General features: G+C 73.3%; 53 protein-coding genes and 1 pseudogene (1 of these 54 running past the window's edge). 26 read left to right on the forward strand and 28 right to left on the reverse strand.

Annotated elements, in window-relative coordinates; translation table 11 throughout:
• Together ACZ7FF_RS36605 and ACZ7FF_RS36610 are read left to right on the forward strand one after the other, a co-directional pair.
• A protein-coding gene (locus tag ACZ7FF_RS36605; protein WP_470817982.1) for a DNA polymerase III subunit alpha crosses the window boundary here: on the forward strand, window positions 1-1,094 show its 3' portion. The gene continues 2,401 nt to the left of window position 1, outside the view; the window shows 1,094 of its 3,495 coding nt (coding positions 2,402-3,495); its start codon lies beyond the left edge, outside the window; it ends in the stop codon at window positions 1,092-1,094.
• Window positions 1,091-2,104 carry a DNA polymerase Y family protein gene (locus tag ACZ7FF_RS36610; protein ID WP_470817983.1) on the forward strand — a complete coding sequence of 338 codons (1,014 nt, stop codon included), beginning with the start codon at window positions 1,091-1,093 and terminating at the stop codon, window positions 2,102-2,104. The genes ACZ7FF_RS36605 and ACZ7FF_RS36610 overlap by 4 nt, the downstream gene beginning before the upstream one ends.
• Here the strand turns inward: ACZ7FF_RS36610 and ACZ7FF_RS36615 are convergent.
• Window positions 2,082-2,456, reverse strand: a complete 375-nt coding sequence (locus tag ACZ7FF_RS36615; RefSeq protein ID WP_470817984.1) for a cupin domain-containing protein — start codon at window positions 2,454-2,456, stop codon at window positions 2,082-2,084. The two genes, ACZ7FF_RS36610 and ACZ7FF_RS36615, sit on opposite strands and share 23 nt — an antisense overlap.
• A gap of 84 nt (window positions 2,457-2,540) precedes the next feature.
• On the opposite strand from ACZ7FF_RS36615, the gene ACZ7FF_RS36620 reads away from it, so the two are divergent.
• Together ACZ7FF_RS36620 and ACZ7FF_RS36625 are read left to right on the forward strand one after the other, a co-directional pair.
• Window positions 2,541-2,987, forward strand: coding sequence for a MarR family winged helix-turn-helix transcriptional regulator (locus ACZ7FF_RS36620; RefSeq protein WP_470817986.1), 447 nt, complete (start codon window positions 2,541-2,543; stop codon window positions 2,985-2,987).
• Window positions 2,988-3,157: 170 nt separating this feature from the next.
• Window positions 3,158-4,018 (forward strand): esterase/lipase family protein, encoded by an 861-nt coding sequence (locus ACZ7FF_RS36625; RefSeq protein WP_470817987.1) that lies wholly within the window; start codon window positions 3,158-3,160, stop codon window positions 4,016-4,018.
• A 49-nt stretch (window positions 4,019-4,067) separates the two neighbouring features.
• Here ACZ7FF_RS36625 and ACZ7FF_RS36630 read toward each other — a convergent pair whose 3' ends face one another.
• Window positions 4,068-5,021 (reverse strand): lytic polysaccharide monooxygenase auxiliary activity family 9 protein, encoded by a 954-nt coding sequence (locus ACZ7FF_RS36630; protein ID WP_470817988.1) that lies wholly within the window; start codon window positions 5,019-5,021, stop codon window positions 4,068-4,070.
• Window positions 5,022-5,552: 531 nt separating this feature from the next.
• Entirely contained in the window at window positions 5,553-5,957 is a 405-nt protein-coding gene (locus ACZ7FF_RS36635; RefSeq protein ID WP_470817989.1) for a hypothetical protein, read from the reverse strand.
• Here ACZ7FF_RS36635 and ACZ7FF_RS36640 point away from each other — a divergent pair.
• Both ACZ7FF_RS36640 and ACZ7FF_RS36645 read left to right on the forward strand, forming a co-directional pair.
• Window positions 5,956-6,090, forward strand: coding sequence for a hypothetical protein (locus tag ACZ7FF_RS36640; RefSeq protein WP_470817991.1), 135 nt, complete (start codon window positions 5,956-5,958; stop codon window positions 6,088-6,090). The genes ACZ7FF_RS36635 and ACZ7FF_RS36640 overlap by 2 nt on opposite strands.
• A 640-nt stretch (window positions 6,091-6,730) precedes the next feature.
• Window positions 6,731-6,991: a hypothetical protein gene (locus ACZ7FF_RS36645; protein WP_470817992.1), complete on the forward strand. Its 261-nt coding sequence runs from the start codon at window positions 6,731-6,733 to the stop codon at window positions 6,989-6,991.
• 280 nt (window positions 6,992-7,271) lie between these two features.
• Here the strand turns inward: ACZ7FF_RS36645 and ACZ7FF_RS36650 are convergent, their stop codons facing one another.
• Entirely contained in the window at window positions 7,272-7,406 is a 135-nt protein-coding gene (locus tag ACZ7FF_RS36650) for a hypothetical protein (protein ID WP_470817993.1), read from the reverse strand.
• Window positions 7,407-7,545: 139 nt separating this feature from the next.
• Between ACZ7FF_RS36650 and ACZ7FF_RS36655 the strand changes: the two genes are divergently transcribed.
• On the forward strand, window positions 7,546-8,196 hold the full coding sequence (locus ACZ7FF_RS36655) for a class I SAM-dependent methyltransferase (protein WP_470817995.1): 651 nt from the start codon (window positions 7,546-7,548) through the stop codon (window positions 8,194-8,196).
• Window positions 8,197-8,310: 114 nt separating this feature from the next.
• On the opposite strand, the gene ACZ7FF_RS36660 is transcribed toward ACZ7FF_RS36655, so the two are convergent.
• Together ACZ7FF_RS36660 and ACZ7FF_RS36665 are read right to left on the reverse strand one after the other, a co-directional pair.
• Window positions 8,311-8,811 carry a ribonuclease FAU-1 family protein gene (locus ACZ7FF_RS36660; RefSeq protein ID WP_470817996.1) on the reverse strand — a complete coding sequence of 167 codons (501 nt, stop codon included), beginning with the start codon at window positions 8,809-8,811 and terminating at the stop codon, window positions 8,311-8,313.
• Complete coding sequence (locus ACZ7FF_RS36665) at window positions 8,792-9,721, reverse strand: GNAT family N-acetyltransferase (RefSeq protein ID WP_470817998.1); 930 nt, start codon at window positions 9,719-9,721, stop codon at window positions 8,792-8,794. Before ACZ7FF_RS36665 ends, ACZ7FF_RS36660 begins: the two co-directional genes overlap by 20 nt.
• Before the next feature lie 71 nt (window positions 9,722-9,792).
• On the opposite strand from ACZ7FF_RS36665, the gene ACZ7FF_RS36670 reads away from it, so the two are divergent.
• Window positions 9,793-10,161 (forward strand): GntR family transcriptional regulator, encoded by a 369-nt coding sequence (locus ACZ7FF_RS36670; protein ID WP_470818000.1) that lies wholly within the window; start codon window positions 9,793-9,795, stop codon window positions 10,159-10,161.
• A 231-nt stretch (window positions 10,162-10,392) separates the two neighbouring features.
• On the opposite strand, the gene ACZ7FF_RS36675 is transcribed toward ACZ7FF_RS36670, so the two are convergent.
• Together ACZ7FF_RS36675 and ACZ7FF_RS36680 are read right to left on the reverse strand one after the other, a co-directional pair.
• Window positions 10,393-11,163 (reverse strand): DUF72 domain-containing protein, encoded by a 771-nt coding sequence (locus ACZ7FF_RS36675; RefSeq protein WP_470818001.1) that lies wholly within the window; start codon window positions 11,161-11,163, stop codon window positions 10,393-10,395.
• A 15-nt stretch (window positions 11,164-11,178) separates the two neighbouring features.
• The gene (locus ACZ7FF_RS36680; RefSeq protein ID WP_470818002.1) at window positions 11,179-12,273 is read right to left on the reverse strand and encodes a DUF5925 domain-containing protein; all 1,095 of its coding nucleotides are present in this window, start codon (window positions 12,271-12,273) and stop codon (window positions 11,179-11,181) included.
• A 130-nt stretch (window positions 12,274-12,403) separates the two neighbouring features.
• On the opposite strand from ACZ7FF_RS36680, the gene ACZ7FF_RS36685 reads away from it, so the two are divergent.
• Window positions 12,404-13,822, forward strand: coding sequence for a GH39 family glycosyl hydrolase (locus ACZ7FF_RS36685; RefSeq protein ID WP_470818004.1), 1,419 nt, complete (start codon window positions 12,404-12,406; stop codon window positions 13,820-13,822).
• 16 nt (window positions 13,823-13,838) lie between these two features.
• Here the strand turns inward: ACZ7FF_RS36685 and ACZ7FF_RS36690 are convergent, their stop codons facing one another.
• The 5 genes from ACZ7FF_RS36690 to ACZ7FF_RS36710 all read right to left on the reverse strand — a co-directional run bounded on the left by ACZ7FF_RS36690 (window position 13,839) and on the right by ACZ7FF_RS36710 (window position 21,040).
• Window positions 13,839-17,714 (reverse strand): lipopolysaccharide biosynthesis protein, encoded by a 3,876-nt coding sequence (locus ACZ7FF_RS36690; protein WP_470818006.1) that lies wholly within the window; start codon window positions 17,712-17,714, stop codon window positions 13,839-13,841.
• Window positions 17,707-18,507 (reverse strand): polysaccharide deacetylase family protein, encoded by an 801-nt coding sequence (locus ACZ7FF_RS36695; protein WP_470818007.1) that lies wholly within the window; start codon window positions 18,505-18,507, stop codon window positions 17,707-17,709. The genes ACZ7FF_RS36690 and ACZ7FF_RS36695 overlap by 8 nt, the downstream gene beginning before the upstream one ends.
• Window positions 18,504-19,517: a glycosyltransferase family 2 protein gene (locus ACZ7FF_RS36700; RefSeq protein ID WP_470818009.1), complete on the reverse strand. Its 1,014-nt coding sequence runs from the start codon at window positions 19,515-19,517 to the stop codon at window positions 18,504-18,506. Before ACZ7FF_RS36700 ends, ACZ7FF_RS36695 begins: the two co-directional genes overlap by 4 nt.
• A complete protein-coding gene (locus ACZ7FF_RS36705; protein WP_470818011.1) occupies window positions 19,514-20,335 on the reverse strand; it encodes a glycosyltransferase family 2 protein in 822 nt (273 codons plus the stop codon). Before ACZ7FF_RS36705 ends, ACZ7FF_RS36700 begins: the two co-directional genes overlap by 4 nt.
• 390 nt (window positions 20,336-20,725) lie before the next feature.
• A complete protein-coding gene (locus ACZ7FF_RS36710) occupies window positions 20,726-21,040 on the reverse strand; it encodes a hypothetical protein (protein WP_470818013.1) in 315 nt (104 codons plus the stop codon).
• Between the two features lie 391 nt (window positions 21,041-21,431).
• Here ACZ7FF_RS36710 and ACZ7FF_RS36715 point away from each other — a divergent pair, with 391 nt between their 5' ends.
• Window positions 21,432-22,238 (forward strand): SGNH/GDSL hydrolase family protein, encoded by an 807-nt coding sequence (locus ACZ7FF_RS36715; protein WP_470818014.1) that lies wholly within the window; start codon window positions 21,432-21,434, stop codon window positions 22,236-22,238.
• Between the two features lie 18 nt (window positions 22,239-22,256).
• Here the strand turns inward: ACZ7FF_RS36715 and ACZ7FF_RS36720 are convergent, their stop codons facing one another.
• From ACZ7FF_RS36720 to ACZ7FF_RS36735, 4 genes are all read right to left on the reverse strand, one after another.
• Window positions 22,257-23,843, reverse strand: coding sequence for a protein kinase domain-containing protein (locus ACZ7FF_RS36720; protein ID WP_470818015.1), 1,587 nt, complete (start codon window positions 23,841-23,843; stop codon window positions 22,257-22,259).
• Window positions 23,844-23,888: 45 nt separating this feature from the next.
• Window positions 23,889-25,388 (reverse strand): nickel transporter, encoded by a 1,500-nt coding sequence (locus ACZ7FF_RS36725; RefSeq protein ID WP_470818017.1) that lies wholly within the window; start codon window positions 25,386-25,388, stop codon window positions 23,889-23,891.
• Window positions 25,385-27,016: a tetratricopeptide repeat protein gene (locus ACZ7FF_RS36730; RefSeq protein WP_470818019.1), complete on the reverse strand. Its 1,632-nt coding sequence runs from the start codon at window positions 27,014-27,016 to the stop codon at window positions 25,385-25,387. Before ACZ7FF_RS36730 ends, ACZ7FF_RS36725 begins: the two co-directional genes overlap by 4 nt.
• A 93-nt stretch (window positions 27,017-27,109) precedes the next feature.
• A complete protein-coding gene (locus tag ACZ7FF_RS36735) occupies window positions 27,110-28,651 on the reverse strand; it encodes a DUF4331 domain-containing protein (protein ID WP_470818020.1) in 1,542 nt (513 codons plus the stop codon).
• A gap of 208 nt (window positions 28,652-28,859) precedes the next feature.
• Between ACZ7FF_RS36735 and ACZ7FF_RS36740 the strand changes: the two genes are divergently transcribed.
• The 3 genes from ACZ7FF_RS36740 to ACZ7FF_RS36750 all read left to right on the forward strand — a co-directional run bounded on the left by ACZ7FF_RS36740 (window position 28,860) and on the right by ACZ7FF_RS36750 (window position 30,604).
• Window positions 28,860-29,402: a sigma-70 family RNA polymerase sigma factor gene (locus tag ACZ7FF_RS36740; RefSeq protein WP_470818021.1), complete on the forward strand. Its 543-nt coding sequence runs from the start codon at window positions 28,860-28,862 to the stop codon at window positions 29,400-29,402.
• Window positions 29,399-30,211 carry an anti-sigma factor gene (locus ACZ7FF_RS36745; protein WP_470818023.1) on the forward strand — a complete coding sequence of 271 codons (813 nt, stop codon included), beginning with the start codon at window positions 29,399-29,401 and terminating at the stop codon, window positions 30,209-30,211. Before ACZ7FF_RS36740 ends, ACZ7FF_RS36745 begins: the two co-directional genes overlap by 4 nt.
• 126 nt (window positions 30,212-30,337) lie before the next feature.
• Window positions 30,338-30,604, forward strand: a complete 267-nt coding sequence (locus tag ACZ7FF_RS36750) for a hypothetical protein (protein ID WP_470818024.1) — start codon at window positions 30,338-30,340, stop codon at window positions 30,602-30,604.
• 48 nt (window positions 30,605-30,652) lie between these two features.
• On the opposite strand, the gene ACZ7FF_RS36755 is transcribed toward ACZ7FF_RS36750, so the two are convergent.
• From ACZ7FF_RS36755 to hmgA, 4 genes are all read right to left on the reverse strand, one after another.
• Window positions 30,653-31,849, reverse strand: coding sequence for a CaiB/BaiF CoA transferase family protein (locus ACZ7FF_RS36755; RefSeq protein ID WP_470818026.1), 1,197 nt, complete (start codon window positions 31,847-31,849; stop codon window positions 30,653-30,655).
• Between the two features lie 99 nt (window positions 31,850-31,948).
• Window positions 31,949-33,100, reverse strand: coding sequence for a type ISP restriction/modification enzyme (locus tag ACZ7FF_RS36760; protein ID WP_470818028.1), 1,152 nt, complete (start codon window positions 33,098-33,100; stop codon window positions 31,949-31,951).
• Between the two features lie 66 nt (window positions 33,101-33,166).
• Window positions 33,167-33,913 (reverse strand): GntR family transcriptional regulator, encoded by a 747-nt coding sequence (locus ACZ7FF_RS36765; RefSeq protein ID WP_470818029.1) that lies wholly within the window; start codon window positions 33,911-33,913, stop codon window positions 33,167-33,169.
• 45 nt (window positions 33,914-33,958) lie between these two features.
• Window positions 33,959-35,269 carry a homogentisate 1,2-dioxygenase gene (gene hmgA / locus ACZ7FF_RS36770; RefSeq protein WP_470818031.1) on the reverse strand — a complete coding sequence of 437 codons (1,311 nt, stop codon included), beginning with the start codon at window positions 35,267-35,269 and terminating at the stop codon, window positions 33,959-33,961.
• Window positions 35,270-35,430: 161 nt separating this feature from the next.
• On the opposite strand from hmgA, the gene ACZ7FF_RS36775 reads away from it, so the two are divergent.
• From ACZ7FF_RS36775 to ACZ7FF_RS36810, 8 genes are all read left to right on the forward strand, one after another.
• Window positions 35,431-35,976, forward strand: coding sequence for a hypothetical protein (locus tag ACZ7FF_RS36775; RefSeq protein WP_470818032.1), 546 nt, complete (start codon window positions 35,431-35,433; stop codon window positions 35,974-35,976).
• Between the two features lie 67 nt (window positions 35,977-36,043).
• Window positions 36,044-36,661 (forward strand): TetR/AcrR family transcriptional regulator, encoded by a 618-nt coding sequence (locus ACZ7FF_RS36780; RefSeq protein WP_470818033.1) that lies wholly within the window; start codon window positions 36,044-36,046, stop codon window positions 36,659-36,661.
• 138 nt (window positions 36,662-36,799) lie between these two features.
• Window positions 36,800-39,031: a molybdopterin oxidoreductase family protein gene (locus tag ACZ7FF_RS36785; protein ID WP_470818034.1), complete on the forward strand. Its 2,232-nt coding sequence runs from the start codon at window positions 36,800-36,802 to the stop codon at window positions 39,029-39,031.
• Window positions 39,032-39,224: 193 nt separating this feature from the next.
• Complete coding sequence (locus tag ACZ7FF_RS36790; protein WP_470818035.1) at window positions 39,225-39,953, forward strand: hypothetical protein; 729 nt, start codon at window positions 39,225-39,227, stop codon at window positions 39,951-39,953.
• Window positions 39,940-40,650: a class F sortase gene (locus tag ACZ7FF_RS36795; RefSeq protein WP_470818036.1), complete on the forward strand. Its 711-nt coding sequence runs from the start codon at window positions 39,940-39,942 to the stop codon at window positions 40,648-40,650. Before ACZ7FF_RS36790 ends, ACZ7FF_RS36795 begins: the two co-directional genes overlap by 14 nt.
• Before the next feature lie 204 nt (window positions 40,651-40,854).
• Window positions 40,855-42,189 (forward strand): ABC transporter ATP-binding protein, encoded by a 1,335-nt coding sequence (locus ACZ7FF_RS36800; protein ID WP_470818038.1) that lies wholly within the window; start codon window positions 40,855-40,857, stop codon window positions 42,187-42,189.
• Between the two features lie 104 nt (window positions 42,190-42,293).
• Window positions 42,294-43,682 carry an aldehyde dehydrogenase family protein gene (locus ACZ7FF_RS36805; RefSeq protein WP_470818039.1) on the forward strand — a complete coding sequence of 463 codons (1,389 nt, stop codon included), beginning with the start codon at window positions 42,294-42,296 and terminating at the stop codon, window positions 43,680-43,682.
• Between the two features lie 15 nt (window positions 43,683-43,697).
• Complete coding sequence (locus ACZ7FF_RS36810) at window positions 43,698-44,780, forward strand: Zn-dependent alcohol dehydrogenase (protein WP_470818041.1); 1,083 nt, start codon at window positions 43,698-43,700, stop codon at window positions 44,778-44,780.
• Between the two features lie 4 nt (window positions 44,781-44,784).
• Here the strand turns inward: ACZ7FF_RS36810 and ACZ7FF_RS36815 are convergent, their stop codons facing one another.
• The 3 genes from ACZ7FF_RS36815 to ACZ7FF_RS36825 all read right to left on the reverse strand — a co-directional run bounded on the left by ACZ7FF_RS36815 (window position 44,785) and on the right by ACZ7FF_RS36825 (window position 47,265).
• Entirely contained in the window at window positions 44,785-45,732 is a 948-nt protein-coding gene (locus ACZ7FF_RS36815; protein WP_470818043.1) for a DMT family transporter, read from the reverse strand.
• A 109-nt stretch (window positions 45,733-45,841) separates the two neighbouring features.
• Complete coding sequence (locus ACZ7FF_RS36820; RefSeq protein ID WP_470818044.1) at window positions 45,842-46,555, reverse strand: ArsR/SmtB family transcription factor; 714 nt, start codon at window positions 46,553-46,555, stop codon at window positions 45,842-45,844.
• Between the two features lie 68 nt (window positions 46,556-46,623).
• Window positions 46,624-47,265 (reverse strand): TetR/AcrR family transcriptional regulator, encoded by a 642-nt coding sequence (locus ACZ7FF_RS36825; RefSeq protein WP_470818046.1) that lies wholly within the window; start codon window positions 47,263-47,265, stop codon window positions 46,624-46,626.
• A 90-nt stretch (window positions 47,266-47,355) separates the two neighbouring features.
• Here ACZ7FF_RS36825 and ACZ7FF_RS36830 point away from each other — a divergent pair, with 90 nt between their 5' ends.
• From ACZ7FF_RS36830 to ACZ7FF_RS36840, 3 genes are all read left to right on the forward strand, one after another.
• Window positions 47,356-48,507, forward strand: a complete 1,152-nt coding sequence (locus tag ACZ7FF_RS36830) for an acyl-CoA dehydrogenase family protein (protein WP_470818064.1) — start codon at window positions 47,356-47,358, stop codon at window positions 48,505-48,507.
• A 61-nt stretch (window positions 48,508-48,568) separates the two neighbouring features.
• Window positions 48,569-48,856, forward strand: a complete 288-nt coding sequence (locus tag ACZ7FF_RS36835; protein ID WP_470818047.1) for a YiaA/YiaB family inner membrane protein — start codon at window positions 48,569-48,571, stop codon at window positions 48,854-48,856.
• Window positions 48,857-48,929: 73 nt separating this feature from the next.
• Entirely contained in the window at window positions 48,930-49,553 is a 624-nt protein-coding gene (locus ACZ7FF_RS36840) for a TetR/AcrR family transcriptional regulator (RefSeq protein ID WP_470818048.1), read from the forward strand.
• Window positions 49,554-49,572: 19 nt separating this feature from the next.
• Here ACZ7FF_RS36840 and ACZ7FF_RS36845 read toward each other — a convergent pair whose 3' ends face one another.
• Window positions 49,573-50,034 carry a MaoC family dehydratase gene (locus ACZ7FF_RS36845; RefSeq protein ID WP_470818050.1) on the reverse strand — a complete coding sequence of 154 codons (462 nt, stop codon included), beginning with the start codon at window positions 50,032-50,034 and terminating at the stop codon, window positions 49,573-49,575.
• 105 nt (window positions 50,035-50,139) lie between these two features.
• Between ACZ7FF_RS36845 and soxR the strand changes: the two genes are divergently transcribed.
• Complete coding sequence (gene soxR, locus ACZ7FF_RS36850; protein ID WP_452970641.1) at window positions 50,140-50,598, forward strand: redox-sensitive transcriptional activator SoxR; 459 nt, start codon at window positions 50,140-50,142, stop codon at window positions 50,596-50,598.
• Window positions 50,599-50,623: 25 nt separating this feature from the next.
• Here soxR and ACZ7FF_RS36855 read toward each other — a convergent pair whose 3' ends face one another.
• The 3 genes from ACZ7FF_RS36855 to ACZ7FF_RS36865 all read right to left on the reverse strand — a co-directional run bounded on the left by ACZ7FF_RS36855 (window position 50,624) and on the right by ACZ7FF_RS36865 (window position 53,300).
• The gene (locus ACZ7FF_RS36855; RefSeq protein ID WP_470818052.1) at window positions 50,624-51,691 is read right to left on the reverse strand and encodes an RNA ligase (ATP); all 1,068 of its coding nucleotides are present in this window, start codon (window positions 51,689-51,691) and stop codon (window positions 50,624-50,626) included.
• Between the two features lie 135 nt (window positions 51,692-51,826).
• A complete protein-coding gene (locus tag ACZ7FF_RS36860) occupies window positions 51,827-52,543 on the reverse strand; it encodes a 3-keto-5-aminohexanoate cleavage protein (RefSeq protein ID WP_470818053.1) in 717 nt (238 codons plus the stop codon).
• 154 nt (window positions 52,544-52,697) lie between these two features.
• Entirely contained in the window at window positions 52,698-53,300 is a 603-nt protein-coding gene (locus ACZ7FF_RS36865) for a hypothetical protein (protein ID WP_470818055.1), read from the reverse strand.
• Window positions 53,301-53,508: 208 nt separating this feature from the next.
• Here ACZ7FF_RS36865 and ACZ7FF_RS36870 point away from each other — a divergent pair.
• Window positions 53,509-53,839, forward strand: a pseudogene (locus tag ACZ7FF_RS36870) (penicillin acylase family protein); the annotation flags it as partial.

Raw genomic sequence — 53,839 nt, forward strand, 5'->3', positions numbered from 1 at the left:
CCAAGCGGCTGCTGCTGGCGGACGCGCGGCGGCGCGGGGTGCCGGTCCTGCCGCTGGACGTGAACGTGTCCGGGGTCGCCCATCGGATCGAACTGGTGTCTGAATCGCCGAAGCTGTGGGGGCTGCGGCTCGCGCTCTGCGACGTGCACGGCATCAGCGAGGCCGAGGCGCGGCGGATCGCCGACGGGCAGCCGTACGCCTCCCTGCTGGACTTCTGGGAGCGGGCCCGGCCGAGCCGGCCGCTGGCCCAGCGGCTGGCCCAGGTGGGGGCGCTGGACGCCTTCGGCGCCAACCGGCGTGACCTCCAGCTGCATCTGACCGAGCTGCACCGGGGCGCCCGGGGCGGAGGCGGCGGCCAGCTCCCGCTGGCGGGCGGCAGGAGGACCGCGCCGGCCGGGCTGCCGGACCTGACCTCGGCGGAGCGGCTCAGCGCCGAGCTGGGCGTGCTCTCCATGGACGCCTCGCGCAATCTGATGGACGACCACCGGGAGTTCCTCGACGAGCTGGGCGTGGCCTCCGCGCGCCGGCTGCGCGAGGCCAGGCACGGCGAGACCGTGCTGGTCGCGGGCGCCAAGGCGGCCACCCAGACCCCGCCGATCCGGTCCGGCAAGCGGGTCATCTTCTCCACGCTGGACGACGGCACGGGCCTGGTCGACCTCGCCTTCTTCGACGACTCGCACGACGCCTGCGCCCACACCGTCTTCCACTCCTGGCTGCTGCTGGTGCGCGGGGTGGTGCAGCGCCGCGGGCCGCGCAGCCTGAGCGTGGTGGGCTCCGCCGCCTGGAACCTCGCCGAGCTGCTGGAGGTGCGCCGGGAGGAAGGGCTGGAAGGGGTCGCGGCCCGGCTGGCCGAACCGTCCGGTGCCCCCGGGGACGGGCCGGACGGCGGCGACGGCCCGGCCCGGGCGCGGGCCGCGGGTGCGGACGGGCCGCCCCGGCCGGCCGGTTCGGCGGCCCCCGACCCGATGGCGGGCCGGACCATCCGCATGCCCACGGGGTACGAGATGCACCCCTGGGCCGATCTGCGTCCCGCGGGCGAAGGGCCCGCGGTGGGACGGAAGTTGTGGCACCAGAGCCCGGGGAGTGCGGGATGACCATTCTCTGCGTACGTTTCCAGCTGCCGCCGGCGTGCGAGGCCGCCCTGCCGGGGCTGCTCGGGCTGCTGGAGGAGTTCACCCCGGTCGTGGAGGCGCTGCCCCCGGACGGGGCGCTGGCCGATCTGCACGGCGCCGAGCGGTACTTCGGGCGCGGAGCGGTGGAGCTGGCCTCGGTGATCCGGGTACGGGCCCTCGCGCGGCACGGCGTCGACTGTGTCATCGGCGCGGGTCCGGGGCCGATGCTGGCCCGCGTGGCGCTGGGCGACGCCCGGCCCGGCGAGACGTGCGCCGTGCCCAGGGACCCGGACGGCATCGCGGAGTTCCTCGCCGGGCGGCCGGTGTCCGCGCTGCCCGGGGTCGGCACGGCGACCGCCCGCACCCTTTCCGAGTACGGCCTGGACACCCTGGGCCGGGTCGCCGCCGCGCCGCTGTCCACGCTCCAGCGGCTGATCGGCGCGAAGGCGGGCCGTGAGCTGCGCGAGAAGGCGAGCGGCGTCGACCGGGGCCGGGTCGTCCCGAACGCCGTGTCGCGCTCGCTGGTCGCCGAACGGCCCTTCGGCACCGACGAGCTGGACCCCGAGCGGCACCGCAGGGCACTGCTGTCCGCAGCCGAGGAACTGGGCGCCCGGCTGCGCGCGGTGGGGAAGGTCTGCCGCACCCTGACCCTCACCGTGCGCTACGCCGACCGCTCCTCGACCTCCCGCAGCCGCGCCCTGAAGGAGCCGACCGCGCACTCGGCGGCCCTGACCGGGGTGGCCTACGGCATGTACGAGGCGCTCGGCCTCCAGCGCGCCCGGGTCCGGGCGCTCGCCCTGCGCGCCGAGGGCCTGACCCCCGCCGACCAGGCCTCCTACCAGCTCACCTTCGATCCGGTGGACGAGAAGGTGCGCCGGATCGAGGAGGTCGCGGACCGGGTGCGGGCGAAGTTCGGGCCGCGGGCGGTGATGCCGGGGAGGCTGGCGGTCAGGACCGGTTCGGACGGGGTCAGTTGGCCCAGGGCGGCGTGATGCGGGTGCCGTCCGCCAGCTCGGCCGTCAGGCCGACGGAGGTGGTGACCCAGGAGATCGCCGTGTGATCGGCCGGGTTCTCCACGGCCAGGGTCGAACCGGCGTTGACGATCACGGTGTCGCCGGCCGAGACGCGCTCGGTGCGGCCGTCGAGGGTGATGAGCAGGTCGCCGACGAGCAGGTGGAAGATCTCCTCGCGGCTCACGGTGTGGGCCGGCGCCCGGGTGCCGGCCGGGATCTCGCCGCGCCAGGCGGCCAGCTCCTCGCTGCCGGTGAGCGGGGTGGCGTACGAGACGAAGCGGGCGCCGTGGATCTCGTGGGTCGTGGCCTCGGACGAGCGGACGAAGGGCATGGTGGGCTCCGTTCATATGGTCAAGTAGCTTGACTATATGGTCAGGCTGCTTGACCAAGTAGTCAAGGGTGTTTCAATGCCTCCGTGCAGAACTCCGAAGCCATGGCCCTGTCCGCCGCCCTGCTCGCCGCGGCGGGCGAGCTCACGCACCGCATCCACGACGGGGTCGTGGCCCGCGGCTTCACCGATCTGCGGCCGGCCCACGGCTTCGCCTTCGCGCGGCTCGCGCCGGACGGGGCCACCGTCACCGAACTGGCCGCGCACCTCGGGGTGACCAAGCAGGCGGCGAGCCAGCTGGTGGACGAGATCGTCCGCAAGGGGTACGCCGAGCGGCGGCCGCACCCGCAGGACGCGCGGGCCCGGCTGGTCGTGCTGACCGAGCGCGGGTGGGCCTGCACCCGGGCGGCGGAGGAGGAGGCCGCCGGGGTGGTGGGGGGATGGATCGAACTGCTGGGCGAGGGTGAAGTGCGCGCGTTGCGGGAGGGTTTGGCGCGGATCGCGCCCTACGGTCCGGTGAGGCCTGCCTGGTGACGTTTCGTCAGCGCCCCGGTGTGGCTCTGGTTATCACTGGAAGTTTTTACTCGCGCGTAACTTCACACTTGCACTACTCGCCCGTAACTTGACGAGTGAACAGCATCCTCGTGATCCGGATCACAGGGTTAGGCCGTCGTACCTCCCTTGAGCCGCAAGGAGATCACCCGATGCTGCCCTGGAAGCGAGTGTTCAGACCCCTCGCCGCGCTGCTTCTGACAGCCGTCGCCGCCGCCATCCCCGCCGCCACCGCCCACGCCGACACCGCCCCCAGCCGGGGCTGGAACGACTACTCCTGCAAGCCCTCCGCCACCCATCCCCGCCCCGTCGTCCTCGTCCACGGCACCCTGGGCAACTCGGTCGACAACTGGCTCTCCCTCGCCCCCTACCTGGAGGCCCGCGGATACTGCGTCTTCTCCCTCGACTACGGTCAGCTGCCCGGCGTCCCCATCTTCTACGGCCTCGGCCCCATCGACCAGTCGGCCGCGCAGCTTTCGGCCTTCGTCGACAGGGTGCTCGGCGCGACCGGAGCCGCCAAGGCCGACCTGGTCGGCCACTCCCAGGGCGGCATGATGCCCCGCTACTACCTGAAGTTCCTCGGCGGGGCGGACAAGGTCGGGACGCTCGTCGGCCTCGCCCCCGACAACCACGGCGCGACCCTGAGCGGCCTCGCCAACCTGCTGCCGTACTTCCCCGGCGCCGCCGGCCTGATCAAGGCCACCACCCCCGGCCTCGCCGACCAGATCCCCGGCTCCGACTTCCTCACCAAGCTCAACGCGGACGGCGACACCGTCCCCGGCGTGCACTACACGGTCATCGCGACCAAGTACGACGAGGTGGCCACCCCATGGCGCAGCCAGTACCTGAGCGGCCCGGACGTCCACAACGTCCTGCTGCAGGACCTGTGCCCGCTCGACCTCTCCGAACACGTGGCGATCGGCCTGTTCGACCGGATCGCCTTCCACGAGGTGGCCGACGCCCTCGACCCGGCCCACGCCACCGCCACCACCTGCGCCTCGGCCCTGAGCTGACCGCCGCCGGGGCCTGTCCGGCCTGAGCCGCCGGACAGGCCCCGGAACCTCAGCGGCGGCCGGAGCCCGACGCGCGCCGCCGCACCGAGAGGAACAGCGCGGCCGAGCCCAGCGCCAGCGCCGCCGCGCCGCCGATCGCGACGTACGAGGTGCCGTTGGACGCACCGGTCTCCGCGAGGTCCCCCGACGCACCGGCCGCCTTCGGGGCGTTGGACGGGGCGGCGGACCGCGCCGGGGCGCTCGCGCCGTCGCCGCCGTGGTCGTGATGCCGCATGGTCGACCTGCCGGCACCGGCCGAGATCTGCTGCTCGGAGGGCGCGGAGGCGGTCGGGGCCGGGGCGGCGGGGGAGGAACCCCGCGCGCCGGTGCCGCCGAAGTCGACGTCCGAGCACGAGTAGAACGCCTCCGGGCTGTCCGAACGCTGCCAGATCGCATACAGCAGCTGCCTGCCCGTGCGCTCGGGCAGCCTGCCGGAGAAGGTGTAGAAGCCGCCCGACGCCACCGGGTCCGTGGCCGTCGCGACCGGGTGGCCCAGACCCAGCTCGGACCAGGACAGGGGTTTCGCCGGGTCGTAACCCGGCTTGGTCGCATAGACCTTGAACGTGCCCTTGTGCGGGGCGGTGACCCGGTATCTGAAGGTGTACGAGCCGCTGTGCACGCGCGTCGCCGGCCAGTCGGCGCGGGCCAGGTCCAGGCCCTTGAACTCCGCAGCGCCCGCGCTGCACAGCTTGCCGTCCGGGATCAGCTGCCGGTGCCGTCCGGCCGCGTCACCGATCCGGATGCCGTTCCAGTCGTACAGCGCCTGGGTGCCGCCGGCCGCCACGGCCGCCCTGCACGCCGCCGACCGCGGGCTCTCCGGGCCCTCCGCGTAGCACTGCGAGACCCGGCTGACCGGGTCCCCCATCGAGCCGTGCGCCGCCGCCGGAACGGCGCCGAGCGCGGTCAGGGCGAGCGGCGTCAGGCCGAGCACGGTGAAGGCGGCTGCCCTGCGGCGGACTGGCATGCGGAACTCCTCGGAACGGTCCGTGGGGTGGGCTGGATCCCGTGGGGGTGATCCGAAGCTAGCCCCGACAAACCGCGAAACCACCTGCTGGAGGCGGCTGGAGGAGATCCTTATGGTCCCGTTAAGGCCGGACTAACCGGGGGCTGAGGAAGGGGAGGCGGAACCCGGTGGCCCGCCCGCGCCCGAGCAGCGCGGCTGCCCGCGCCGGTCCGGGGTCGTCGGCCGTCGAACGCTCCGGTTGGCTCCTTGATTGGCCCCCGGCCGCTCCTTGTCCAGGAGCTGTCCGAGGGGCACGGGTGGGCGCGCTGAGCGACTCGGTGGAGCCGCTGCAGGGCCGTGTGCTGCTCTCGTGTCAGCAGCCGGGCGGGGCTTGTGTCGACTCGTGTCAGCGGGGCGGACCCGAGGCCGCCGTATAGCTCAGGAGGCGGGAGAAACCGTGTCGGCTCCAGGAGTTCGAGCCCGCAATAGCCCCCGCCCCGGAGAGGGCAGCCGCCGGAGGGCACGGCTGCCCGTCGCCGCGGTGCCGAGGCGTCAGCTCACGGTCTCGCAGGCGCCCTGGCGGGAGGTGTAGGTGAAGGACGTGGCGCAGTAGTACCCGGGCGTCACGTTGGAGTCGAAGTTCCAGACAACGCTGTACCAGCCGCCGCTCTCGTAGAAGTTACCCGTCTGATCGATCACACCCGAGGGGCCGTTGATCTCCATGTTCACCGTGCCGGCGCTGGGGAAGTGCGTCGAATTCTCGATGTAGTAGACGAACTTCCCGCTACCGTTGATGTTGATGCAGACCTCGAAGCTGCCACCCGCGCAGCCGGACGCGGAGAAGGGTCGGACCCCCGCAGCGGAGTCCCGGTAGATGTCGACCGTACCCTGCGCCGTCTTGACCTCCTTGACCAGCACCGAACCCGCGGCAGCAGCCACGGAGTGAGTCGGTGTCATGCTGCTGACGCTCGCCGCGTCGGCAGCCGCGGCCCCGGTCGCACCGACCGTCCCCACCAGGGCCATGGCGACCGTCGTCGCCTTCACCGCGGTCAACGCCCAGCTCTTCGACATGAACTTGTTCGTCATCTGATCCCCGTTTCCTTTCGTTGCGCGGGAACGACTGGATACCGCACGGTGACGCTACGGACACGGGTCCTTCGGTCGTCCTGGATTCGTCCTAGCGCGAGGTCAGCCGGGGGGCGCTGATCGTGAAGTGCCGGGGAACAACATGAGGTTCGGCGCACTGGGGCCGTTACCCGCGCAGATCACCGGGCACGAGGCCCGGCTCGACGGGCGGCGACAGGCTCAAGATAACGGCGCGGCCTGGTCAGGCCTGAACTGCATCGCCCAGCTTCTTGCTTGGATACCGGCTGCGTCCAGGCAGGGACCGCGCGCACCCTCGAGCGGTGAGATGTGGGTCACATCCGGAGGCGTCGGTGTCACACTCCAAGGTCTCGCCTCCCTCTGAGGGTGAAACCGTTGCAAGTCCGGTCAGGCGACGGCATGGATGGCGACACGCTCCCCTGCCTCCTGGTCAACGGCGGCCTCGCTGTTCGGGGCCGCAGCCGCACGGACAGCACGTCCGCACCATCGCAGTTCCGGTGACGCAGTACACCTGCGGAGCCGAGCCTCGGGTCACGCAGGAGAGGTGTTCCTGGAGTTCGAGGGCAGCCTGAGCGGCTCGGGCCTGATCGGCATGGACGATGATTCGCACCCACACAGGAGTCAGGATGAAGATCTCTCGGCTGGTCGCTACAACTGTTGCGGCCGGTGTCGCCGCCGTCATCGCCGCTGTGCCGGCGGTCGCCGCGGACAACATCAGCAGCGACGGCGTGTCGGCGGTCGCTCCGGACAACTTCCACACCGACAGTGTGCCGACGGTCGCTCCGGACAATTTCCACAATGACGGCGTGTTGGCGGTCGCTCCGGACAACTTCCACACCGACAGTGTGCCGACGGTCGCTCCGGACAACTGGATCCCGAACGTATGAAACTAGCGATGAAGGCGTTCCGTGCAGCCTTCCTGGGCACCGTCTTGCTTTCCTCGGCAAGGCGGTGACCGTCCGGCCGCCGACGCTCCGTCGGTGGTGACAACTGTCCCCGCGAGGGACGGTTCGCTGGGAATCTCCACGCCTCAACGCGGGGACCTACGCATGTCGTGAGCCACGTTTCCTTCGGGCCCTTACGGGGTCCCGTGAGGGCGACGCTCAGGCTGGGCTCAGGTAGGCAGTGTGTGCGGTGTGGCCGGTCGTGATCGGGGCGGGGCCTGGCTCAGCTGTCGGGCCACCAGGTTCTCGCTATGTCCTTGCGCACTTCCGGGCGCCCTGCGGGACGGTCCTCCGCCTCTTCGCGGATCCGGCGGGTGTCCGTCCTCTTCAGGGGCTTCTGCACGGTCACACGGCGCATGGCTGCCTCCTTCAGTGCCTACCGAGTTCCGCGTTGTCACGGAGGCAGACCCTTTTGGGGAGAGTTCCTCATCGGTGCACGGTCTGTCAGTGGCGGCTGTCACGTCCGGACTGTCAGTGGCCCGTGTCACTCTCTGGGCATGACGCACGGGAACGAGCACACGGTTGCGGGGACCGCCTCGGTGGACTGGGACACCGAGGCCGCCCGCTTCGACGACGAACCCGACCACGGACTGCGCGACCCCGCCGTGCGGTCCGCCTGGGCCGCCCGGCTGCGCTCCTGGCTTCCCGAGTGCCCCGCCGACGTGCTCGACCTCGGCTGCGGGACCGGTAGCCTGTCGCTCCTCGCGGCCGAGCAGGGACACCGGGTGACGGGCGTCGAGCTGTCCCCGGCGATGGCCGAGCGGGCCCGGGCCAAGCTCGCCGGGCGCGATGCGGTGGTCCTGCGCGGGGACGCCGCGCGACCGCCCGTGGGCGAGCAGCGCTTCGACGTCGTCCTCGTACGGCACGTGCTGTGGACGCTGCCCGACCCCGCACGCGTCCTGCGGCACTGGCGGGACCTGCTGCGCCCCCGGGGCACCTCCCGCGCCACCGGTGGCGCGGGAGGACGTTTCGTGCTGGTCGAGGGCGTCTGGGGGACCCTGAACCCGGTCGGACTGCCCGCCGACCGGCTCGCCACCCTCCTCGGGCCGCTGACCTCGGACCTGCGCGTGGAGCGGCTGTCCGGCGACCCCCTGCTGTGGGGCGCACCCGTGGACGACGAGCGGTACGCGGTGGTGGCGACGGTCTGAGACCGGCCGGCCCCCCGGCCGACCCCCCCCGGGTGGCTCCCGCTGTCGGGACGTCGCCCCCCCGGGTGGCTCCCGCCGTCGGGGGGCCGGTCTCCGAGCAAGGGGCCCAGGTCGTCAGGACAGCAGGTTCTCGAAATCCTCGCCGAGGGCCAGCTCCTCCAGCTCCTCCAGCGCCGCCACCGCGGCGGACGCGGCCCCGGGATCGGTCCGGGCCAGGCCGCTCTCGGCGAACTCGTCCTCGTCCAGCCGCCGTACGTCGGTGCCGTCCGCGGAGCGCCACAGGTCCAGGTCGAGGTCCTCGACGACCAGCTCGGTGCCGGTGCGGACGGCGGGACGGGTGATGTCGCAGTACCAGCCCTTGACGGCGCCGCCCGCGGCGCGGACCTCCTTCACCGCGTACCAGCGGTCCCGCCAGTAGTACTCGGTGAACACGTCACCCGGCTCGAAGCGCACGAAGCCGAAGTCGCGCACGCCGGTGCCCGCCCACGGCGCGCGCACGACGATCAGGTCGCCGTCGTCCCGGATCAGCTCGGCCGGGTAACGGATCTTCGTACGGCCCGCCTTGACGAGGACGACCTCCAACGGGGCCACCGGCTCAGCCGAGTTCGCGGACATGACGCACCTCCGTCGCGCAGATCTCGTACCCGAGCCACTTGTTGACCGCGATCATGGGGTCGTTGCCGGTGTCGTTGCCGGTGAAGGCCTCGGTGATGCCGGCGGCGCGGGCCCGGTGCAGGGAGTGGGTCTTGACGAGCTTAGCCAGGCCGCGGCCCCGGTGGGCGCGGACGGTGCCGGTCATCGCGGTGGAGTAGCGGGTGCCGCCGTCGGTGTAGGCCACGCTGAAGGCGACCGGGCGGCCGTCGACACACGCGGCCACCGTCAGCTCGCGGTCCAGCAGCGGATGCTTCCAGTACTGCTCGACCCAGGTCTCGTAGTCGCTGAACTCGGCTTCGACGTCGCCGGGTTCGTCCAGCATGGTCTCCGCGTCCAGCTCGAACAGCGGGCGCGGGTCGTCCGCGAAGTCCGCGCCCGTGCGCAGCTCCACGCCCGCCGGGGTCCGCGGGAGGGCGGGCAGGGCGGCGGCCGCGAGGTCGAGGCGGAGGAAGTGGGCGGACCGGCTGCCGCGATAGCCGTGCCGCTGCGCGAAGGCGCGGTTGGCCGGCTCGTCGAGGACCCAGCTGAGCAGCCTGGTCGCTCCCCGGGCGGCGAGGTGCTCCTCGGCGGCCCGCAGCAGCAGGGTTCCGGCACCCCGGCCGGTCCGGTCCGGCCGCACGTAGATGTTCAGCAGACCCTGGCCGGGCTCGGGGCTGTCGTGGGCCAGGTGGACCTGCGCGGTGCCGATCACCTCGCCGTCCTCCTCCGCGACCAGCGGGCGGTAGTAGGCCTCGGGCGGCACGTGGACGGCGTTGTGGCGGACGGAGTCCGAGGTGAACAGGATGTACGGCAGGGCGAGACGGCGGACCCGGGCGAACCCCTCGGTGTCGGCCGGGACGTCGGGGTCGAGGTCGCGCACGATCACGGTCATGGGGAGGCACCGTACGGGGATGCGCGCGGGGTGTGCCTCCCATTTTCCGCCGGGTACGGGAGAATCGGCCCGTGAGCCTGAAGATCCGCATCGATGACAGCGCGCCCCCGTACGAGCAGGTCCGCGCGCAGATTTCCGAGCAGGCGCGGTCCGGGGCGCTGCCGGTGGGGTACCGGCTGCCGACCGTGCGGGGGCTCGCCGAGTCCCTGGGCATCGCGGTGAACACGGTGGCCAAGGCCTACCGGGCGCTGGAGGGCGACGGGGTGATCGAGACGCGCGGGCGCCACGGCACGTACGTGGCCGCCGCCGGCTCGGCCGCGGAGCGCGAGGCCGCGGCCGCCGCACAGGCGTACGTCGACCGGGTGCGGCGCCTCGGGCTCGGCGAGCCGGAGGCGCTGGCCGCGGTGCGGGACGCCCTGCGGGCGGCCTACGAGGGCTGAGCGCGCGGGAGTTCACGACCGGCGCCCCGGCGTTCGGCCCCGCCGGGCCGTGCCGGCCCCGTCCCGGCGGCCCGGCTCGACGGTCCGCGCCGCCCCGCCGCGTCCCGGCGACACCGAACGTCCCGCCGCGTCCCGGTGAACCCGCACGTCCCGCCGAGACGGCGCGTCCCGGTGACACCGAACATCCCGCCGCGTCGGCGCCCCCGGCACGCGCCCCGCGGCAGGGGCCGGCTACCGGTGGCCCGCGGGCTCCGGGACCCTCGTCACCGTCAGCCCCGCCCGCCGCGCCGCCCTCCCGAACGTCACCGCGTCCTCCACCGCGGCCCCGCCCGGATCGTTGTTGAAGTACGCGTACACGTCGTCCGCGTCGGACCACGTCGTCGCGATGCGGTCCACCCAGGTCTCCAGGGAGCGCCGGCCGTAGCGCGGCCAGGGCCGGGCGCGGCCCTGGTGGAAGCGGACGTAGCCCCACCCGGCGGTGCGCCACAGCGGGGTGACCGGGCGGGCCAGCACGTCCGCCCAGCACAGGGCCGCGCCACGGGACGACAGCACCTCGCGCACCCGGGGCGTCCACCACGAGTCGTGGCGGGGTTCGACGGCCACCCGGGTCCCGGACGGGAAGCAGGCCAGGCAGGCGTCCAGCAGCGCCGGATCGGCGCGCAGGGTGGGCGGCAGCTGGAGCAGGACCGGGCCCAGGCGTCCGCCGAGGCCCGCCGCGTGGGACATCAGCCGGCCGACCGGCTCCTCGGGATCCTTCAGCCGCTTGATGTGGCTGAGATACCGGCTGGCCTTGACCGCGACCACGAAGTCCCCCGGCACCCGCCCGCGCCACGCGGCGAAGGTGTCGTACGACGGCAGCCGGTAGAAGGCGTTGTTGATCTCGACGGTGGCGAAGAGCCGGGTGTACTCCTCCAGCCACAGCCGGGTCGGGACCCCGGCCGGGTAGACCAGGTCCCGCCAGTCCTTGTACTGCCACCCGGAGGTGCCGACGAACAAGGTCATGCCTTCATCAAAGCACTACAGGTACAGACCCGCGTCCGCGCCTTCCCGCGCCCCCGGCACCGAGGTCGGCGCCGTGCCCCGGCGCAGCGCGTACAGCTCGGCCAGCGTCGCGCCCTCCCGGCCGACGCCCTCCTCGGTGCCGAGCCAGTTCGCCGCCTCCCGGCGGGTGAGCGGCCCCACCTCGATACGGGCCAGGCAGCGGCCGGGGCGGACCACGGCGGGGTGCAGGCGCTCCAGGTCCTCGTTGGTGGTGACACCGACCAGGACGTTGCGGCCCTGGCCGAGCAGGCCGTCGGTGAGGTTCAGCAGCCGCGACAGGGCCTGGCCCGCCGTGTGCTTGGCCTCCCCGCGGATCAGCTCGTCGCAGTCCTCCAGCAGGAGCAGCCGCCAGCGGCCCTTGCCCGCCGAGTCCTCCTCGCCGATCGCGATGTCCATCAGATAACCGACGTCGGAGAAGAGGCGCTCCGGGTCCAGGACGCAGTCCACCTGGCACCAGTCGCGCCAGGAGCGGGCGAGGGTGCGCAGCGCGGAGGTCTTGCCGGTGCCGGGCGGACCGTGGAGGAGCAGCAGCCGGCCCGCGATGTCCTCGGGGGTCGTCTTCATCAGCCGGTCCATCGCGTCCGCCACCGGCCCGGTGTAGTTGGGCCGGACCTCGTCCCAGGTGCCCGCGGAGATCTGGCGGGTGGTGCGGTGCGGGCCGCGGCGCGGGGAGACGTACCAGAAGCCCATCGTCACGTTCTCCGGCTGCGGCTCGGGCTCGTCGGCCGCGCCGTCGGTGGCCTGGTCCAGGATCCGCTGCGCCAGTTCGGCGCTGGTCGCGGTCACGGTGACGTCCGCGCCCCGGTTCCAGCGGGAGACCAGCAGGGTCCAGCCCTCGCCCTCGGCGAGGGTGGCGCTGCGGTCGTCGTCACGGGCGACCCGCAGCACCTGCGCGCCCTCCGGCAGCAGGGTCGCGCCGGAGCGCACGCGGTCGATGTTCGCCGCGTGCGAGTACGGCTGCTCGCCCGTCGCGAAGCGGCCGAGGAACAGCGCGTCGACGACGTCGGACGGCGAGTCGGAGTCGTCGACGTGGAGCCGGATCGGCAGAGCGTCGTGTGGGTTAGCAGACATGCCGCCATGATCCGTCACCGATGCCCTCCGCGCACGGCATTTCCGCCGCTTGTTCCGGGTGTTCCAAGACTGTTCCGGGTGCCTCCAAGACCTGCCGGACGGGTGGATTCCGCGGTTAGTGTTGCCCTTGATGGGACGTCATGGGTGGGATTCGGATACTCGGCGGTGGCGACTCACCGCTCTGCTCGGTGTGGGCGCGGCCGCGCTGGCCCTGGTGGTGACCCTGATCAGCACGCTGTCCGGCGGTCCCAGCACCACCGGCACCACGCGTGACGGCGACAAGGTGCACGGAACCCCGGCCACCGCACAGGCGAAGCCGGAGCCGTACGTCGGCTGGGGCTTCACGCACACCCAGTACAGCGCCGACGAGGGCGCGTCGGCCGCCTCCGCGCGGGTGCGGCAGCTGCTCGGGGGGAACGGCGGGCTGCCGCAGAACCAGCACATCATGGGCTGGGGCGCGGACAACCCCGAACCGGTCGAGGGGCACTACGACTTCGGCGACCTCGACCGCCGTGTCGACTTCATGCGCGCCTCCGGCGGCACCCCGGTGATCACGCTGTGCTGCTCCCCGGACTGGATGAAGGGCGGCAGGGCGGGGGTGGACAACACCGACTGGAGCCAGGCCGCCCTGGAGACCGCGCCCACGCCCGCCCACTACGAGGACTTCGCGAACCTCGCCGCGACCGTCGCCCGGCGCTACCCCGACGTGAAGCACTTCATCGTCTGGAACGAGTTCAAGGGCTTCTGGAACGACTCCCGGGACCGCTGGGACTACGAGGGCTACACCAGGATGTACAACCTCGTGTACCGGGCGCTGAAGAAGGTCGACAAGGACATCATGGTGGGCGGCCCCTACCTGGTGATGGACAGCGTCGATGCGCGCGACCAGAACGCCTCGACCGAACTGAGGGGCCCCTGGGGCGCCATGGACCAGCGGGTGCTCGACGCCTTCACCTACTGGAACACCCACAAGGCCGGCGCCGACTTCGCCGTGGTCGACGGCTCCAGCTACACCCGGGACGACGACCTGCTGCCGAACGAGTTCGCGGCCACCGACAAACTGACGGCGGTCGGCCGGTGGGTGCGGCGCCAGACCCACGACCTGCCCCTGTGGTGGGCCGAGTACTACGTGGAGCCCGGCGACGGCAACGACGACCGCAAGGGCTGGTCCGAACCGCACCGGGTGGCCGTCCAGGCCACCGGCATGATCGCCATGGTCAAGGGCGGCGCCGGCTCCGGCTTCTACTGGAACCCCGAGGAGAAGACCGGCACCGGCTGCGCCGGCTGCCTGTGGACACCGACCGACGGCGCCGGCGGCGGACAGCCGCTGCCCATGTACGACCTGGTGTCCCGGTTCGGCAAGGCCTTCCCGCCCGGCACCAGGTACCGCAGCGTGTCCGTCGCCCCGGACGACGTGCCCAACGTCCGCGTCCTGGCAAGCGACCGGACCGTCCTGGTGGTCAACACGGTGAACCGGACCATCAGCGCCCAGGTGGACGGCAAGCGGTTCGACATGCGGCCGTACGAGGTGAAGTGGCTCGGCCGGTGACCCGGCCGGGCCGCCCTCACTTCATCGTCAGGAACCGCTGCACCAGCGAGGCCAGCACCACCGCCAGCAGCGGCAGCGCGAACCAGAAACTGCCCTGCAGCAGGCGCAGCCGGCGCACGCCCGGCCGGACCGCGACCCGGACCACCTCACGGGCGGCCAGCAGCAGGATCAGCGCGACGGCGGCCAGCGCACCGACCACCGACCAGGGAGTCCACGTCACCCGCGGCCCGATCGGCCCGGGATGCGGCTTCGGCACGGGGCCCGCCGGCTGCCTGCGCAGCGCGTACACGGTGACGTCATCGTTGACCAGGACCTTCGACAGCTCCTGCCGGTCGTCCAGGCTCCTGATGAGCCGGGGCTCCCAGGCCGCGGGGTAGCCGACGTCCATCCGCAGATACGTCACCTGACTCCGGTTGATCATCAGGTACGAGTTCGGGCCCGCGTCCTTGAGCGACTTGACCAGGCCGGACACCAGGACCGGATCGGTCGGCGCCAGGGTCGGGACGTAGTCGACCCGCTCCATGTCCCTCGCGCCCCACGGCATCGCCGGGGTCACGTCGTCGACCGTGTCGTTGCTCAGCCACAGCAGCCGTACCGTCGGCTTGTCGTGGGCGTACACCCAGTCCATCGCCGTGACCTCGCCGGGCAGGGTCCGCTCGAACGGCTCGTTGCCCCAGCGGGCCACCAGGAAGCCGCCCATCAGCAGCAGCCCGGCCAGCAGCGCCGCGAGCGCGCCGAGGCGCCTGCGGTCCTTCTCGCGCTCCCGCGCGTCGACCCCGGCGCGCGGGAACAGGGCGAGGGCGCCGAGCAGGGCCGCGCCCGGCACCGCGAACATGAAGACGCGCAGCGCCATCTCGCCGCCGTACGACTGCATGCCGAAGCCCAGGAACGGCACGAACGTGAGCACCAGCAGCGACCGCTCGCGGTAGCGGTGCAGGCGCCGGCGCAACCAGCCCCAGCAGGCGAAGGTCATCACGGCGCCGGCCAGCAGCACCCGCGTGTACAGCACCAGCTTGTGGGTCGGGTCCCCGCCCTGGATGCGGCCGGATACCGAGGTGGAGACATTGCTGCCGACCCCGCCGACCCCGCCGAAGAGGTCGTTGAAGTGGCCGGACCAGTACGGCTCGGCCATGAAGCCGACCCACACCGCGACCAGCACCGCGAACAGCAGGGGAAGGCCGCGCAGCTCGGACCGGCCGAGCAGGACGAGGACCGCGAGCACGCCCAGCATCACGAACGGGGTCAGCTGGTGAGCAGGGACGCTCGCCGCGTACAGGCCGATCAGCACCAGCAGCAGCACGGCCCGCTGGCGCCGGTCGGCCGGCTCCACCTCGGCCTCGCCCGGGCGGAACTTCGCCCACAGCATCCGCGGCGGACGGAACCAGACCAGCAGGATCGCCACGAACACCAGGTACAGCAGATAGGTGAAGCCCTGCGGGGAGAAGTAGTCCTGGCCGACCCAGCCGCACAGCACGAACAGCCAGACGCCGGTCCACTTCGCCCGCCAGCTCGCCCGCAGCGACCGGGTGAGCAGGAACATCGGCGCGAGATAGGAGAGTTGGATGGCGGTCGGCCACCAGCGGATGACCTCGGTGAAGTCGGTGACCCCGCAGGCCCGGCCGACGAACGCGGCCACCGCGAAGAAGCCCGGCCAGCTCCAGCGGGCGTCCAGGTACGGCACGGCGGACCCGGTGCGGTCGATGTAGTCGAGGAAGCCCAGGTGCTGCCAGGCCGTCGGGAACCGCGGCTCGGTCTCGATGACGGCGGGCAGCGCGTGCAGGGACACGACCGTCGCGAGCAGCGTCACGAGCAGCAGCGTCCGGTGTTCGCGGCGCAGCCACAGCAGCCCGGCGAACACGGTGATCAGCAGGGCCGCTCCGACGAGGGTCGGCAGCGGCAGCACCGAGATCAGGCCGAGGCCGCCCATCCGGTCCAGGTCGGTCTCGCCGAGCCGGAGCGCGGGCACCCAGTACAGCAGCAGGGCCGCGATCAGCAGACAGCCGAGGACGACTCCGGAGCGGGTGGGCAGCAGCCGCTCCCGCAGCGAGGCGGGCGGTCGCGGCCCGCCGGGCACGGGCTCCCCGGCCGTGGACGCCTCCGGTACGGCGGCCTCGGGCATCGCACCGGCCTCTCCCGCGGTCTGCGTGAACGGCCCCTCCGTCCTCGCGGCCGTGAACGGTACTCCCCTCTCGGCGGCCGAGTACGGCGCTTCTGCCTCCGCCCCCGGAGGCAGACCGGCCCGGGCCGGCCCCGGGGAGGCCTCGCTGCCCGGTTCCCGCTCCTCGCCATGGAGTTCCGGCAGGTGTGTGCCCGCGGGCGGGGTGCCGGGCCCCGGGCGGACGTCCGGCCGGCGCTCCACGTGGTCGAAGTCCACGTGGATGCCGAGCGCGAGGGTGTCCGAGTCCAGTGCCCAGGCCGGACTGTGCCGGCGGGGCCGGGAGTCGGCCGGCCCGCTGGTGCCCGTCCCGGCGGAGCGGAGCGCGGAGTGGGGGAGCGCGCCGAGGTCGGCGAGGTCCCCGTCGGGCGCCACCGCTTCGGGCACGGTGTCGGGCACGGTCCGGATCGTCCTCCAGAGCCGCGGCGCGGCGATCGCGGCGATCACCGCGAGGCTCACGGCCTCGGCGACGCCCGCGCCGGTCAGTCCCATCCGGGGCAGGAGCAGCAGCGTCAGGCTCAGTACCAGCACGCACAACAGGCCCTGCAGCCAGGCGAGTCCGGCGGTGCGGCTCCGCGCGCGCAGCACCGCGAAGTACGTCTCGATCACGACCCGCAGCACCGAGCCGAGGGCGAGCCAGCGCAGCAGCGGGGTCGCCGCGTGCGCGTAGCCCCCGCCGAACACACCGAGGATCCAGGGCGCGCCGATGATCCACAGGGCCGCGATCGGCAGCATGATCCGGGCCATCCGCTTCAGCGCGGCCCGGGTGTTGGCGGCCAGCCGCCCGGGGTCGTGCGAGCCCTCGACGGTGAGCGAGGCGCCCATGTTGATGGCGAGCAGGTCGGTCGTGCCGCCGATGGTGGTGGCGATGTAGAAGTAGGCGTTCTCGGCGGAGCTGACCTGCGCGGCGACGATCACCGGGACGAGGTAGATCACGGCCAGCGAGAACAGCGAGCCGGTGTAGTCGCCGGCCAGGAACCGGCCCACCTGCCTGAGCGTCGGCGGCTCGGTGCGCCCCTCGGTCGCCTTCACGTGCCGGGGCACGAGCCGCCGGAACACCAGCCAGCCCAGCGGCACCACCGAGGTGCCGATCGCGGCCACCCAGGAGACGAACACGCCGGCGGTCGGGACGGCGACGGCGAACGCGACGAGGAGGGCCAGCTTGACGGCCGAGAACACGGTGTTGCCCACCGGCACCCAGGTCGCGCTGCGCAGCCCGGTCAGTACCCCGTCCTGCAGGGTGAGCACGTTCCAGGCGACGACGGCCACGATGAACCCGAGCCCGTTGACCGTTCCGTGCAGGAAGCGGTACGACGGCCCCCAGGTGTCCAGGGTCAGCAGGAAGACGCCGCCGGCGAGCGCCACCAGCAGGGAACTGCCCGCGTAGGTACGGAAGATGAGCCGGCCCGTGCGCCGCGCGGCGACCGGGATGAAGCGGGCCAGGGCGCCGGTCAGTGTCACCGCGGTCAGTCCGGCGAGGAACTTCATGGCGGCGATGGCGGCCGAGCCCTGCCCGACCGCCGACTCGGAGTAGTAGCGTGCCGCGGCCAGCCAGAAGCCGAGCCCGAGGACGGCGGAGATGCCGGTGTTGAGCATCAGCGCGTAGGCGTTGCGGAACAGCGGGCTGCCGTCGGAGGACCGGCCGGTCCCGGGCAGCCGGAGGCGGCGCCCGGTCCTCTCGGGCGCCCCGGTGTCGTCGGTCGTGGCGGACTCGGTCGTGGTGGTCGTGTCAGACACGGGAACGAATGGCCTTCCGGCGGACCTGGCGGGCTCTGCGGACGAGGGCGTACCCCTGGGTGAGGGCACGGTCCCTGGCGAAGGTGCGGGCGATGGCGCGGCCCTGGAGCAGCCGCTCGAACTCCTCGACGTCCGTGGTGCGGCGGACGGTGACCCGGCGCAGCGCGTAGGGCCCCTGGCGGCGGCGGGCGAGCGCGTTGCCGACGGCGAGGGCCTGGGCGTACCCGGCCGCGCGCACGGCCTGGCGGACCCGGCGGCTGGAGTAGCCGTACGGGTAGGCGAACGACAGCGGCCGGGCGCCGAGTTCGTCCGCGACGATCTCCGTGCAGCGGGTCAGCTCGGCCCGCAGCGCCTCGTCGGGGATCTGGTCGAGCTGCGGGTGGGTGTGGCTGTGCCCACCGATCTCGACACCGGCGGCGGCCAGTTCGCGCACCTGCCGCCAGTCGAGCATGGTGTCGAGGCCGCCCCCGGTGTCGTGCTCGCCGCGCAGCCAGCCGGTGGAGACGAACAGGGTGGCCGGGAAGCCGTGCTTGGCGAGCACGGGCAGCGCGTGCCGGTGCACGCCCTCGTAGCCGTCGTCGAAGGTGATCAGCACCGGCCTGGCGGGCAGCGGGCGGCCGCCGCGCCAGTGGGCCGCGAGGCCGGCGGTGGAGACCGGGGTGAGCCCGAGGTCGCCGATGAGCGCCATCTGTTCCGCGAACGCCTCCGGCGCGACCGACAGGACCCGGGTGGCGTCGTTGGGAGAGGTCGCGACGGAGTGGTACATGAGGATGGGTACGGGCATGTCGCTCACGCGGGTCCCCCTGGCTCGTCGCCCGTTCCGGGGCCGTTGCCGATCGCTGCGACCGAGAAGGCGGCCGCTGCGCGCCGCGCCCGTACGCTCCCCACCACATAGCCGCCCGCGGCCGTGAGCACCCCGGCGACGATCGCGCCCGCGCGCCCCGCGCCGCCCGGCCGGCCGAGCACCGCGTCGCGCAGGCCTCGGGCGACCCCGGCGGGCAGCACGCGGGTGGTGTACCGGCGTTCGGACTCCAGGCCCTTGTCCGCGCCGACGCTCCTGGCCACCAGGGCCTTGGACAGGCCCTCGGCGTAGGCGCGGGTGCGGAAGTAGGAGAAGTGCTCGCGGGGCGCGGGCACCCTGTGGTGGATCACCGCCCGGTCGTCGATGATGAGCACGGCGTCGGGGCGGGCGCGGGTGAGCCGGATGCACAGCTCCGTCTCCTCGCAGCCGAGCGGCCGGCGGTCGCCGTCGCGGCCGATGCCGGTGGCGAAGCCGCCCGCCGCCTCGAACGCCGTGCGCCGGAAGGAGGCGTTGCCGCCGAGGACGTTGCGGACCTCGACCCGACCGGGCGGCAGGCCCCGGTAGGTGCAGCCCACCACCCAGTCGAACTCCTCCGGGAACCAGGCGGGCCGGCGGCCGGACGCCCAGACGGGCTCGGTGCGGCCGCCGACCGCGAGCACGCGCGGGTCGGCGTACCCCTCGGCGAAGCGGCGCAGCCAGTCGCGTTCGGCCACCGCGTCGTCGTCGAGGAAGGCGATCACCTCGCCGTGCGAGGCGGCGATGCCGGTGTTGCGGCCCGCGGACAGGCCGCGCGGGCCGGCGTTGGGCAGCACCCGGACGCCGTCGGTCTCCTTGTACTCGCGGGCCAGCCGGTCCTTCAGGGCCGGGTTGTGGTCCACGACCAGGAGCGTCTCCAGCGCGGGGTACGACTGCGCGCGCACCGAGGAGACCGCCGCGAGGATGTCCTCCCAGCGGTCCTCGGTGTACACACAGATCACGACGGAGATGCCGGGATCTCTCAAGACACCTCTCCCCGCCCGGTGGTGAGCAGCGGCGAGTGGTGCACCCGGCGGCGCAGGGCACGCCGGTTGGAGCGTTCCTTCAGGATGACCTTCAGCACCCGGATCCCGTCCCGCACGGCCCGCAGATTGCTCGTGCCGTGGATGCGCAGGTACTCGTGGCTGGGGATCTCCTGCACCTTGAGGCCGGCCTTGACCACTCTGATGTTCATCAGGGTCTCGACCTCGAAGCCGGTGCAGTCGAGGTCGATCTTGTCGAGGCAGTGCCGCCAGAACGCGTTGTAGCCGTAGCACAGGTCGGTGTAGCGGGCGCCGAACTTGCGGTTGACGACGGTGCACAGCGCCCAGTTGCCGAGCTTGCGGATGAAGGTCATGTCGTCGGTGCCGCCGCCGTTGGCGAAGCGCGACCCCTTGGCGAAGTCGGCGCCGGAGACCAGGGCGGAGACGTACGAGACGATCTCGCCGCCGTCGGCCGAGCCGTCCGCGTCGACCATCACGATGATGTCGCCGCTGCACGCCTCGAATCCGGTGATCAGGGCATCCCCCTTGCCCCGGCCGTGCTGTTCGACGACCTTGACGTCCGGCCACAGGGACCGGGCGACGTCGACCGTGTCGTCCGTGGAATTGCCGTCCACGAGGACGACCTCGTGAATCCAGTCCGGAAGTGTCTTGAAGACGTAGGGCAGATTCTCCGCCTCATTCATGGCGGGGATCACCACGCTCACCGGCGGGGTGATCGCCAGGTGAGAGGAGATAGGCCGGTAGTGGCTGGCGATTAACGGATCTTGGCCCGAACTCGGCGGGCGCAGAACAGAACTCATGAGTCTTTTCCCTCTCGTCCGGCGGGACCGCCCGCCCCTGGGCGGCCCGGCTGTGTGTCCGGTTCGAAAGGGGGGTTTCTCCTCCACGGCACGGCGGATGGATCTTCGTACCCGCGGACGAGCTGGCAAAGCTGGCCGGACCGCCGGACAAGACGGCAGCCGGTCGCGCGGCACGGCTCGGTCACAGTTGCGGTCACCGAGCACGGCACCCCCCTACCGCGCCCCGCGCCGGCCTCGCCGCGGCCCTGAGCCCTCCCCTGAGCCGTGTGCCGACGAACCGATGCGGGTGAGATCTAGACGGTATTGACGGTTGAACCCGAAAGGCAAGACCTGGAAGGCTGCCTCACGTTTTTGTTGGTTCGGCCGTTACATAACTTTGGCCCACGTTGCTCACCCTTGTGTGCGTTTTCCGGAAATTCGTTCCCGGGCCAGAACCAGGAGCAGGAGCAGCAGGCTCAGTACGGTCACCGCGACCACTCCGCCGCGGACCGACCAGCGGTGCACCGCGAGCATGCCCTGGGCAACCAGCATGTTGACCACGACCGAGCCCGCAAGCGCGCACAGGATCCGGCCGAAGGAATCCAGCCCCCGCAGTGCCGCGGCGATCGCCACGGCCGGCGCCACGAGCAGGAAGAACAGGGTGCACGGACCGCGCAGCGGAGAAGCGGAGCCGATGAGAGCGAGCAGGGCGCCTGTCGCCGCCACGGCGGTCGCGGCCCCCGCGAGCAGCGGCGACAGGTCCCTCCCCGGACCTGGCCGTGCTCCCCGGGCGCCGTCCGCGCCACCGTCTGATGAAGGTGTCTTGATGCCTAAGGTCTGCATTGGCGACTTTGCCCCCCGACGCGCCGGATGCCGGGCTTCAATGTGACGCAGGGCCGGGGAGGGCGTCAAGACGGACGGTCCCTCTTTAAACATTCGTTCTGCTCATCGCCCGTGACGCGGCGTCACCATATTTGGCATGCACGCGCAATAGATGAGCAGTGAACGTTTCGCGTTGATCCTGTTGAGACCGCAAAAGTCTTGGCATGAACACTTCCCGTCAACACGCGTAGTTGGTACGACAGTTGACGCAGAGATCCTGCTAAAGGGAGGTTCCATGAGACGTTCCCGACTTACCGGATTCGTGACCTCGCTCCTCCTCGCCGCCGGCCTCGGTCTCACCGGGGCCGCTTCGGCGCAGGCGTCCGCGACGGCCGCGTCCGGTGGCTACGTGGCACTCGGCGACTCCTACTCCTCCGGAGTCGGCTCGGGCAGCTACATCGGCTCCAGCGGCGACTGCGACCGCAGCACGAAGGCGTACCCGTACCTGTGGAACGCCGCCCACAGCCCGGCCTCGTTCGCCTTCAACGCCTGCTCGGGCGCCACGACGGACGACGTGCTCGCCAACCAGCTCGGCTCCCTGAACTCCTCCACCTCGCTGGTGTCCATCAGCATCGGCGGCAACGACGCCGGCTTCTCGGACGTCATGACGACCTGCGTGCTCCAGTCCGACAGCTCCTGCCTCTCCCGGATCAACACCGCCAAGGCGTACGTGAGCTCCACGCTCCCCGGCAAGCTCGACGCGGTGTACAACGCGATCAGTGCCAAGGCACCCAACGCCCGGGTCGTCGTGATCGGCTACCCCCGCTTCTACCTGCTCGGCCAGACCTGCCTCGGACTCTCCGACACCAAGCGCTCCGCCATAAACGGCGCCGCCGACACGATCGACAGCGCCATCCAGGCCCGCGCCCAGGCCCACAACTTCGTCTTCGGGGACGTCCGCTCGGCGTTCTCCAGCCATGAGATCTGCTCCAGCGACTCCTGGCTGCACAGCGTCAACTGGCTCGACATCGGCGAGTCGTACCACCCCACCGCGGCCGGCCAGTCCGGCGCCTACCTGCCGGTGTTCACCAGCGCCTCCTGACCGGCACGGGTGAGCCCGTCAGGGTGAACTTCCGGGCGAGCCCGAAGGAGAAGCGGAGGCCCCGTCCGACGGGGTCTCCGTCGGTGACACGCACGTCACCGAGAACGGCACCGAGTCCGACGCGGTCCGCACCGGAGCCCGCACCTCCACACTGACCGCGTTGTCGATCGTCCCGCTGTCCGAGTACGCCGACACGGTCACCCGCACCTGCCGGGTCCTGTCGCCGCCGGACGGGAACGACAGCGTCTTCCACCCCGGGTCCGAGACCGAGCCGTGCGCCAGCACCCACCGGTACTCCACCTGCGCGGGCAGCCGCCCCACCGTGAACGTCGCCGTGAACGCGGGCGCCTCGCCGTCCGGCGGCGGACAGCTCCCCGAGTACGCCGTGTGCGCACCGGTCAGCGTGACCCGCACGGACTGGGCGGGCCCGGTGCTCGCCGGAGCGCCGGCGCTGTGCGTGGGCGCGGGCGCCCCGGTGTCCGAGTCGGTGCTGCCGCTGGGACGGTGGGCGGACGTCGTGCCGGCGCTCGCGCCGCCGCCCGCCGTGCCGTTCCCACCGCCCCCGTGGTTCATCAGCGCGTACGCCAGTCCGGCCACCGCGAGCACCAGCGCGAGCACGCCCACCACCAGCACCAGCCCGGCACGCCGGCCGCGCCCCGGCGGGTCCCCGGCCGGCGCCGCCACGGGCAACGGCGGTGTGGCGGGGCCCGGTCCGCGCTGCGCCGCGACCGTCGGGGCGGTGTACGGCGACACCGGCGCGGTCCGCGCGCGGGGCGAGCCGCCCGCCGCCACGAGCCGCAGCTCCCGCTCGGCCACCTCGGCCGGCAGCCGCGCCCCCGGGTCCTTGCGCAGCAGCCCCTCGACGACGGGGGCGAGCGGCCCGGCCCGGCGCGGCGGCGGCAACTCCTCGTCGACCACCGCCCGCAGGGTGCTCAGCGGGGTGTCCTGCCGGAACGGGGAGACCCCCTCGACGGCCGCGTACAGCAGCACGCCGAGCGACCACAGATCCGACTCGGGCCCCGGCGTGCGCCCCAGCGCCCGTTCCGGAGCGAGGAACTCGGGCGAGCCGACCACCTCACCGGTCATGGTGAGCGCCGAACTGCCCTCGACCGAGGCGATGCCGAAGTCGCTCAGCACCACCCGACCGTCGTTCGCCAGCAGCACGTTGGCCGGTTTCACATCCCGGTGCAGCACCCCGGCGGAGTGCGCGGCGCGCAGCGCGGACAGCACCTCGGCACCGATGTGCGCGGCCCGCTGCGGGGACATCGGGCCCTCCGCCTCCAGCCGGTCGGCGAGGGACAGTCCGCGCACCAGCTCCATCACGATCCACGGCCGGCCGCCTTCCACCGCCACGTCGTACACCGTGACCACGTTGCGGTTCGAGACGCGGGCCGCGGCCCAGGCCTCCCGCTCCAGGCGTGCGTACATCCGCTCGACCTCGGCCCCGGGCAGCCCGGCCGGGGCCCGCACCTCCTTGACCGCCACCTCGCGGTGCAGCACCTCGTCGCGGGCGCGCCACACGGTCCCCATGCCGCCCTCGCCCAGCGGGGCCAGCAAGCGGTAGCGGCCCGCGATCACACGTTCACGGCCCGGCTCTTCGGACACGGGCGGCCCCCAAGGCATCTCGCGCGAATTCTCCACAAAAGTAGCTCAACCGAGTGCGGATGCGGCCCCCTTGAGCACCAATCCGGTACCCAGTGCCACGACCAGCAACGCGGAGGCGAGCGGCAGCGTCCGGCGCATCAGAGCGGCCACCGGGTGCGCGGTCCAGCGCGGGCGCCGCTCCAGCACCCGGGACACCCCCGACCCCAGCCGGACCACCGCGAACCCGGCCGCCGTGAGCGTCAGCGCCAGACCGGCCCCGTACGCCACGACGAGCAGCAGCCCGAACCAGGCCTTGCCGAGCGCGGCCGCGCCGACGAGGACGACCACGGCGGACGGGCTGGGCACGAGCCCGCCCGCGAACCCGAGCAGGAGCGTGCCCCGCAGGGTGGGGGCGGCGGGGTGCGAGTGGGTGACGCCGCCGTGGGAGTGCGTGTGTTGGTGCGGGTGGTCATGGGGACGGTCGTGGTCGTGCGGGTGGTCGTGCTCGTGGGGACGGCCGTGGCCGTGGGGGTGTGCGTGCGGGGGCGACCGGTGGCGCCAGGCCCGGCGTACGAGGCCGGTGCCCGCCGCGAGGACCAGGGCGCCGCTGGCGATGCCCAGCCAGGCGATCACCGAGGGCGTGGCGGCGGAGCCGGCGGTGACGAGCAGGCCCAGCGCGACCACGCCGAGGGTGTGCGTCACCGTCACCGAGGCGGCCAGGGGAAGCACGTCCCGCAGCCTGGCCCTGCCCCCGCGCGCGGTGGCGGCCGCGGCCATCAGGGTCTTGCCGTGCCCCGGCGCGAGGGCGTGCAGCGCGCCGAGGACGACCGCGACGAGCAGCGCGAGCGCGGCGAAGCCCACGGTCAGGTCGTGACGGGCGACGAGGCCGTCCAGGGCCCGGGTCCAGCGGTCGGCGCCCCGGGGCAGCACGGCGGCGCCCGGGGCCTCCTGCCGTTCCCGGGCGAGCGCGGGGCCGCCCGGGCGCACCCGCAGGGAGGCGGTGACGGTGTCGGCGGGGGAGGACAGCAAGTCCTTGGGATACGTGGTCAGTTCGTGCGAGACCGACCGCTTCGGCACGTCCGTCGCGGTGAGCGTCATACGGTCGCCGCGCGCGGTGATCTCCCGCCAGCCGGGCCCGCCCGTGTCGCCCGCGCCGCGGAAGCCGAGGGCCACGCCGGTGTTCCGGGGCAGCCCGGCCGTCAGCCGGCACTGAACGCGCAGCGTGTTCAGCCCGGCCTGGCCGGGCCGCAGGCGCGCCGTGCCGCCACCGGATGTCAGCGTGGCCGGACGGCCGTCGACGGTGAGCCGGCTGCCCGCGGCGGCCCGGGCACAGCGCTGCCGGGCCCACTCCGCCATGCCCAGGCGGGCGATGTCCGGCCTGGCCTGGGTGGCCGGGATCTCGGCGAGGTCCTCCACGTGGTCGACGCGGAGCTGCCCGGGGGCGGCGACCAGGCCGTCGTAGCGGTTGACGGTGAAGTTGCCCAGGGGATGCGCGCTCGCGGTGGCGGCCGGGAGCAGCGCGAGGGCGCAGCCGGCGAGGACGGCGAGCAGCCGGCGCGGCCTCACTTCGTGGCCTCCAGCGCCTTGCGGGCCTCGGCGGCGCCCAGCGGCGAGAAGCCGGGGTTCAGCTTCAGGGCCGAGGCGAGCGCGGAGCGGCCGGCCGCGCGGTGGCCGGTGGCCAGCTCGATCACGCCGAGGTGGTAGCGGAAGGAGGCGTTGCGGTAGCCGGTCGCCGTGGCCCGGCGGGCGTACGGCAGGGCCTCGCTGTCGCGGCCGTTGACGTGCAGCGCCCAGGCGAGGGCGTCCGCGGTGTGCACGGTGTGCCGGCGGGCCCATTCGGCGCGGGCCGCCCGCAGCGCGGCCGCCTTGTCGCCGTGCTCGGCGGCGGCCAGCGCGGTGTCCAGGTCCGCGTTGACGCCGTTGGCGCGGGCCAGCGCGATCCAGGCGTCCACCAGGGCGTACTGCTGCCTGGCCCGCGCGCGGTCGCCGGCCGCCCCGCGCGCCTCGTACAGCTCGCCCAGTTCGACGAGCGGTGCGGGCAGCGGATAGCGCGCGACCACCGCCTCCATGCCCTTGACGGCCGCGGCCCGGTCCCCGCTCGCCGCCTGTGCGCGGGCCCGGCCCTCCAGCGCCGGCAGATAGCCGTCGTCGGCGGCCAGGGCGCGCGCGTAGTAGCCGAGGGCGGCCCTGTAGTCGCCCTGGTTCCAGGCGAGTTGGCCGAGCTGCGTGGCCACGTAGGCGACGTCGCCCGGGGACGTGGCGCCGGACAGGGCCTGCTGGAGCACGCGCCGGGCCGCCGTGACGTCGCCGCGCAGCTCGCGTACGTAGGCGTACCGCGTGAAGACCGGTACGCCGGGCTTGCGCGCGTCGGCGGTGTCGGCGGCCCGCGACGCCTCGGCGTACCGTCCGAGTTCGACCAGGGCGTCGATGCGGGACGACAGCGCGCGTTCGCTGTACGGGTTCTGCCGCAGGGCCTGGTCCGCGTAGGTCAGGGCGTCCTTGAACTCGTGCCGGGCGGCGGCGAGGGCGGCGCGGCCGGCCAGGGCCTGGTCGTTGTCCGGGGCCAGCGACAGGGACCGCCGCAGCGCCTTGTCCGCCTGCGGGTACCGGGACGGGTCGCCCTTGGTCCGCGCCTGCTCGACGTAGGCCAGGCCGAGGGTGGCCCAGCTGCCGGCGTCCTTCGGCTGGCCGCGCAGGTGCGCCTGGAGCGCCGCGATGCTCGCGTCCAGGTTGCCGCCGTTCAGCACACCGGGGTCGACGGCGGTGGAGGCGACCGGCACGGAGGCCGGTGCCCGCCCCGCACCGAGCGCGATCGCCCCACCGGTCAGCGCGGTCGCCAGCAGCACCGCGCAGCCGGCGATCCGCAGGGCCCGCCACCGCCGCCCCGCGGCGGCGACCCGCCGCACGGCGGCCACCCGCTCCCCACCGTCCGGGGCCTCCACGCCGGGCGCCTCCCCGGACGTGCCGTCGGCGCCGGGTGCTTCTTCGGACCGGCCCTTCGCCACGGACGTGCCGTCGGTTTCAGGTGTCTCGCCGGACGCTCCCCCGGCGCCGGGCACGTCTCCGGAGCGGCCCTGTGCGCCCGGTGGCCGATCGGGCGTGTCCTCAAGGGCGTGCTCCGACGCGGTGGACGGGGTGCGGTGGGTGCTCGGTCGCCGGTCGCCGGTCTCGGCGTCGTTCGTGCGCGGGGGCATGCCCTCTCCTCGGTCGCCTGGTGGTGGTCGAAAGGGGGTGGCGCGGCCCGCCGTGGGGGTGCGGGCCGCGCCGGTCCGGATGGGGGAGAGGCGTCAGTACGGACGCCGGATGCGCCGGCGCCACCACGCGAGCGCGGTGCCGATCAGCAGGATCCCGGCGGCGCCGGAGGCCGCCGAGGCGGCGATCAGCGTGGTGTTGCCGGAGTCGCCGCCGGACGGCTCGGCGGGCTGCAGCGCGTTCCCCAGCTGGCTGCGCACGTCCGCCCCGGCGGTCGTGCCCTTGGCGAGCTGCCCGCGCGAGCCGGACGTGGGCTCGGCGATGTACGGGAACGACTTCTCGAAGCCCTTGTCGTTCTTGTCGACCGCGTCACCCAGGTCGTTCTTCGAGCCGACCAGTTCGCCCTCCATGACCTGGAGCGCCTCGTCGATCACGTCGTCGGTGAGCCGGCGCCCGTTCGGGAACCCGGCGTTGTCGCCGTCCAGCACGCCCAGCCGTTTGGGATGCGCGCTGGGCTTGATCGAGGTGTTCAGGCGCAGCTCCTCCGCCGGGCGCACGTTCGGCGGCTGGTTGAGGCCCTTGACGCCCTTGAGGAAGACGTCGACCAGGTCGTTGCGCGGAGTGGCGGGCGCCTTGATCTTGTAGATCGCCTCGACGAGCTTCGGCAGCTCGGGATCGGTGACGTTCTTAAGGAACTGCCCGTCGTACAGGGGCTGCGAGGCGTTGAAGCGGTCCTTGTCCTTCTGCGGGTTGACGACCTCGTTGACCAGCGGGTTGCCGAGCCGCGAGACCTGGCTGTAGTAGCCCTGCGCGTTGCGGCGCTGCGTGGTGGACCAGAGGCCGACGACCGGCTGCCCGGCCGACTCGCGGATCAGGTCGTTGGGCACCTGCAGGGCGATGGAGTTGACGTTGTAGCCCTTCAGCGTGTCCCGGCCGACCTCGGACAGGTTCCCGCCGTACAGCAGGTCGAAGACGCGCAGGTCCGCGAAGAACGGGTCGTCCGCCTGCCCCGCGAAGGTCGTGGCGCCGCCCGCCGTCCGGTACACGGCCTGCGAGCGCAGCTTGCCGTAGTCCGGCATGGAGGCCTTGCCGACGTCCGACGGCGCGACCGGCACGTCGTCCGCGAGCTTGGTGTCCGACACCACGTGCTGCTTCTTCAGCCGGATCAGGTCGATGTCGTACGTCTGTGTGATGTTGAGGTCCGGGTCGTCCAGGCTGGTGACCGGACCGGTGTTGTAGAGGAACGTGTTGCCGTTCTTCGTGTGGGTCTTGAAGGTGTAGCGGAACACCAACTCGCCCTGCGCGTCACCGTTGTTGTCGACGTGGATGTCGTACTGGGCGTCGTCCGCGAACGTGTAGAAGTTCGGGCCGCCCGCCGGCTCCTCGAACGGGATCCAGTTCGCCACGATCGTCGTGGTGTCGGGCTTGTCCGGGCTCACGAACGCGTACAGGTCCGTGTTGTCGTACTGCGGGGTCCCGGAGATCAGCGGGGCCTCCCGGTGGGAGGAGGCCGATGCCGTCCCGGGTGCCAGAGTGGCGACGCCGGCGGCCGTGAGCCCCCCGGCGGCCAGCGCACCGCAGATGAGCGCGACGAGGCCCTTGCGCCTCGTGCCGCTCCTGGAGATAAGAGGTGTCATGCCGTCCGTCCTCCGTGCCGTCTTGCCTGACGACCGGGCATTCGGAGCAGGTGGGCGGGCCGGATTGGTCCCCGGGGCGAAATCTTTTTCCGGGGCCCCGACCCGCGTTTTCGGCCCGCTGATCCGTAACACCGTCGGGAGGTGTGTCTCGGTGCGGATGCGCGGTGCGCGAAGAAGGGCCGGCTGCGGCCGTGGTGAAGGGGACCGCATGGCGGCCGACGAGCTGCTGGTGCTCGTGGCGGGTGGCGACCAGCGGGCCTTCGAGGACCTGTACGGACTGGTGTCCGGACCCGTCTACGGGCTCGTCCGGCGGGTCGTGCGCGACCCCGCCCAGTCGGAGGAGGTCGCCCAGGAGGTGCTGCTCGAACTGTGGCGCTCCGCCACCCGGTTCGACCCGGCCCGGGGCAGCGCCCTGTCCTGGATCCTCACCCTCGCCCACCGCCGGGCCGTCGACCGGGTGCGCAGCGCCCGCGCGGCCGGCGAGCGCGAGCAGCGGGAGGCCCTGCGGGCCGGGGAACCCGCCTTCGACCAGGTCACCGAGGAGGTCGAGGCCGGACTCGAACGCGAGTGGGTGCGCCGCTGCCTGAACCGGCTCACCGCCCTGCAACGACAGTCCGTCACCCTCGCCTACTACGACGGCTACACCTACCGCGAGGTGGCCGAGCGGCTCTCGCTGCCGCTCGGCACCGTCAAGACGCGGATGCGCGACGGGCTCACCAGGCTGCGCGAGTGCCTGGGAGGTGCCGCGTGAGCCTCTTCCGCCGACTGCTGGGCGGCGAGGACCCGCACTCCCTCGCCGCGCCCTACGCGCTCGACGCCCTCGACCCCGGCGAGCGGCGCCGCTTCGAGAAGCACCTGCGGGGCTGCGGCCGCTGCGCCGCCGAGGTGCGTGACCTGGCCGAGGACGCGGTGCGCCTGGCCTGGTCCACGGCGGCCCCCGCGCCCGCCGCCCTGCGCGACCGGGTGCTGGCCGCCGTGCGCGCCACCCCGCAGGAGCACGGACCGGCCCAGGCGCGCGCGCCCCAGCTGCCGCCGCACGTCTGGGGCACCCAGCCCCCGCCGGGCCGCACCCGTACGCCCCGGACGCGCCCCCTGTTCGTGCCGTTCGCCACGGTCACCGCGGCGGCGGCCCTCGTGGTCGCCTCCCTCTTCGCCGTCCAGGCGCACCGCGGCCAGGAGCAGCTCGACGCCGTCCGGGGCCGGACACGTGAGATCGCCCACGTTCTGGCCGCTCCCGACGCCCGCGCCACGAGCAGCAGGGACGCCCGGGGCCGGACAATGGGAGTGATCGCTTCCGCATCGGAGCGGGAGGCCGTCGTCACCCTGAGCGGATACGGAACCCCGCCCGCCGGACGCGTACACCAGCTCTGGCTCATGCGCCCCCGCGTGCAACCGCGCTCCCTCGGGCTCTTCGCGGGCGACACGCCCTTGGTCGCCAAGGGCCTCGACACCTCCTCGACGTCACTCGCCGTAACCGTCGAGCCCGACGGGGGCTCAGTCCAGCCCACCGGCCAGCCCATTGTCCAACTCACCCTGAAATCGGTCGGATTCGGAGAGTAGTCAACGGGGGATGGTCAACCCCCTTACAGGGAAGGTGAATCCTGTGGCCGAGATACACGCGTGCCGCCCTGGGGCGATAGGGTTACCCTGCCCGGGCCGGGTGGACTCGTACGGGTGGGGAGTGACATGGAGCAGATAACACGCAGCAGGGCCAGGGTCCCTGCGATCACCTGCGGGAGCAGCGCGACAAGTTCGCGCCTCGACCGCCATCTGTCGGTACTGGCGGGTCCCGCCATACCGCAGCGTGAGACGATCGAGGCGACCTCGCTGATGCTTGAGCTGACGGCACGTGACACCAGGCGCGAGCGCAGTGACCGCCGCGCGCGGGTCAGCCGTGTCTCCCTCTTCGCACCGCTGCGCCGACTGCGCCGCTCGCTGTTCGGCGGCCACTGAGCACCCACCGGGCGAACCGGCGGTCCTGGATCCGTCCAGGGCCCGCGCTCAGGCCACCACGCCGTCCCGGCGCAACGCTGCGATCCCGTCGTCCGTCATCCCCACGGCACGCAGCAGCGCCCCGGTGTGCTGTCCGAGCGCGGGCACGTCGCCCATCCGTGCCTCGTCCCCGCCCGGCAGTGTGATGGGAGGCAGCAGCGCCCGCAGCGGCCCGGCAGGCGAACCCACCTGACGCCAGCGATCCCGGGCCGCCAGCTGCGGGTGCTCCGCCAGCTCGTTGAGGTCCCTGAGCCGCGCACAGGCGATGCCCGCCTTCTCCAGACGTTCGACCGCCTCGTCCGCGTCCAGCACGGCGAGTGCGCGCGCCACCAGCTCGTCCGTCCCCTCCCGGTTCGCGACCCGTGCCGCGTTCGTCGCGTACGCCGGGTCGGTGCCCAGTTCCGGTCGGCCCACCACCCGTTCGGCCAGCCGCCGCCACTCCCGGTCGTTCTGCACCGACAACAGCACCCGTCCGCCGTCCGCCGTCGAATACGCGTCGTACGGCGCGATGACGGCGTGCGCGAGCCCGGTGCGCGCCGGGGGCCGCCCGCCGTGCATGGCGTGGTGCAGGGGGTGGCCCATCCACTCGGCGAGCGCCTCCAGCATGGACACCTCCACCGGCCCGCCCCGTCCCGTGGTGCCACGTCGGACGAGCGCCGCCAGCACGCCAGAGAAGGCGTACATGGCCGCCGCGATGTCCGCCGCCGGGATCCCCGCCTTCACCGGCCGCTCCGGCGTCCCGGTCACCGAGACGAGCCCCGCCTCGCACTGCACGAGCATGTCGTACGCCCGCTTGTCCGCGTACGGCCCAGAGCCGCCGTACCCCGAGATGTCCACGGCGACCAGCCTCGGGTGCGCCGCGCAGAGCGTGGCCGCGTCCAGGCCCAGCCGGCCCGCCGCCCCGTGCGCGAGGTTCTGCACGAACACGTCCGCGTCCGCGACGAGCCGTCGTACGACGTCCAGGCCGCGCGGATCCTTCAGGTCCACGGCGATGGACTCCTTGCCGCGGTTGCACCACACGAAGTGCGAGGCGAGACCGGCGGCCGCGGTGTCGTAGCCGCGCGCGAAGTCCCCGCCGTCGACCCGCTCCACCTTGACGACCCGGGCGCCCAGGTCCGCGAGCTGCCGGGTCGCGAAGGGCGCGGACACGGCCTGTTCGACGGCGACGACGGTGATGCCCTCCAGGGGCAGCGGGAGAAGATCCATGGAGTGGATGATCTCCCCTGACCGCCGCCGCTGTCAGTACCCGGTCGGTGCCGGGCACCGGAGGAGGGAGCCCTCGCGCCCTCGCCCCGGAGCACGGCGTCAGATCAGGGTGAACTGGCCCTCGGGGCCCTCCTCGCGGTGGTCGAGCACCGAGGCGGGGCGGCGGGCCGCGGCCGGTACCGGAAGGACGCCGGCGCGCCGGAGGTCGCTCGCCGTGACCGGTGACGCGACCTTCGACCCGCTCCGCCACGGCCGGAGTTGTGCCAGCAGCGCGAGCACGGTGACCAGCTCCAGCAGTTCCGACGTCCAGGACTGCGGCCAGGTGGACGGACGGATCGCGGCGAGGGTGCCCGGCTCGGCGGGGGCGGTGCGGGCCGCGAACCAGGTCTCCAGGACCCGGACTCCGGCCACCTCGTAGTCCCAGGCCTCCGGCGGGACGGGGGAGACGCGGCCCTCGTCGAGGTGCAGGCTCTCCTCGTCGCGGTCGTAGTGGAGGGCCAGGGGACGGGCGGGCAGCGGGGCGCGGACGTAGGGGCGGCGGCCGCCCGGCAGCTTGGGGCGCTCGCCGTCACGGCGCATCAGCCACAACATCCGGCGGCCCGACTCCACCCCCGCGGACCACAGTTCCGGGTCCCCGGTGAGCGGGACCGTGAGGTCGGGACGGGTCGTGGCGAGGATCCAGGCCAGCATGTCGGACGCCGTGGGCCGCAGGCCCAGGCGGGCGCCCAGGTGGTCCAGGAGGCCGGGGGCCAGGTTCGGTTCGGTGCCGCCGGGGCGGCGGTGGAGCGGGCGGATGCGGCCGGTGCGGAGCGTGGGCAGGAGCGACGTGGCGAGCAGCGGCTCCTCGGCGCCCGTCTCCACGGCGAAGACCTGGTGCTCGTCCGCCACCCGCCACAGCTCGGGGCGGGCCGCGTCGATCAGTCGGTGGTCCGGGATCAGCCACTGCTCGTCGAAGGGGGCGGCCAGGACCCGGACCGGTTCCGCGCACGGGCCCTCGGCGCGCGCGAGCCGCTGGGTGTCCGTGGCCCGGCCGGGCAGCTGCCCGACGGCCGAGCCGAGGCCACGGGCGCGGGTCGGCTCGAACAGCGCCTCACGGTCCGGTCCTTCGGCTTTCAGCAGGGCGTCCCAGCGGGCCCGCAGCGAGGCCGGGTCGGGTGCCGTCGGCCAGGCGCGGCCCGGCCGCAGCGGTGCGACGGACCACGGCATGAGGTCCGCGAGCAGCGGAGCGTCGTCGGGCGTCACGCTGGGCATGGTACGGCAGCGCCCCGGAGGGGCGTGGGGAACCGTGCGACCGGCGACCGGCGGCGCCGGGGAGCGCTACGCCTCCAGGGTCACCGTGAAGGAGAAGCGGTCGCCCCGGTAGTGGATGACCGCCACGTCCAGCACCCGGCCCTCGGCGTCGTAGGTCACGCCCGTGTAGTGCAGGATCGGGCTGAGCAGCGGTACCTGGAGCAGGCGCGCGGTGTCCGGGTCCGCGAGCCGCGCCTCCACGGTGTCCGTGATACGGCTGATGTCCGCCTTGACGACGTCCCGCAGCACCTTCGTCATCGGCCAGCGGACCAGGTCGTCCAGGTCGATCAGCGCGGCGAGTTCGGGCCGGACGTGGTTGACGGCGTGGTTGGTCGGCTCGCCGGTCTTCTCGTCGCTGCGCAGGCGGTGGTACGTCGCCACCTGGGGCAGGTCCGGGAAGTACTCGGCGAGCCCGGCCGGTACGGGCGCCGGACCGTGGCCGAGCAGTTCCGTCGTCATCCCGGACTGCTGGGCCACGATGGCGTCCACCGAGCCCAGCAGCCGTACCGGGGTCCCGCGCCGTGCGGCGGGCTCGATGAACGTGCCGCGCCGCCGGTGCCGGCTGATCAGCCCCTCGTCCTCCAGTTCCTTGAGCGCCTGCCGCATGGTCAGCACGCTCACCCCGTAGTGCTCCGCCAGCCGTTCCTCGGTGGGCAGGCGCAGCGGGTCCGCGGGCGACCGGCCGAGTATCGAGGCGCGCAGCGACTGCGACACCTGGTACCAGAGCGGCAGCTTGCGGTTCAGGACGATCGAGTCCGGGGCGAAGGAGGTCACGCGGATATCCGTACCTGTCGATGAACGTTCAGCGCAACGAGGGCGTCACGCCCGGAAGTGACGTTCCAGGCCTTGCCACACGTCGTCGTAGCGCTGCTGGAGGTGGTCGGCCCCGGTCGCGTGCGGGGCGAGGGTCAGCGGCCAGCGGGTCTCGAACATGAAGGCCAGCCCGTCGTCGATCTTCTGCGGCTCGAGTTCGGCCGCACTCGCCCGGTCGAAGGTCTCCCGGTCCGGGCCGTGCGCCGACATCATGTTGTGCAGGGAGCCGCCGCCCGGCACGAAGCCCTCCGTCTTGGCGTCGTACGCGCCCTCGATGAGACCCATGTACTCGCTCATCACGTTGCGGTGGAAGTACGGCGGCCGGAAGGTGTCCTCGCCCACCAGCCAGCGCGGCGCGAAGACCACGAAGTCGACGCCGGCGAGGCCCGGGGTGTCCGACGGCGAGGTCAGGACCGTGAAGACGGAGGGGTCCGGGTGGTCGTAGGAGATGGTGCCGATCACGTTGAAACGGCGCAGGTCGTAGACGTACGGCACATGGTTGCCGTGCCAGGCCACGACGTCGAGGGGGGAGTGGTCGTAGGTGGCCGTCCAGAGGTTTCCGCAGAACTTGTTCACCACCTCCACCGGGCCCTCGGTGTCCTCGTACGCGGCGACCGGCGCCCGGAAGTCCCGGGCGTTGGCGAGCCCGTTGGCGCCGATGGGGCCGAGGTCGGGGAGGTGGAAGGGGGCGCCGTAGTTCTCGCACACGTAGCCGCGGGCGGACTCGTCCAGCAGTTCCACACGGAAGCGCACCCCACGGGGGATCAGCGCCACGTGCGAGGGCTCCACGTGGAGCCGGCCGAACTCGGTGTGCAGCAGCAGCCCGCCGCGCTCCGGCACGATCAGCAGCTCGCCGTCGGCGTCGGAGAAGACCCGCTCCATCGAGGCGTTGGCGTGGTACAGGTGCACGGCCATGCCGGTGCGCTGGGTCGCGTCGCCGTTGCCGCCCAGCGTCCACAGGCCCGCGAGGAAGTCGGTCCCCGCACCGGGCTCGGGCAGCGGGTTCCAGCGCAGCCGGTTCGGGTCGGGCACGGTCTCCGTGAAGGGGGCCGTGCGGATCGCGCCGTTGCCGGTGCGGGTGAACGCCGGGTGCGCCGCCGACGGGCGGATGCGGTACAGCCAGGAGCGGCGGTTGTGTGCCCGCGGCTCGGTGAACGCCGTACCGCTCAGCTGCTCCGCGTACAGGCCGAGCGGCGCGCGCTGCGGCGAGTTGCGGCCCTCGGGCAGGGCGCCCGGCACCGCCTCCGAGGAGTGTTCGTTGCCGAACCCGGTCAGATACGACAGGCCCTCGGCGGTCTTGCGCGCGTCCCCGCTCATGATCGCTCCCACGCTCCTTCGCGCTTCGTGATTCCTATGTAATACCGTAGGAATCAGCGCCGTGCCGCGCAAGAGGGCCTGCGGTCCTCCCCCTGAGGTGGGCCCGGAACCAGACTTCAGGCGGATTCGGGGTGCCGGGCCGGTGACATACGCTCCCGGGCATGTCCTGGACGAAGTGGGCGCGCGGACCGCTCGCCGCGCTCGCGGTGGGCGTCCTGCTGCCGCTGGGCGCGGCGGGCTGTGCCGGTGGCGCGGCGCCCGCGGGCGACGCCTCGCCCTCGCCGGCCGGCACGCTCCTGGACGGCACCGACGACACCGGCCGGCATCTGCGCGAGGTCCCGAGGAAGGACGCCCCCGAGGTCGGCGTCGAGGTGACCCCGGACCCCGCCGGCGGCTGGGACGTCCGGCTGACCTTCCACCACTTCCGCTGCTCGCCGGCCGGGGCGCGGCCGGCCGCGGTGACCGGGCGCGGGCTCGCCCGCCTCTTCGTCGACGGCCGCCGGGTCGCGGCCCTGCGCACCCGCCGGTACCACCTGCCCGACCGCCTCGTGCCGCGCGGCACCCACCACGTCACCGCGCGCCTGTACGCCGACGACGGCACCGTGTGGGCCGTGCACGGCAGGCCCGTGCAGAGCACGGCGGACGTCACCGTGTCGGCCGGGACCCCGGGCGGGACCGCGCCCGCGGCGGGCGGCACCTCCTCGTGATGAGTGCATCACCCACCCTTCTCCGTACTCCGGGGCGAGGTTCACCGGACCCCGGCGGAAAGGCATCATGAAGCCCGTGCCCCACGCGACATCGCTCCGCCGCGCGCCCGTCCAGCGGCGCAGCGCCGAACGGCTGACCAGGATCCTCGACGCCTGCGCCGAACTCCTCGACGAGGTCGGCTACGACGCCCTGAGCACCCGCGCCGTCGCGCAGCGCGCCGGCGTGCCCATCGGCTCGGTCTACCGCTTCTTCGGCAACAAGCGGCAGATGGCCGACGCCCTCGCCCAGCGCAACCTGGAGCGCTACACCGAGCGCGTCACCGAGCGGCTGCGGGGGGCGCGGAAGAGCGACTGGCGGGCCGCCATGGACTCCGTCCTGGACGAGTACCTGGCCATGAAGCGCACCGCGCCCGGCTTCTCCCTGGTCGACTTCGGCAACCAGATACCGGTCGGCGCCCGCCATGCCGAGCCCAACACCCGGGTCGCCGACCGGCTCACCGATCTGCTCGCCGGCTATCTCGGCCGCACCCCCGACGACGAACTGCGCCTGGCCTTCCTGGTCGCCGTGGAGACCGCGGACAGCCTCGTCCAACTGGCCTTCCGGCTGGACCCGGAGGGCGACGAGGCCATCATCCGCGAGAGCCGTGAGCTGTTGCGGGCGTACCTGGGGCGCATGCTCGACTGAGCCCCGCCCGTTCCCCGGCCCCGCAGGGCCGCCGAGCCGTCACCCGCGGGGGCTCCCCAGCATGCCAACCGGTCGGTATGCTCGCCGCGAGCCCGTCCGCGCTCCGGCGACACCGCCGCCGACCCCCCGGGAGGACCCGTGTCCCGCACCGCCCTGCGAATCTGCCCCCTGTGCGAGGCCACCTGCGGGCTGACCCTCACCATCGAGGGCACCCGTGTCACGGGCGCCCGCGGCGACCGCGAGGACGTCTTCAGCAAGGGGTTCATCTGCCCCAAGGGCGCCTCCTTCGGTGCCGTCGACAGCGATCCCGACCGGCTGCGCACCCCGCTCGTCCGCCGGGACGGAGTGCTGCGCGAGGCCACCTGGGAGGAGGCCTTCGACGCGGTCGCCGCCGGACTGCGCCCGGTCGTGGAGCGGCACGGCGGCGACAGCGTCGGCGTGGTCCTCGGCAACCCCAACGTGCACACCATGGCCGGCGCCCTCTACCCGCCGGTCCTGCTCGGCGGCCTGCGCACCCACAGCCTGTTCACCGCGTCCACGGTCGACCAGATGCCCAAACACGTCTCCAGCGGGCTGCTGTTCGGCGACGCCCACGCCATCCCCGTGCCGGACCTGGACCGCACCGACCACCTGCTCCTCATCGGCGCCAACCCCCTGGAGTCCAACGGCAGTCTGTGCACCGCGCCCGACTTCCCCGGCCGGCTCAAGGCCCTCCGGGCGCGCGGCGGCCGGCTCACCGTCGTCGACCCCCGGCGCACCCGCACGGCCCGGCTCGCCGACCGGCACGTGGCGATCCGCCCCGGCGCCGACGCCCTGCTGCTCGCGGCGATGGCGAACGTGCTCTTCGAGGAGGGCCTGACCGACCTGTCGGACCTCGCCCCGCACGTGCTGGGCGTCGAGGAAGTCCGCGAGTCCCTGGGGGACTTCACACCGGAGTCCGTCGCCGGGGCCTGCGACGTCGACGCGGACGTCATCCGCGCCCTCGCCCGCGAACTCGCCGCCGCCCCCACCGCCGCCGTGTACGCCCGCATCGGCAGCTGCACCGTCCCGCACGGCACGCTCGCGAGCTGGCTGGTCGACGTGCTCAACATCCTCACCGGCAACCTGGACCGGCCCGGCGGCGCCCTCTTCCCGCAGGCCGCCACCGGCCGTTCGCCCCGCCCGGCCGGCCCGGGACGCGGCTTCGCGCTCGGCCGCTGGCACTCCCGGGTGCGGCGACTGCCCGAGGCCAAGGGCGAGTTGCCGCTCTCGGCCCTGGCCGAGGAGATCGACACCGCGACCGAGGGGGGCGAGCCGATCCGCGCACTGATCGTCGTGGCCGCCAACCCGGTGCTCTCCGCACCCGACGGCGACCGCCTCGACAAGGCCCTGGACTCCCTCGACTTCATGGTGAGCGTCGACCCGTACCTGAACGAGACCTCGCGCCACGCCGATGTCGTGCTGCCCCCGCCGCCGCCCTCCCAGAGCCCGCACCACGACTTCGCGTTCAACACCCTCGCCGTGCGCAACCAGGTCCGCTACACCCGCCCCGCCGTCCCGCTGGAGCCCGGCCGCATGGCCGAGACCGAGATCCTCGCCCGGCTGACGCTGGCGGCCACCGGCATGCACGGGGCCGAACCGGACGCGGTGGACGCCATGGTCGTCGACCAGACCCTCGGCAAGGCCGTGCGGGACGCGCACTCGCCCGTGCACGGCCGTGACCCGCGCGAACTCGCCGGCCTGCTCACCGGGGACACCGGCCCCGAGCGCAGGCTCGACATGATGCTGCGCCTCGGCCCGTACGGCGACGGCTTCGGCGCACGGCCGGGCGGGCTGACCCTGGCCGGACTGCTGGCCGCGCCCCACGGCATCGACCTCGGCCCGCTGCGCCCGCGCCTGCCCCAGGGGCTCAGGACGCGCAGCGGCAAGGTGGAACTGCTGCCCGGGCCCATCGCCGCCGACCTGCCCCGGCTGCACGCGGCCCGCGACGAGCGGCCCGCGGGCCTCGTCCTCGTCGGCCGCCGCCATCTGCGCTCCAACAACAGCTGGATGCACAACGTGCCCGCGCTCACCGGCGGCAGCAACCGCTGCACCCTGCACATCCATCCCGAGGACGCGGCCCGGCTCGGCGTCCTGGACGGGGCGGACGTGCGCGTCAAGGGCGCCGGGGGAGAGGTGGTCGCGCCGGCCGAGGTCACCGACGGAGTCCGGCCGGGCGTGGTGAGCCTGCCGCACGGCTGGGGGCACGACCGCCCCGGCACCCGGCTCGGCCACGCCTCCGCCGCCCCAGGTGTCAACGTCAACCAGCTCCTGGACGGCAGCCTGCTCGACCCGCTCTCCGGCAACGCGGTCCTCAACGGGATACCCGTCGAGCTGAGCGCGGCCCGGTGACCCGGGGGCCGTCCGGTCCCACGGCGACCCCAGGGCGGGCGCGAGGGAAGCGGCCCGCGCGCCCGGAATTGCGCCGCACGAGCGATTTCTGACGGCGCGCCGGGCGTCGGTGCCGCGAGCCGTGGCGCGCATGCGTGAGAGTCCCAACGAAAGGTCGATTTGTATGAAAATCGTCTAACTCGGAGGAGCTTGCATGCCCACCCTGACACTTCCACGTACCTTCTCCCGCGCGAGCGCCAGTGTCGTCCTCACCGCCCTCGCCGCGGCGGGCGCGTCGTGGGTGGCTGCGCCGAACGCGGCGGCCCAGGGGGAGAACGGCGACATCAGGGTCCACCGCGCCGAGGGCTTTCCGGCAACGGGCGGCAAGGACGACCCGCTGGTCTGCAGGTTCTACCTCGACGCGGTCAACTTCGACGTCCTGCCCAGCATCGGCTACACCATCCAGCCGCAGCCCCCGCTGCCCAGCGCGGCCACCGTGACCGGCATCGTCCAGCTCGCCGGGGGTGCCGGGCACACCGACCCGCTCGGCCTGGCGGACGGGCAGTACAAGATCACGTGGATCGTGGGCGGTGCCACGAAGGAGAAGGTCTTCCGAGTCAACTGCCACGACAGCCAGCACGAGGGCCAGCACGACCCGGCGGGCGGCCCGAACGGCCCGGGCGGCGAGAACGGCCAGAACCAGGGCGGCCAGAACGGCGAGCACGGGCAGATCGAGGACCACCAGCAGCAGAGCGGCACCGGCTGGGGCCAGAACGACAACAACGGCCCGCCCAAGGGCGGTGTGCACGCGGGCGGCGGCGGTCTCGTCGACACGGCGGCCGCGTACTCCCCGGTGACCGCCGCGGTGGCCGTGGGTCTGATCGCGGTCTGCGGCGCCGTGTACGTCCGGCTGGTCCGCCGGCGGCCCAATGGCGCCGCGTAGGCGGGGGCGCAGGCCCTGGTACCGGACCCGCGCCTACCGCCTCACCAGGACGGCCCTGCTCGCGGTCGTCCTGGTGACGCTGGTGGTCCGGTGCGGGGGAGACGGCACACCCGCCGGGCCGGGACGGGCGGGCGACGGCGACGCCGTGGCGGCCGCCGGGACGGACCCCGGCCGCGCCGACGGACGCGGCGTGAGCCGGGAGTCCGGCGCGGCCCGGGCGCTGCCCCCGCCCCGCCCGCTGCCGAGGTCCCGGCCGACCTCCCTCCGCATCCCCTCGCTGGGCGTCGACGCCCCGGTCACGGCCGTCCGCCTCGACGGCGAACGGCGGCTGGAGACACCGCCGGTCGACCGGCCCAAGGTGGTCGGCTGGTACGAGGGCGGCCCCACCCCGGGCGAGTCCGGCACCGCGATCGCCGTCGGCCACCGCGACACCACGACCGGGCCTGCCGTGTTCGCCGCGCTCGCCCAGGTCAGACCCGGCAAGCTCATCGAGGCCAGGCGCGCGGACGGCCGTACCGCCGTCTACACCGTGGACCGGGTGAAGGTGTTCGACAAGTCCGGCTTCCCCGACAAGGAGGTGTACAGCCGGGCCTCGCGCCCGGAGCTGCGCGTGCTCACCTGCGGGGGCCTGTTCAGCCGGCGCACGGGCTACACGAGCAACGTGGTGGTCTTCGCCCACCTGACCGCCACCCGCTGACCGCGCGATGCGGGCGCCGCCGCCCGCACCCCGGGCCCCGGCCCCCTCCCGCCCCGCCCGGGGCGCGGCGCCGGATGCCGGGCCCGCTCTTCCCCGGCCCGGCACATTCCGTTAACTTCCGTGACCCACAGGCCCCGTGCGAACCGCGCGGGGCTCCGGACCACGGAGCAGCCGCGCTCCGTACAGCCCCCGGGGGCGGCAGTCATGACACGCGCCATCGCACTGCACGACGTGAGCAAGTCCTACGGCCGGGGCCCGCGCGTGGTCGACCGGCTCTCGCTGGACATCGCGCCCGGCGAGTTCCTGGTGCTGCTGGGCCCGTCCGGCTGCGGGAAGTCCACCGTGCTGCGGATGATCGCCGGCCTGGAGGACATCGACGAGGGCGACCTGCTCCTGGACGGCGAGTACGCCAACCACTGGCAGCCCTCCGAACGGGCCATGGCCATGGTCTTCCAGAACTTCGCCCTCTACCCGACCATGACCGGCCGCGACAACATCGGCTTCCCGCTGCGCATCGAGTCCCCCGGCGCCGACCCGGGGCCGCGCGTCACCGCCACCGCCCGCATGCTCGGCATCGAGGACCTGCTCGACCGCTTCCCCAGCCAGCTGTCCGGCGGGGAGCGCCAGCGGGTGGCGATGGGCCGGGCCATCGCCCGCCACCCCTCCGCCTTCCTGATGGACGAGCCGCTGTCCAACCTCGACGCCAAGCTCCGCAACCGTCTGCGCGCCGAGATCTCCCGGCTGACCGGGGAACTGGGTGCCACCACGGTGTACGTGACCCACGACCAGGCCGAGGCGATGTCCCTCGGCGACCGGGTCGCCGTGCTGCGCGGCGGGGTCCTCCAGCAGGTCGGCACCCCGCGCGAGGTCTACGCGCTGCCCCGCAACGTCTTCGTCGCCGCCTTCATCGGCACCCCGCGCATCAACCTGCTGCGCGGCCTGGTCCGCGCCCCGCTGGACGGCGCCATGACCGTCAGCCTGGGCAAGCAGGCGCTGCGCCTGCCCGAACCCCTGTGCCTGGACCACCGGTTGCTGCGGGTGCAGCAGGGCCGCGAGGTCGTCGTCGGGCTGCGCTCGGAGGCCGTGCGCATCGCCAGGCACAGCTCCGCCCGGCCCGGCGAGGTGGCGATCACCGGCTTGGTGGAGCACGTCGAGTTCCAGGGGCACGAGACCCTCGTCCACTTCGACACCGGCTCCCGCCCCGCCGGCGTACCGGAGCTGGAGGCCCCGCGCCCGCCCGGCCGGCCCTCGCGCCGGCGCCGCGGGGAGGGGCCGACGGTGCTGGGCCGGCTGCGGGAGCGGGCGGGGTCGCTGCGGGCCGGGCCGGTGGTCGTCCTGGACCATCCGGCCGAGGCCGAGCCCGCACCGCCCGAGGGCCGGCTGCCCGGCGACCTGGTGGTGCGCACCACCCCCGACATCCGGTTGCGGCACGGCATGCAGGTCCCGCTCCTCGTCGACCTGGCCCACCTCTTCGTCTTCGACCGGCACGGCGAGCGCATCTGCCCGTCCCCCGACCGGCTGCCCGACCTGGAGGCGTGAGCGCCGGGCACGGCGGTCATGATGTCCGGGGACGTCTGGCGCCGGAAAACTATCACCGCTAGTTTGTGTGCCGGACGACGCAGACCCCGCCGGGAGGAAGCAGCATGAAGGCACACGACGGCCTGTACATCGACGGCGGGTGGCGCCCTGCCGGGACCGCTGACGTGATCGAGGTCGTGAACCCGGTCGACGAGCAGGTCATCGGACGGGTCCCGGCCGGTGGCGCGCCGGACGTCGACGCCGCCGTCCGCGCGGCCCGCGCCGCCCTCCCCGGCTGGGCCGCCACGCCCCCGGCCGAGCGCGCGGCACGCCTGGCCGCCCTCCGGGACGTCCTCGTGGCCCGCAAGGACGAGATCGCCGAGACGGTCACCGCCGAGCTGGGCTCGCCGCTCGCGTTCTCCCAGGCCGTGCACGCGGCCGTGCCCATCGCGGTCGCGGGCTCCTACGCCGAGCTGGCCGCGTCCCACCCCTTCGAGGAGCGGGTCGGCAACTCCACCGTCCTGCACGAGCCCGTCGGGGTGGTCGGCGCGATCACGCCCTGGAACTACCCCCTCCACCAGATCGTCGCCAAGGTCGCCCCGGCGCTCGCCGCGGGCTGCACCATCGTCCTCAAGCCCGCCGAGGACACCCCGCTCACCGCCCAGCTCTTCGCCGAGGCGGTGCACGAGGCGGGCGTACCGGCGGGCGTGTTCAACCTGGTCACCGGGCTCGGCCCGGTCGCGGGACAGGCGCTGGCCGAGCACCCCGGCGTGGACCTCGTCTCCTTCACCGGCTCCACCGCCGTCGGCAGGCGGATCGGCGAGGTCGCCGGCGCGGCCGTGAAGAGGGTGGCGCTGGAACTCGGCGGCAAGTCCGCCAACGTCATCCTGCCGAGCGCCGACCTGGCCAAGGCGGTGAACGTCGGCGTCGCCAACGTGATGTCCAACTCCGGGCAGACCTGCAGCGCCTGGACCCGCATGCTGGTCCACCGCGACCGCTACGACGAGGCCGTCGAGCTGGCCCGGGCCGCCGCCGCCAAGTACGGCGACCGCATCGGCCCGGTCGTCAACGCCAGGCAGCGGGCCCGGGTGCGCGGTTACATCGAGAAGGGCGTCGCCGAGGGCGCCCGGCTGGTCGCGGGCGGCCACGAGTCCCCGCACGAGAAGGGCTACTTCGTCAGCCCGACCGTCTTCGCCGACGTGACGCCCGGGATGACGATCGCGCAGGAGGAGATCTTCGGGCCGGTGCTGGTCCTGCTGCGCTACGAGGACGAGGAGGACGCCCTGCGCATCGCCAACGGCACGGTGTACGGCCTCGCCGGCGCCGTCTGGGCGGGCGACGAGGCCGAGGCGGTGGCCTTCGCCCGGCGCATGGACACCGGCCAGGTCGACATCAACGGCGGCCGGTTCAACCCCCTCGCGCCCTTCGGCGGCTACAAGCAGTCCGGAGTCGGCCGGGAACTCGGCGCGCACGGACTCGCCGAGTACCTCCAGACCAAGTCCCTCCAGTTCTAAGGAAGTCCGCGAGCCATGGCCGTACGAGCCGCTGTCCTGCCCGCCATCGGTGCCCCCCTGGAGATCACCGGCATCGAGCTGCCCGACCCGGGCCCCGGACAGGTCCGGGTCCGCCTCGCCGCCGCCGGTGTCTGCCACTCCGACCTGTCCCTGACCAACGGCACCATGCGCGTGCCGGTCCCCGCGGTCCTCGGCCACGAGGGCGCGGGCACGGTCGTGTCGGTGGGGGAGGGCGTCACCCACGTCTCGCCCGGCGCCTCCGTCGTCCTCAACTGGGCCCCCTCCTGCGGCACCTGCCACGCCTGTGCGCTCGGCGAGGTCTGGCTGTGCGCCAACGCCCTCAACGGCGCGGCCGACGTGTACGCCCGCACCACGGACGGCACCGACCTCCACCCCGGCCTCAACGTGGCCGCGTTCGCCGAGGAGACGGTGGTCTCCGCCTCCTGTGTGCTGCCCCTGCCGGAGGGCGTGCCGCTGGTGGACGCCGCCCTCCTCGGCTGCGCCGTCCTCACCGGCTACGGCGCCGTCCACCACTCGGCGCGGGTCCACCCGGGCGAGACGGTCGCGGTGTTCGGCGTCGGCGGGGTCGGCCTCGCCACCCTGCAGTCGGCCCGCATCGCGGGCGCGTCCAGGATCGTCGCGGTCGACGTCTCCCCGGAGAAGGAGGAACTGGCCCGCGCGGCCGGCGCCACCGACTACGTGCTCGCCTCCGAGGACACGCCCCGCGAGATCCGGGCCCTGACCGGCAAGCAGGGTGTCGACGTCTCCGTGGAGTGCGTGGGCCGCGCGGTCAGCATCCGCGCCGCCTGGGAGTCCACCCGCCGGGGCGGCCGTACGACGGTGGTCGGCATCGGCGGCAAGGACCAGGAGGTCACCTTCAACGCCCTGGAGATCTTCCACTGGGGCCGCACCCTGTCCGGCTGCGTCTACGGCAACACCGACCCGGCCCGCGACCTGCCGGTGCTCGCCGCGCATGTGCGCGAGGGCCGCCTGGACCTCTCGGCACTGGTCACCGAACGGATCGGCCTGGAGGGCATCCCGGCCGCCTTCGAGAACATGCTCGCGGGCAAGGGCGGCCGGGCACTGGTGGTGTTCTGACGGATCAGGCGACCCTCTCCGGCTTCTCGGGCCGCGGCTCCCCGGCCGCGGCCCGCGCCGCCCGGCCGGCGCGCGCCCGGGACCGGGAGACCGCCACACCGGCGAGGCACAGCACCCCGCCCACCAGGGTGAGCGCCCCCGGCACCTCGCCCAGCGCCAGCCACGACATCAGCACCACCAGCGCGGGCACGGCGTACGTCGTCGCGCCCATCCGGCTGGCCGTGGTCCGGGCGAGCGCGTAGGCCCACGTGGTGAAGGCGAGGGCGGTCGGGAAGACGCCCAGGTAGACCATGTCGAGGGTGGCCGACGCGGGCGCGTGGGCGGCCTGGTGCACCAGCTGCCCCGCGAACGGCAGGCAGCACACGGCGCCGGTCAGGCACCCGAACGTCGTCACCTGAAGGGCGCTCGCCCGCCCCAGCGCGGGCTTCTGCGCGACCACCCCGCAGGCGTACGCGCCGGCGGCGAGCAGGCACAGCGCCACGCCGAGCACCGAGGACCCGCCGCCCGCCGACATCGAGAGATCCACCGTCACCGCGCCGGCGAAGGACACCGCCATCCCCGCCAGCAGTCTCGGCGGCATCGGATCGCCGAGCAGCCGGGCGCCCAGCAGGGCGATCAGCAGCGGGCCGACGTTCACCACGAGCGCCGCCGTGCCCGCGTCCACGCGCTGCTCGCCCCAGTTCAGGGCGACCATGTAGAACCCGAACCACAGCACCCCCGACAGCAGGATCCCGCGCCGGGCGGACCTGGGCGGCAGGCCCTCCCGGCGGACGGCCGAGATGACCCCGAGGGCGAGGGCGCCGGACGCCAGCCGCCCGAGCGCCAGCGCGCCCGGCGAGTACGCCGTCCCCGCGCTGCGGATCGCCACGAAGGCGGAGGCCCACAGCACGACCGTGGCGACGGCGGCGCCGGTGGCGAGTATCCGCGGACGGGTGCTGCTCATGTTCATCATGCTCCCGAGGCTAGGTACGGTCCGCTGTGTCGGCTGGCGGAAATCGGACGCGGAGCGCCCGAGGGACGGCGAACCGCGCGACCGTCCACGGCGGAGTCGGCGGCCGAGATCAGCACAGCTGGTCCGGCGCGATGCCCAGCAGGGCGGACAGCTCCCGCTCGCCCGAGGGGGTCACCTTCACCGCCCGCTCCGACCCGATCCGTACGCACCACCCGGCGTCCAGCGCGTGCCGGCACAGCGCGGCACCGGCCGTCCCCGCGAGGTGCGGGCGCCGCTCGGTCCAGTCCAGGCAGGCACGGGCCAGCGGCCGCCGGCCGGAGAGGTCCAGCGCGATGCCCGCGGCGCCGAACCACTCCAGGCCGGCGTCGGTGAGCGCGAACCCCGTGTCCTGCCGCAGCAGCCCCCGCAGGGTCAGCGCGTCGGTGACCGCGATCCCCAGGCGCCCGGCGAGGTGGTCGTAGCAGGTGCGGCCCCGCGCCATGGCGGACCCGGCGCCCGACTCGCGCAGCGTGCGCGGAGGCCGCCGTACCGCCTCCGGGGGCAGCTGTGCCACGAGGTCCTCGACGAGTCCCGCCACACGCGCGTCGGCCAGCCGTACGTACCGGTGCCGGCCCTGCCGCTCCTCAGCGAGCAGACCGCCGCCGACGAGCCTGCCGAGGTGCTCGCTCAGGGTGGACGCGGCGACCCCGGCGTGCCGGGCCAGCTCGCCCGCCGTCCAGGCCCGCCCGTCCAGCAGCGCCAGCAGGCACGCGGCCCGGGTCTCGTCGGCGATCAGGGCGGCCAGCGAGGCGAGGCCCGCGGCCCGGGAGTCCTTGGTGGTCATGCCTCCCAGCATGCGCCGGGGACGGTTCGGCGCCCGCCGAAGTATCGCTGGACGCCCGGCCGCACCCCCTAGACGCCCTGCCGCACCTCTTCGTACTGCTGCGCCAGTCCGTCCAGCAGTGCCGCGAGGCCGGTCTCGAAGGCCCGCTCGTCGATCTTCTCCTGCTGTTCGGCGAGCAGATGGGCCTGGCCGAGATGGGGGTAGTCGGTGGGGTCGTAGGCGCTCGCGTCGTCCACGAAGCCTCCGGCGAAGGAGCCCAGCGCGGAGCCCATGATGAAGTACCGCATCAGCGCGCCGATGGAGGTGGCCTGGGCCGGCGGCCAGCCGGCGTCGACCATCGCGCCGTACGCGGCGTCGGCCACCCGCAGGGCCGCCGGGCGGCGCCCGGGGCCGCGGGCGAGCACCGGGACGATGTTCGGGTGGTCGCGCAGGGCGGCCCGGTAGGAATGCGCCCAGTCGTGCAGCGCGGTCCGCCAGTTGCGGCCGTCCTCGAACATCGACAGGTCCACCAGCGCGCTCACCGAGTCGGCGACCGCCTCCAGGATCTCGTCCTTGGTGCGGAAGTGGTTGTAGAGCGAGGGCCCGCTCACCCCCAGTTCGCCGGCGAGCCGCCGGGTGGAGACGGCCGCGAGGCCCTCCCGGTCCACGAGTTCCCGGGCGGTCTCGACGATCCGGTCGGTGCTGAGGAGGGGCTTGCGCGGTCGGGCCATGGCGCACATAGTAGGGCTGCGACTGGAAACTAGCAGTGCTAATTTAAATGTACGGCTTTCAAGATCTATCTGGTGTGGGGTGATCCCGTGGTGAACCTGGGGCTCGACGAGGAGCAGACGGCCGTCCGGCAGCTCGCCCGGGACTTCGTGGAGCGCGAGGTCGCCCCGCACGTGGTCGCCTGGGACCGGGCCGAGGAGGTCGACCGGGCCCTCGTGAAGAAGCTCGGCGAGGTCGGCTTCCTGGGCCTGACCGTCGACGAGGAGTACGGCGGCTCCGGCGGCGACCATCTGTCGTACTGCCTGGTCACCGAGGAGCTGGGGCGCGGGGACTCGTCCGTCCGGGGCATCGTGTCCGTGTCCCTCGGGCTCGTCGCCAAGACGATCGCCGCCTGGGGGAGCGAGGAGCAGAAGCGGCGCTGGCTGCCGGGGCTGACCGCGGGCGAGTACGTCGGCTGCTTCGGCCTCACCGAACCCGGTACCGGCTCCGACGCGGGCAGCCTCACCACCCGGGCCGTGCGGGACGGCGACGAGTACGTCGTCAACGGCACCAAGATGTTCATCACCAACGGCACCTGGGCCGACGTCGTGCTGCTCTTCGCCCGCTCGACCGACGCCCCCGGCCACAAGGGGGTGACCGCGTTCCTGGTGCCCACCGACACCCCCGGCCTGAGCCGCCGCACCATCCACGGCAAGCTCGGCCTGCGCGGCCAGGCCACTGCCGAACTCGTCCTGGAGGACGTCCGGGTGCCCGCCTCGGCGATGCTGGGCGAGGAGGGCAAGGGCTTCTCCGTCGCCATGTCCGCGCTCGCCAAGGGGCGGATGTCGGTGGCCGCCGGCTGCGTGGGCATAGCCCAGGCCGCCCTCGACGCGGCCGTGCGGTACGCGGGCGAGCGCGAGCAGTTCGGCAGGCCGATCGCCCACCACCAGCTGGTGCAGGAGCTGATCAGCGACATCGCCGTCGACGTGGACGCGGCCCGGCTGCTGACCTGGCGGGTCGCCGATCTCATCGACCGGGGCGAGCCGTTCGCCGTGGAGTCCTCCAAGGCCAAGCTGTTCGCCTCCGAGGCCGCCGTCCGGGCCGCCAACAACGCCCTCCAGGTGTTCGGCGGCTACGGCTACATCGACGAGTACCCGGCCGGCAAACTCCTGCGCGACGCCCGGGTGATGACCCTCTACGAGGGCACCAGCCAGATCCAGAAGCTGCTCATCGGGCGGTCCCTGACCGGGGTCTCCGCGTTCTGAGTAGCCGATCTGAGTATGTGTGCGGATGTGGCGACGGCCACATCCGCCGATGCTCGCTGTCATGAGTGACACACCGGTCAAGCAGCAGAGCACGGCCGCCTTCTACGGTCAGGCCGTCGCGTCGTTCTCCCTCGCCCTGGTGGCGACCGCCGTCGGCATCCTCCGGCTGGACGCCAACGCCTGGGTGCGCGGCTTCCTCGGCATCGCCGTCCTGTACCTCGTCACCTCCGCCTTCACCCTCGCCAAGGTGATCAGGGACCGCCAGGAGGCGGGACAGATCGTCAGCCGCGTCGACCAGGCCAGGCTGGAGAAGCTCCTCGCCGAGCACGACCCCTTCGAGAAGCTCTGAGCGGCTGCACTAAGCGCTCGCTCACCGTCGGCGGTATGGTGGTGCTCCTGTCACCGAGAGGGGCGAACCAGCGATGAGTACGGCGGCGGAGACGACCGGCGGCGAAGTGGAGCCGTGGGAACAGGTCACCCCGGACGCGGCCCGGCGGCTGCTCGTCGCGGCCGTGGAGGCCTTCGCCGAGCGCGGCTACCACGCGACCACGACCCGTGACATCGCGGGCCGCGCCGGCATGAGCCCGGCCGCGCTCTACATCCATTACAAGACCAAGGAAGAGCTGCTCCACCGGATCAGCCGCATCGGCCACGACAAGGCCCTCGACATCCTGCGCACGGCGGCCGGCCGCGAGGGCACCGCCAGGGAGCGGCTCGCCGACGCCGTCAGCTCCTTCGTCCGCTGGCACGCCGGGCGGCGCACCACCGCCCGGGTCGTGCAGTACGAACTCGACGCCCTCGGCCCCGACGCCCGCGCCGAGATCGTCGCGCTGCGCCGCCAGGTCGACGCCGAGGTGCGCGGGATCATCGAGGACGGCGTGGCCGCGGGCGAGTTCGACGTGGCCGACGTGCAGGGCACCACGCTCGCCGTGCTGTCCCTGTGCATCGACGTGGCCCGCTGGTTCACCGTGAACGGGCCGCGCACGCCCGAGGAGGTCGGCGAGCTCTACGCCGGCCTGGTGCTGCGGATGGTCGGGGCCGCGTAGGCCCCGACCGGCCCGGGGCCTACAGGTAGTACCGGGACACCGACTCCGCGACGCACACCGGCTTGTCGCCGCCCTCGCGCTCCACGGTGAACGCGAGGGCCACCTGGACGCCGCCGGCGACGTCCTCGACGCCGGTGATCCGCCCGGTGGCGCGCAGCCGGGAGCCGACCGGGACGGGGGCCGGGAAGCGGACCTTGTTCGTCCCGTAGTTGACGCCCATCTTCACGTTCTCGACCGAGATCAGCTGCGGGCCGAAGAGCGGCAGCAGCGAGAGGGTGAGGTAGCCGTGCGCGATGGTCGTCCCGAACGGCCCCGCCGCGGCCTTCTCCGGGTCCACGTGGATCCACTGGTGGTCCCCGGTGGCCTCGGCGAACAGGTCGATCCGCTTCTGGTCGATCTCCACCCAGTCGGTGTGGCCCAGCTGCTCGCCCACGGCCGCCTTCAGCTCGTCGGCGGAGGTGAAGGTCCTCGGTTCTGCCATGTTCCCGGCCTCTCGTTCGCGTCTCTAAGCAACTGCTTAGCATGGTCGGGTGCGGGGGCGATGTCAACGGACGGCGGCCCCGTCCGGGTGGGTAGTCTCTGAGGAGTGCCCCAGATTCCCGAGAAGATCCACGAGCTGACCGTCGGCCAGTTGTCCGCGCGCAGCGGTGCCGCCGTCTCCGCCCTGCACTTCTACGAGTCCAAGGGCCTGATCACCAGCCGGCGCACCACCGGCAACCAGCGCCGTTACAGCCGCGACACGCTCCGCCGGGTCGCCTTCGTCCGCGCGGCCCAGCGGGTGGGCATCCCGCTGGCCACGATCCGCGAGGCACTCGCGGAACTCCCCGAGGAGCGGACCCCGACCCGGGACGACTGGGCGCGACTGTCGGAGAAGTGGCGTTCGGAACTGGACGAGCGGATCAAGCAGCTGAACCGGCTGCGCGACCACCTCACCGACTGCATCGGCTGCGGGTGCCTGTCGCTGGACACCTGCGTGCTGTCCAACCCGGACGACGTCTACGGCGACCACCGGACGGGATCGCGGCTGATGGCGGAGCGGCGGTAGGGCCGCGGGCGCGGCCCGGTCCCGCCTACTCGTACTCGGTGCCGCCCTTGCGGGTGAGGTAGGCAGGACTGACCGCCTTCGCGATCGCCCGCCCCCCGGTCACCGGGCTGTACCGCTCCACGGCGGGCCGTACGACCACACCCTCGCGCAGGTGCAGACCCCGCCCCGACACCGTCTCCCGCCCGCTCGCGAACTCCAGCACGCGCCCGATGTCGTACGGCCCCGCGTACAGCCGGGGCACCGCCGGCAGTTCGCCCGCCGTCAGGGCGGCCGCGTCCAGCCAGCGCACGGTGCCGTCCACCTCAGCCGAGACGTCGAACACCGCGTAGCCCAGCGTGTCCCGGCGGCCGTCCGCCCCGTACGTCAGGTCCTGCACCCCCGCGCCGTACACCTCCCCGAAGATCCCGACCCGCCGGGCTCCGAGCCGCTCGGCGAGCCGGGCGGCCGCCTCGGCGACCCCGTGGCCGCGCACCGCCCGCCAGTACAGGTTGCGCGGATCCTCCCTGAGCGCCAGGGACTTGGCGCCGAAGCCCTTGGAGGACACGTACGCCCTGTCCTCGTCGGCCACGTACGTCAGCAGGCACGCCGAACCGTGCAGCTTCTCCGTCAGGACGACCGGCTCGCCCGGCGCGAAGACGTCCGGGTAGCGCTGGATGTTCTCGATGTCGACCCAGGGCAGCAGATCGGGCGCCGACTCGACCTCGCCGCTCATGGTCGGCGGGATCGGCGGCACCCACTTGGTGATGCCCAGCAGCTCCGCGAAGTCGGTGCCGTCCGCGGCCGCCCGTGCCAGGTCGGCCCCGGCGAGCGCCTTCGGCCGGCACACGATGCCCTGGGACAGCTCACCGCGCAGCCTGACCGCCTTGACCCGGTCGGCGGCCGACCCGGCCAGCCGTCCGGTCAGCCCCAGCTCCTCGATCAGCCCGGGCGGCAGCACCGCCTGCTCGGGGATGTAGACGGCGGCCTCACCGGTGCGGTACGCGCCCTTGGCGACGACGGCCCGGTACAGACCCACCTGGGCCAGTTCCAGCGCGTCGGCGTTCGGATGCTCGTGGACGGTCAGCACTTCGGCGGTGACCCGCAGCGTGGACATGGGACTCCCCGTGTTCATCGGTTCGGTTTCATCACCTCCACTGTCCGGACGCGAATGCGGTGGAGCGAACGGGTTTACGGCTGCTAGCGTCACCCCGGGCCGCCGACTCCGGGGCGCGCGACCGCACTTGAGCCGCTACCGCGATCCGTGCCGGACCAGCCCCTCCGCCACCAGTTCGGCGTTGGAGACCGCCCGTCTGCCGTCCGGCAGGAACAGCGTGTCCTCCAGGCCGATCCGGGTGGCCAGGCCCAGCCGGCCGGCGAGCCGCAGCACCGGCCAGGTGCCGCCCTCCTCGCCGTGCAGCAGCACCGGCCGGCCGTGGGCGTCGCCCAGTTCGGCCAGCAGCGCGACCGCCGAGGCCTCGGCGGTCGCCGGGTCCGGGTCGGTCACCTCGGCCAGCACCCGCAGCACCTTAGGCCTGAGCGGCGAGCGCCTGAACCGGGCCGCTCCGTCGGTGCCGGACCACAGGCCCGCCTCGACGCCCACGCCCAGGGCCAGCAGCTGCCGGGCGACCTCCTCGGCCCCCGGTTCGTGCCAGTTGACCGAGGCCGTCTCGGGCAGCACCGACCAGCTGCGCACCCGCGCGACCCGGGCGGCGGGATCGGGCTCGGCCCAGGCGCCCGTGGTCACCCCGACCGGCACCGCCACCCGCGCCCGCAGCGCCTCCAGGACCGGCGCGAGCACCCGCGGGGAGAGGGAGTCGTGCCCGCACGGGCTCTTCGGGTGGACGTGGACCTCCGTGGCCCCCGCCGCGACGGCCTCCGCGGCGGAGCGCGCCATGTCCCTGGGGGACAGGGGAACCGCGGCGCCGTCGGCCGCCGTACGGCTTCCGTTGAGACACACCTGCACCATGTCCCGATGGTGCCAGGCCCCACCGACAACGGCTCCCGGTCCGTCAGCGCACAGGCCGTCATCGCACGGCCCGTCAGCGCACAGCACGGGGGTGCGGCATCCCCTGCGCACCCCCCGAGCGCCCCCGTTCAAGCCCCCCGTTGCGGCCTCTCGCTCAGGCCGACATCAGCAGCCGTGCCCGACTGGCGTACGCCGGAGCACGCGGGGAGAGCACGGGACGCGGGACGAGGATCCCGCACTCCGTGCAGACCGGCCCGGACGACGGCTCGTGTTCGAGGCCGTACTTCCACACGAGGCGTTCGGCCCCGCACACCGGGCAGCACGAGCCCGGCTCCCGCTCCAGTGCGGTGATCAGCCTGCGCAGCACTTCGGCCAGCGGTTCGTCGGGGTGGATCCGGGGGTCGTCGCACCAGGCGACCCCGAACCCGCCCCAGGTCAGCCGGTGCCAGTCGTCCACGCTGCCCGGCCGTCGCAGCCCGTCGTGCTTCTCCTTCCTCCGCCGCTCGGTGAACTCGGTCTCGTACGCGAGCCAGACGGAACGGGCCTCCTCCAGTTCCTCCAGTGCGGCCACGAGCCGCGCCGGGTCCGGGGAGCGGTCCTCGGGGCCGAACCCCGCCCGGGAGCACAAGTGGTCCCATGTCGCCCGATGCCCGTAAGGGGCGAACTTCTCAAGGCACTTGCGCAGCGAGTACCGCCGCAGTGCCAGATCGCAGTCCGGATCGCGTACCTGTCTCGCCAGACTCCGGAAACCGGCCATCGCCCTGCACCTCCGTCACACCTGCACCTGTACTTCGGTCACTTCGGCGTCTTCGCACGGACGTCGCCGAATAGACGTATCGACAGGCGATTCGGCTCCATCTCTTCTCGATGCTCTTCCCGCGGACTCCAAAAAGTGACGCATGCTCATCTTCAAACTCGGGGATACCGGCGGTAACGTTCGCGCACCCCCGTCGCGAGGAGCTGCCATGCCACGGCGAACCCCACGTACCGCCCTCGACAGACTGAGAACGTCCCGCCGACTCTTCGGGTTCCTGAAGACGGCCTCGGTATGCGTACTGATGGCCGGACTTCTCTCCCCGATCACCCAGACGGCGGCAGTCGCCGCCACCGCGTCCACCTCCAACGACTACTGCGGCGGCCAGTGTTCGGACATCCTGCCGCCCGGTGAGAACGGCAACGCGACTCTGGCGCAGATCCTGCTCAACCAGGCCTTCGGCACCCAGCCCTCGCACGCCGAGGACCAGCTCGGGCCGTACGCCAACCTGGCGGGCGGCTACCCGGGTCTGACCGACGCGA

It is taken from the genome of Streptomyces sp. NPDC037126 (assembly GCF_055605965.1).

What these genes read in the sequence shown, in the direction of transcription:
- ACZ7FF_RS36840 (WP_470818048.1), top strand. Translation starts at nt 48,930, where the DNA reads ATGAGTACGGCGGCGGAGACGACCGGCGGCGAAGTGGAGCCGTGGGAA.
- ACZ7FF_RS36615 (WP_470817984.1), bottom strand. Translation starts at nt 2,456, where the DNA reads ATGCCCTTCGTCCGCTCGTCCGAGGCCACGACCCACGAGATCCACGGC.
- ACZ7FF_RS36755 (WP_470818026.1), bottom strand. Translation starts at nt 31,849, where the DNA reads ATGGATCTTCTCCCGCTGCCCCTGGAGGGCATCACCGTCGTCGCCGTC.
- ACZ7FF_RS36825 (WP_470818046.1), bottom strand. Translation starts at nt 47,265, where the DNA reads ATGGCCCGACCGCGCAAGCCCCTCCTCAGCACCGACCGGATCGTCGAG.
- ACZ7FF_RS36790 (WP_470818035.1), top strand. Translation starts at nt 39,225, where the DNA reads ATGCCCACCCTGACACTTCCACGTACCTTCTCCCGCGCGAGCGCCAGT.
- ACZ7FF_RS36735 (WP_470818020.1), bottom strand. Translation starts at nt 28,651, where the DNA reads ATGACACCTCTTATCTCCAGGAGCGGCACGAGGCGCAAGGGCCTCGTC.
- ACZ7FF_RS36835 (WP_470818047.1), top strand. Translation starts at nt 48,569, where the DNA reads ATGAGTGACACACCGGTCAAGCAGCAGAGCACGGCCGCCTTCTACGGT.
- ACZ7FF_RS36815 (WP_470818043.1), bottom strand. Translation starts at nt 45,732, where the DNA reads ATGATGAACATGAGCAGCACCCGTCCGCGGATACTCGCCACCGGCGCC.
- ACZ7FF_RS36705 (WP_470818011.1), bottom strand. Translation starts at nt 20,335, where the DNA reads ATGAGTTCTGTTCTGCGCCCGCCGAGTTCGGGCCAAGATCCGTTAATC.
- ACZ7FF_RS36730 (WP_470818019.1), bottom strand. Translation starts at nt 27,016, where the DNA reads ATGCCCCCGCGCACGAACGACGCCGAGACCGGCGACCGGCGACCGAGC.
- ACZ7FF_RS36800 (WP_470818038.1), top strand. Translation starts at nt 40,855, where the DNA reads ATGACACGCGCCATCGCACTGCACGACGTGAGCAAGTCCTACGGCCGG.
- ACZ7FF_RS36650 (WP_470817993.1), bottom strand. Translation starts at nt 7,406, where the DNA reads ATGCGCCGTGTGACCGTGCAGAAGCCCCTGAAGAGGACGGACACCCGC.
- ACZ7FF_RS36645 (WP_470817992.1), top strand. Translation starts at nt 6,731, where the DNA reads ATGAAGATCTCTCGGCTGGTCGCTACAACTGTTGCGGCCGGTGTCGCC.
- ACZ7FF_RS36660 (WP_470817996.1), bottom strand. Translation starts at nt 8,811, where the DNA reads ATGTCCGCGAACTCGGCTGAGCCGGTGGCCCCGTTGGAGGTCGTCCTC.
- ACZ7FF_RS36865 (WP_470818055.1), bottom strand. Translation starts at nt 53,300, where the DNA reads ATGGCCGGTTTCCGGAGTCTGGCGAGACAGGTACGCGATCCGGACTGC.
- ACZ7FF_RS36855 (WP_470818052.1), bottom strand. Translation starts at nt 51,691, where the DNA reads ATGTCCACGCTGCGGGTCACCGCCGAAGTGCTGACCGTCCACGAGCAT.
- ACZ7FF_RS36715 (WP_470818014.1), top strand. Translation starts at nt 21,432, where the DNA reads ATGAGACGTTCCCGACTTACCGGATTCGTGACCTCGCTCCTCCTCGCC.
- ACZ7FF_RS36775 (WP_470818032.1), top strand. Translation starts at nt 35,431, where the DNA reads ATGTCCTGGACGAAGTGGGCGCGCGGACCGCTCGCCGCGCTCGCGGTG.
- ACZ7FF_RS36860 (WP_470818053.1), bottom strand. Translation starts at nt 52,543, where the DNA reads ATGGTGCAGGTGTGTCTCAACGGAAGCCGTACGGCGGCCGACGGCGCC.
- ACZ7FF_RS36640 (WP_470817991.1), top strand. Translation starts at nt 5,956, where the DNA reads ATGCTGCTGACGCTCGCCGCGTCGGCAGCCGCGGCCCCGGTCGCACCG.
- ACZ7FF_RS36610 (WP_470817983.1), top strand. Translation starts at nt 1,091, where the DNA reads ATGACCATTCTCTGCGTACGTTTCCAGCTGCCGCCGGCGTGCGAGGCC.
- ACZ7FF_RS36760 (WP_470818028.1), bottom strand. Translation starts at nt 33,100, where the DNA reads ATGCCCAGCGTGACGCCCGACGACGCTCCGCTGCTCGCGGACCTCATG.
- ACZ7FF_RS36625 (WP_470817987.1), top strand. Translation starts at nt 3,158, where the DNA reads ATGCTGCCCTGGAAGCGAGTGTTCAGACCCCTCGCCGCGCTGCTTCTG.
- ACZ7FF_RS36740 (WP_470818021.1), top strand. Translation starts at nt 28,860, where the DNA reads ATGGCGGCCGACGAGCTGCTGGTGCTCGTGGCGGGTGGCGACCAGCGG.
- ACZ7FF_RS36635 (WP_470817989.1), bottom strand. Translation starts at nt 5,957, where the DNA reads ATGACACCGACTCACTCCGTGGCTGCTGCCGCGGGTTCGGTGCTGGTC.
- ACZ7FF_RS36685 (WP_470818004.1), top strand. Translation starts at nt 12,404, where the DNA reads ATGGGACGTCATGGGTGGGATTCGGATACTCGGCGGTGGCGACTCACC.
- ACZ7FF_RS36665 (WP_470817998.1), bottom strand. Translation starts at nt 9,721, where the DNA reads ATGACCGTGATCGTGCGCGACCTCGACCCCGACGTCCCGGCCGACACC.
- ACZ7FF_RS36820 (WP_470818044.1), bottom strand. Translation starts at nt 46,555, where the DNA reads ATGACCACCAAGGACTCCCGGGCCGCGGGCCTCGCCTCGCTGGCCGCC.
- ACZ7FF_RS36845 (WP_470818050.1), bottom strand. Translation starts at nt 50,034, where the DNA reads ATGGCAGAACCGAGGACCTTCACCTCCGCCGACGAGCTGAAGGCGGCC.
- ACZ7FF_RS36655 (WP_470817995.1), top strand. Translation starts at nt 7,546, where the DNA reads ATGACGCACGGGAACGAGCACACGGTTGCGGGGACCGCCTCGGTGGAC.
- ACZ7FF_RS36680 (WP_470818002.1), bottom strand. Translation starts at nt 12,273, where the DNA reads ATGTCTGCTAACCCACACGACGCTCTGCCGATCCGGCTCCACGTCGAC.
- hmgA (WP_470818031.1), bottom strand. Translation starts at nt 35,269, where the DNA reads ATGAGCGGGGACGCGCGCAAGACCGCCGAGGGCCTGTCGTATCTGACC.
- ACZ7FF_RS36810 (WP_470818041.1), top strand. Translation starts at nt 43,698, where the DNA reads ATGGCCGTACGAGCCGCTGTCCTGCCCGCCATCGGTGCCCCCCTGGAG.
- ACZ7FF_RS36750 (WP_470818024.1), top strand. Translation starts at nt 30,338, where the DNA reads ATGGAGCAGATAACACGCAGCAGGGCCAGGGTCCCTGCGATCACCTGC.
- ACZ7FF_RS36795 (WP_470818036.1), top strand. Translation starts at nt 39,940, where the DNA reads ATGGCGCCGCGTAGGCGGGGGCGCAGGCCCTGGTACCGGACCCGCGCC.
- ACZ7FF_RS36630 (WP_470817988.1), bottom strand. Translation starts at nt 5,021, where the DNA reads ATGCCAGTCCGCCGCAGGGCAGCCGCCTTCACCGTGCTCGGCCTGACG.
- ACZ7FF_RS36675 (WP_470818001.1), bottom strand. Translation starts at nt 11,163, where the DNA reads ATGACCTTGTTCGTCGGCACCTCCGGGTGGCAGTACAAGGACTGGCGG.
- ACZ7FF_RS36780 (WP_470818033.1), top strand. Translation starts at nt 36,044, where the DNA reads ATGAAGCCCGTGCCCCACGCGACATCGCTCCGCCGCGCGCCCGTCCAG.
- ACZ7FF_RS36805 (WP_470818039.1), top strand. Translation starts at nt 42,294, where the DNA reads ATGAAGGCACACGACGGCCTGTACATCGACGGCGGGTGGCGCCCTGCC.